Source organism: Apibacter sp. B3706 (genome assembly GCF_011082725.1).
Lineage (GTDB): Bacteria > Bacteroidota > Bacteroidia > Flavobacteriales > Weeksellaceae > Apibacter.
In genome coordinates, this window is record NZ_CP049715.1 from 749,728 (window position 1) to 807,398 (window position 57,671).

At 30.9% G+C, this 57,671-nt stretch carries 53 protein-coding genes (2 of these 53 only partly in view); 36 read left to right on the forward strand and 17 right to left on the reverse strand.

From position 1 onward, the window contains the following. The 3 genes from G8C41_RS03320 to G8C41_RS03330 form a co-directional block, all read left to right on the forward strand. Positions 1–2,598, forward strand: partial view of a valine--tRNA ligase gene (locus G8C41_RS03320; protein ID WP_166006103.1) — the 3' portion only. 21 nt of this gene lie to the left of the window's left edge; 2,598 of the gene's 2,619 nt are visible here — the last part of the coding sequence; its start codon lies off the left edge, out of view; the stop codon is at positions 2,596–2,598. A 123-nt stretch (positions 2,599–2,721) separates the two neighbouring features. Further along, positions 2,722–3,615, forward strand: a complete 894-nt coding sequence (locus G8C41_RS03325; RefSeq protein ID WP_166006104.1) for a hypothetical protein — start codon at positions 2,722–2,724, stop codon at positions 3,613–3,615. A gap of 340 nt (positions 3,616–3,955) precedes the next feature. Then, entirely contained in the window at positions 3,956–4,093 is a 138-nt protein-coding gene (locus G8C41_RS03330; RefSeq protein WP_105297751.1) for a multidrug transporter, read from the forward strand. 489 nt (positions 4,094–4,582) lie between these two features. On the opposite strand, the gene hemN is transcribed toward G8C41_RS03330, so the two are convergent. The 4 genes from hemN to G8C41_RS03350 all read right to left on the reverse strand — a co-directional run bounded on the left by hemN (position 4,583) and on the right by G8C41_RS03350 (position 9,296). Continuing rightward, positions 4,583–5,947: an oxygen-independent coproporphyrinogen III oxidase gene (hemN, locus tag G8C41_RS03335; RefSeq protein ID WP_166006105.1), complete on the reverse strand. Its 1,365-nt coding sequence runs from the start codon at positions 5,945–5,947 to the stop codon at positions 4,583–4,585. A gap of 237 nt (positions 5,948–6,184) precedes the next feature. Continuing rightward, positions 6,185–7,003, reverse strand: a complete 819-nt coding sequence (kdsA, locus tag G8C41_RS03340) for a 3-deoxy-8-phosphooctulonate synthase (RefSeq protein WP_166003874.1) — start codon at positions 7,001–7,003, stop codon at positions 6,185–6,187. 213 nt (positions 7,004–7,216) lie between these two features. Further along, positions 7,217–8,269 carry an RluA family pseudouridine synthase gene (locus tag G8C41_RS03345; RefSeq protein WP_166006106.1) on the reverse strand — a complete coding sequence of 351 codons (1,053 nt, stop codon included), beginning with the start codon at positions 8,267–8,269 and terminating at the stop codon, positions 7,217–7,219. A gap of 22 nt (positions 8,270–8,291) precedes the next feature. Then, positions 8,292–9,296, reverse strand: coding sequence for a PASTA domain-containing protein (locus tag G8C41_RS03350; protein WP_166006107.1), 1,005 nt, complete (start codon positions 9,294–9,296; stop codon positions 8,292–8,294). A gap of 137 nt (positions 9,297–9,433) precedes the next feature. Between G8C41_RS03350 and G8C41_RS03355 the strand changes: the two genes are divergently transcribed. From G8C41_RS03355 to G8C41_RS03395, 9 genes are all read left to right on the forward strand, one after another. Beyond that, positions 9,434–10,414, forward strand: coding sequence for a D-alanine--D-alanine ligase (locus tag G8C41_RS03355; protein WP_166007663.1), 981 nt, complete (start codon positions 9,434–9,436; stop codon positions 10,412–10,414). A 2-nt stretch (positions 10,415–10,416) separates the two neighbouring features. Next, positions 10,417–10,878 carry a pantetheine-phosphate adenylyltransferase gene (gene coaD, locus G8C41_RS03360; RefSeq protein WP_105297745.1) on the forward strand — a complete coding sequence of 154 codons (462 nt, stop codon included), beginning with the start codon at positions 10,417–10,419 and terminating at the stop codon, positions 10,876–10,878. A gap of 210 nt (positions 10,879–11,088) precedes the next feature. Further along, the gene (locus G8C41_RS03365) at positions 11,089–11,904 is read left to right on the forward strand and encodes a MotA/TolQ/ExbB proton channel family protein (RefSeq protein ID WP_160543221.1); all 816 of its coding nucleotides are present in this window, start codon (positions 11,089–11,091) and stop codon (positions 11,902–11,904) included. 81 nt (positions 11,905–11,985) lie between these two features. Further along, the gene (locus G8C41_RS03370) at positions 11,986–12,597 is read left to right on the forward strand and encodes an ExbD/TolR family protein (protein WP_105297743.1); all 612 of its coding nucleotides are present in this window, start codon (positions 11,986–11,988) and stop codon (positions 12,595–12,597) included. Positions 12,598–12,633: 36 nt separating this feature from the next. Continuing rightward, positions 12,634–13,170, forward strand: coding sequence for a biopolymer transporter ExbD (locus tag G8C41_RS03375; protein ID WP_105297742.1), 537 nt, complete (start codon positions 12,634–12,636; stop codon positions 13,168–13,170). A 15-nt stretch (positions 13,171–13,185) separates the two neighbouring features. Next, positions 13,186–14,028, forward strand: coding sequence for an energy transducer TonB (locus tag G8C41_RS03380; RefSeq protein WP_160543223.1), 843 nt, complete (start codon positions 13,186–13,188; stop codon positions 14,026–14,028). A 195-nt stretch (positions 14,029–14,223) separates the two neighbouring features. Further along, positions 14,224–14,910 carry a succinate dehydrogenase cytochrome b subunit gene (locus tag G8C41_RS03385; RefSeq protein WP_160543224.1) on the forward strand — a complete coding sequence of 229 codons (687 nt, stop codon included), beginning with the start codon at positions 14,224–14,226 and terminating at the stop codon, positions 14,908–14,910. A gap of 22 nt (positions 14,911–14,932) precedes the next feature. After that, a complete protein-coding gene (locus tag G8C41_RS03390; protein ID WP_160543225.1) occupies positions 14,933–16,948 on the forward strand; it encodes a fumarate reductase/succinate dehydrogenase flavoprotein subunit in 2,016 nt (671 codons plus the stop codon). Positions 16,949–16,969: 21 nt separating this feature from the next. Then, positions 16,970–17,746: a succinate dehydrogenase/fumarate reductase iron-sulfur subunit gene (locus G8C41_RS03395; RefSeq protein WP_105297739.1), complete on the forward strand. Its 777-nt coding sequence runs from the start codon at positions 16,970–16,972 to the stop codon at positions 17,744–17,746. Positions 17,747–17,983: 237 nt separating this feature from the next. On the opposite strand, the gene G8C41_RS03400 is transcribed toward G8C41_RS03395, so the two are convergent. Further along, positions 17,984–19,108, reverse strand: coding sequence for a GNAT family N-acetyltransferase (locus G8C41_RS03400; RefSeq protein WP_160566317.1), 1,125 nt, complete (start codon positions 19,106–19,108; stop codon positions 17,984–17,986). Between the two features lie 126 nt (positions 19,109–19,234). Between G8C41_RS03400 and G8C41_RS03405 the strand changes: the two genes are divergently transcribed. The 9 genes from G8C41_RS03405 to cysK all read left to right on the forward strand — a co-directional run bounded on the left by G8C41_RS03405 (position 19,235) and on the right by cysK (position 26,722). After that, on the forward strand, positions 19,235–19,939 hold the full coding sequence (locus G8C41_RS03405; protein WP_166006108.1) for a zinc metallopeptidase: 705 nt from the start codon (positions 19,235–19,237) through the stop codon (positions 19,937–19,939). A 24-nt stretch (positions 19,940–19,963) separates the two neighbouring features. Next, complete coding sequence (gene aroB / locus G8C41_RS03410) at positions 19,964–21,013, forward strand: 3-dehydroquinate synthase (RefSeq protein WP_166006109.1); 1,050 nt, start codon at positions 19,964–19,966, stop codon at positions 21,011–21,013. Positions 21,014–21,178: 165 nt separating this feature from the next. After that, a complete protein-coding gene (gene rpsF, locus G8C41_RS03415) occupies positions 21,179–21,520 on the forward strand; it encodes a 30S ribosomal protein S6 (protein WP_105297735.1) in 342 nt (113 codons plus the stop codon). 3 nt (positions 21,521–21,523) lie between these two features. Next, entirely contained in the window at positions 21,524–21,829 is a 306-nt protein-coding gene (rpsR, locus tag G8C41_RS03420; RefSeq protein ID WP_055425972.1) for a 30S ribosomal protein S18, read from the forward strand. A gap of 20 nt (positions 21,830–21,849) precedes the next feature. Next, entirely contained in the window at positions 21,850–22,314 is a 465-nt protein-coding gene (gene rplI / locus G8C41_RS03425) for a 50S ribosomal protein L9 (protein WP_105297734.1), read from the forward strand. A gap of 124 nt (positions 22,315–22,438) precedes the next feature. After that, positions 22,439–23,539, forward strand: a complete 1,101-nt coding sequence (locus G8C41_RS03430) for a Nif3-like dinuclear metal center hexameric protein (RefSeq protein ID WP_166006110.1) — start codon at positions 22,439–22,441, stop codon at positions 23,537–23,539. A 310-nt stretch (positions 23,540–23,849) separates the two neighbouring features. Then, positions 23,850–24,626, forward strand: a complete 777-nt coding sequence (locus G8C41_RS03435; protein ID WP_105298147.1) for a zinc ribbon domain-containing protein — start codon at positions 23,850–23,852, stop codon at positions 24,624–24,626. Between the two features lie 321 nt (positions 24,627–24,947). Beyond that, entirely contained in the window at positions 24,948–25,769 is an 822-nt protein-coding gene (gene epsC / locus G8C41_RS03440; RefSeq protein ID WP_160566308.1) for a serine O-acetyltransferase EpsC, read from the forward strand. A gap of 38 nt (positions 25,770–25,807) precedes the next feature. Then, a complete protein-coding gene (gene cysK / locus G8C41_RS03445) occupies positions 25,808–26,722 on the forward strand; it encodes a cysteine synthase A (protein WP_160565037.1) in 915 nt (304 codons plus the stop codon). A 72-nt stretch (positions 26,723–26,794) separates the two neighbouring features. Here cysK and G8C41_RS03450 read toward each other — a convergent pair whose 3' ends face one another. The 8 genes from G8C41_RS03450 to G8C41_RS03485 all read right to left on the reverse strand — a co-directional run bounded on the left by G8C41_RS03450 (position 26,795) and on the right by G8C41_RS03485 (position 37,279). After that, complete coding sequence (locus G8C41_RS03450; protein ID WP_166006111.1) at positions 26,795–28,501, reverse strand: phospho-sugar mutase; 1,707 nt, start codon at positions 28,499–28,501, stop codon at positions 26,795–26,797. A 24-nt stretch (positions 28,502–28,525) separates the two neighbouring features. After that, positions 28,526–29,236, reverse strand: coding sequence for a GIN domain-containing protein (locus G8C41_RS03455; RefSeq protein WP_166006112.1), 711 nt, complete (start codon positions 29,234–29,236; stop codon positions 28,526–28,528). 1 nt (position 29,237) lies between these two features. Further along, entirely contained in the window at positions 29,238–30,200 is a 963-nt protein-coding gene (locus G8C41_RS03460; RefSeq protein ID WP_166006113.1) for a glycosyltransferase family 2 protein, read from the reverse strand. Further along, positions 30,166–30,753, reverse strand: coding sequence for a DUF4199 family protein (locus G8C41_RS03465; protein WP_160566296.1), 588 nt, complete (start codon positions 30,751–30,753; stop codon positions 30,166–30,168). Before G8C41_RS03465 ends, G8C41_RS03460 begins: the two co-directional genes overlap by 35 nt. Positions 30,754–30,938: 185 nt before the next feature. Next, positions 30,939–32,117: a carcinine hydrolase/isopenicillin-N N-acyltransferase family protein gene (locus G8C41_RS03470; RefSeq protein WP_166006114.1), complete on the reverse strand. Its 1,179-nt coding sequence runs from the start codon at positions 32,115–32,117 to the stop codon at positions 30,939–30,941. Between the two features lie 10 nt (positions 32,118–32,127). After that, positions 32,128–32,820, reverse strand: coding sequence for a thioredoxin domain-containing protein (locus tag G8C41_RS03475; RefSeq protein ID WP_166006115.1), 693 nt, complete (start codon positions 32,818–32,820; stop codon positions 32,128–32,130). A 13-nt stretch (positions 32,821–32,833) separates the two neighbouring features. Beyond that, positions 32,834–35,602, reverse strand: a complete 2,769-nt coding sequence (locus G8C41_RS03480; protein WP_166006116.1) for a TonB-dependent receptor — start codon at positions 35,600–35,602, stop codon at positions 32,834–32,836. A gap of 669 nt (positions 35,603–36,271) precedes the next feature. Beyond that, positions 36,272–37,279 (reverse strand): peptidylprolyl isomerase, encoded by a 1,008-nt coding sequence (locus G8C41_RS03485; protein ID WP_255410611.1) that lies wholly within the window; start codon positions 37,277–37,279, stop codon positions 36,272–36,274. Between the two features lie 740 nt (positions 37,280–38,019). Between G8C41_RS03485 and pheS the strand changes: the two genes are divergently transcribed. The 6 genes from pheS (at position 38,020) to rplS (ending at position 44,865) form a co-directional block, all read left to right on the forward strand. Next, positions 38,020–39,036, forward strand: a complete 1,017-nt coding sequence (gene pheS, locus G8C41_RS03490; RefSeq protein WP_166006117.1) for a phenylalanine--tRNA ligase subunit alpha — start codon at positions 38,020–38,022, stop codon at positions 39,034–39,036. Positions 39,037–39,172: 136 nt separating this feature from the next. Next, complete coding sequence (locus G8C41_RS03495; protein ID WP_166006118.1) at positions 39,173–40,909, forward strand: thiamine pyrophosphate-dependent enzyme; 1,737 nt, start codon at positions 39,173–39,175, stop codon at positions 40,907–40,909. Positions 40,910–41,018: 109 nt separating this feature from the next. Further along, complete coding sequence (gene aroC / locus G8C41_RS03500) at positions 41,019–42,080, forward strand: chorismate synthase (RefSeq protein ID WP_166006119.1); 1,062 nt, start codon at positions 41,019–41,021, stop codon at positions 42,078–42,080. Between the two features lie 230 nt (positions 42,081–42,310). Further along, positions 42,311–42,913 (forward strand): thioredoxin family protein, encoded by a 603-nt coding sequence (locus G8C41_RS03505; protein WP_166006120.1) that lies wholly within the window; start codon positions 42,311–42,313, stop codon positions 42,911–42,913. Between the two features lie 234 nt (positions 42,914–43,147). Next, positions 43,148–44,239, forward strand: a complete 1,092-nt coding sequence (gene ychF, locus G8C41_RS03510; RefSeq protein WP_160543242.1) for a redox-regulated ATPase YchF — start codon at positions 43,148–43,150, stop codon at positions 44,237–44,239. Positions 44,240–44,511: 272 nt separating this feature from the next. Then, positions 44,512–44,865 (forward strand): 50S ribosomal protein L19, encoded by a 354-nt coding sequence (gene rplS, locus G8C41_RS03515; protein WP_105297718.1) that lies wholly within the window; start codon positions 44,512–44,514, stop codon positions 44,863–44,865. 84 nt (positions 44,866–44,949) lie between these two features. Here rplS and G8C41_RS03520 read toward each other — a convergent pair whose 3' ends face one another. Next, on the reverse strand, positions 44,950–45,459 hold the full coding sequence (locus G8C41_RS03520; protein ID WP_166006121.1) for a helix-turn-helix domain-containing protein: 510 nt from the start codon (positions 45,457–45,459) through the stop codon (positions 44,950–44,952). 311 nt (positions 45,460–45,770) lie between these two features. Between G8C41_RS03520 and G8C41_RS03525 the strand changes: the two genes are divergently transcribed. From G8C41_RS03525 to G8C41_RS03540, 4 genes are all read left to right on the forward strand, one after another. After that, complete coding sequence (locus G8C41_RS03525) at positions 45,771–46,952, forward strand: M14 family zinc carboxypeptidase (protein WP_166006122.1); 1,182 nt, start codon at positions 45,771–45,773, stop codon at positions 46,950–46,952. Between the two features lie 197 nt (positions 46,953–47,149). Further along, positions 47,150–48,106 (forward strand): thioredoxin-disulfide reductase, encoded by a 957-nt coding sequence (gene trxB / locus G8C41_RS03530; RefSeq protein ID WP_166006123.1) that lies wholly within the window; start codon positions 47,150–47,152, stop codon positions 48,104–48,106. Between the two features lie 24 nt (positions 48,107–48,130). Then, complete coding sequence (recR, locus tag G8C41_RS03535; protein ID WP_166006124.1) at positions 48,131–48,745, forward strand: recombination mediator RecR; 615 nt, start codon at positions 48,131–48,133, stop codon at positions 48,743–48,745. A 26-nt stretch (positions 48,746–48,771) separates the two neighbouring features. Continuing rightward, a complete protein-coding gene (locus tag G8C41_RS03540) occupies positions 48,772–49,635 on the forward strand; it encodes a glycosyltransferase family 2 protein (protein WP_166006125.1) in 864 nt (287 codons plus the stop codon). A 74-nt stretch (positions 49,636–49,709) separates the two neighbouring features. Here the strand turns inward: G8C41_RS03540 and G8C41_RS03545 are convergent, their stop codons facing one another. Then, complete coding sequence (locus tag G8C41_RS03545; RefSeq protein ID WP_166006126.1) at positions 49,710–50,897, reverse strand: MFS transporter; 1,188 nt, start codon at positions 50,895–50,897, stop codon at positions 49,710–49,712. A gap of 187 nt (positions 50,898–51,084) precedes the next feature. On the opposite strand from G8C41_RS03545, the gene G8C41_RS03550 reads away from it, so the two are divergent. After that, complete coding sequence (locus tag G8C41_RS03550; RefSeq protein ID WP_166006127.1) at positions 51,085–51,819, forward strand: carbonic anhydrase; 735 nt, start codon at positions 51,085–51,087, stop codon at positions 51,817–51,819. A 131-nt stretch (positions 51,820–51,950) separates the two neighbouring features. Then, entirely contained in the window at positions 51,951–53,285 is a 1,335-nt protein-coding gene (gene mtaB, locus G8C41_RS03555) for a tRNA (N(6)-L-threonylcarbamoyladenosine(37)-C(2))-methylthiotransferase MtaB (protein WP_166006128.1), read from the forward strand. 79 nt (positions 53,286–53,364) lie between these two features. Here mtaB and serB read toward each other — a convergent pair whose 3' ends face one another. Further along, positions 53,365–54,597 carry a phosphoserine phosphatase SerB gene (gene serB, locus G8C41_RS03560; protein WP_166006129.1) on the reverse strand — a complete coding sequence of 411 codons (1,233 nt, stop codon included), beginning with the start codon at positions 54,595–54,597 and terminating at the stop codon, positions 53,365–53,367. A 32-nt stretch (positions 54,598–54,629) separates the two neighbouring features. After that, complete coding sequence (gene folP, locus G8C41_RS03565) at positions 54,630–55,451, reverse strand: dihydropteroate synthase (RefSeq protein ID WP_166006130.1); 822 nt, start codon at positions 55,449–55,451, stop codon at positions 54,630–54,632. 473 nt (positions 55,452–55,924) lie between these two features. Here folP and G8C41_RS03570 point away from each other — a divergent pair, with 473 nt between their 5' ends. The 3 genes in view from G8C41_RS03570 to G8C41_RS03580 are tightly spaced (at most 25 nt apart) and all read left to right on the forward strand, a layout consistent with a single transcriptional unit that may run on beyond the window. Continuing rightward, entirely contained in the window at positions 55,925–56,962 is a 1,038-nt protein-coding gene (locus tag G8C41_RS03570; RefSeq protein ID WP_166006131.1) for an acyltransferase, read from the forward strand. Positions 56,963–56,987: 25 nt separating this feature from the next. Continuing rightward, positions 56,988–57,530 carry a DUF1599 domain-containing protein gene (locus G8C41_RS03575; protein WP_166006132.1) on the forward strand — a complete coding sequence of 181 codons (543 nt, stop codon included), beginning with the start codon at positions 56,988–56,990 and terminating at the stop codon, positions 57,528–57,530. Positions 57,531–57,540: 10 nt separating this feature from the next. Next, positions 57,541–57,671, forward strand: partial view of a BT_3928 family protein gene (locus G8C41_RS03580; protein WP_166006133.1) — the start only. 964 nt of this gene lie beyond the right edge of the window; the window shows 131 of its 1,095 coding nt (coding positions 1–131); it begins with the start codon at positions 57,541–57,543; its stop codon lies beyond the right edge, outside the window.

The window sequence follows — 57,671 nt, forward strand, 5'->3', positions numbered from 1 at the left end:
TATTCTCCTAAAAACGTTGAAGATAAATGGTATAAATTTTGGATGGATAACCACTTTTTTCATTCAGAACCGAATGAGAAAAAACCGTATACTATTGTAATTCCTCCCCCTAATGTAACCGGTGTATTACACATGGGTCATATGCTTAATAATACAATTCAGGATGTATTAATAAGACGTGCCCGAATGTTGGGATATAATGCTTGCTGGGTTCCCGGAACAGATCATGCTTCCATAGCCACTGAGGCCAAAGTAGTTAACAAGCTAAAAGAACAGGGAATTAGTAAATTTGACATAGGAAGAGAAAAGTTTTTAGAACATGCATGGGAATGGACTCACACACATGGTGGAATCATATTAGAACAATTAAAAAAATTAGGTTGTTCTTGTGATTGGGATCGTACAAAATTTACCCTTGACGGTGATCTATATAATTCAGTAATTAAATGTTTCGTGGATCTTTATAATAGAGGATATATTTATAAAGGGAACAAGATGATTAATTGGGATCCGGAAGCGAAAACCAATATATCCGATGAAGAAGTAATTTATAAAGAACATAACGGAAAACTATATTTTTTGAGATATAAAGTAGCTCATGAAGACCATTATGTAATCGTAGCTACTACAAGGCCGGAAACTATATTCGGTGACACCGCTCTTTGTATAAATCCTAGTGATGAGCGTTATCAATTTTTAAAAGGAAAGAAAGTTATAGTACCGATCTGTAACCGAGAAATACCGGTCATTGAGGATGAATATGTAGATATGGAGTTTGGAACGGGAGTTTTAAAAATAACGCCTGCTCATGATGTGAATGATTATAATTTGGGTAAGAAGCACCAATTAGCTACCATTGATATTTTTAATGATAATGCAACTCTAAATGATAATGGATTGCATTATAAAGGAAAAGACAGATTCATAGTTCGTAAGGAAATAACAAAAGAGCTTAAAGAAAAAAATCTTCTTGAAAAAGAAGAAAATTATGTAAATAAAGTGGGAACTTCTGAACGAACCGGAGCAGTTATTGAGCCTAAAATATCGGTACAGTGGTTTATGAAAATGAAGGATTTTGCTAAACCGGCTCTTGATGCAGTATTAAATGAAGAGCTTAAACTGTATCCGGATAAGTTCGTTACTACTTACAAAAATTGGTTGGAAGACATTCATGATTGGAATATCTCACGTCAGCTTTGGTGGGGACATAGAATACCTGCTTATTATTATGGAGAAGGCGAAAATGATTTTGTAATTGCAGAAACAAAAGAAGAGGCTCTAAAGTTAGCTCAAGAAAAAAACTCATCCATCACACCCGAAACCTTACGACAAGAAGAAGACGTATTAGATACCTGGTTTTCTTCCTGGTTATGGCCTATTTCAGTTTTCAACGGAATCAATGAACCGGACAATAAGGAAATTAATTATTATTATCCTACCCAAGATTTAGTTACCGGACCGGATATTATATTTTTCTGGGTAGCCAGAATGGTAATGGCAGGATATGCTTTCAGAAATGAAAAACCATTTTCTAACGTTTATTTCACCGGAATTGTACGAGATAAATTAAGAAGGAAAATGTCTAAGCAGCTCGGAAATTCTCCGGATCCTTTAAAATTGATTGAAGAATACGGAGCAGATGGTGTTCGAGTGGGGGTATTATTAAGTTCATCTGCCGGAAATGATCTTATGTTTGATGAAGATTTATGTTTACAAGGGAGAAACTTTTCAAATAAAATTTGGAATTCTTTCCGTTTAGTACAATCTTGGAATGTAGATTCATCAAAACCTCAAACCATTGAAAGTAAAGAAGCTATATCTTGGCTAAAAAATAAAATAGCTAAAACAGTTACTTTAATAAATGGAGATTTTGAAAAATATCGAATTTCCGATGCATTAATGAATATTTATAAACTCATTTGGGATGACTATTGCTCTTGGTATTTAGAAGCTGTTAAACCCCCATTTGGTGAAGATATTGATGAAAAAACTTATATAGAAACAATAGCGATTTTAGAAGACCTGTTAAAATTGCTTCATCCATTCATGCCATTTATCTCTGAAGAGATTTGGCAAACAATTAAAAAAAGAGAAATACAAGAAAGCCTTATTATAACTTCATCAGTCTCTGAAAACGCATATAATGAATCCATTATATCCGATTTTGAAGTAACCAAAGAAATTATTTCAAGTATTAGAAATTTCCGTTCTGAAAAAGGCCTTTCACCTAAAGAATCGTTAACGCTTATAGTTAAATCATCCGATAAATTGGAAAATATTGCTACCATAAAAAAATTAGCTAATATTTCACAAATAAAGGATCAACTGAATGAAAATGAGCCATCTTATACTTTTTTAGTTGGTAAATTGGAATTTGCCATACCTTTTACACAAACAATCGATACAGAAGCAGAAAAAGCAAAAATATTGGAAGATATAGCTTATTTAGAAGGATTTTTAAAAAGCGTAAATGCAAAACTGTCTAATGAAAAATTTGTGAATGGAGCTCCTCAAAAAGTAGTCGAAATGGAAAGAAAGAAGCAATCCGATACACTGGAAAAATTAACTATTTTAAAAGAGAGCTTAAAAAAGTTATAAGACTAGCTATTTTTATCAAATTTTAGTTTACAGAAAGAAATAAAACTATTGAAACATTTAAAAATGATTTATTTGAATTAATAAGTAAGTAGGAATAATCCTATCCATTAAATCTGAGAACGTATGATGAAACTACCTAGACTTATTTTTTGTTTTGTTTCAATAGTTTTATATAGTCAGGTAGAGAAAAATATATTAGACTTATCCGAATATCCCGAAAAATATATATTGTCGTCTCAAATCAATGAAACTTCTACACTTGATTTTTATAATGATTTCCTATATACCTGTAACGACAGCGGAGGAGAAGCCGAAATATATAAATTAAGCACTCAGGATGGAAAAATAGTAGAAACAATAAAAATCAAAGGAGTTAAAAATGTTGATTGGGAAGAATTGGCACGTAAAGGTGATACTCTTTTTATTGGTGATTTTGGAAATAATTTAGGCATTCGCAAAGATTTAACTGTATATCAAGTAGTTTTGCCTACCAATGCAACAAATTTAAAAGAAATAACTATAGTAGATCAGTTTCAATTTACGTTCGAAGATCAAATAGATTATGAAAACAAAGGAAATTTTAAGACAAACTTTGATTGCGAAGCATTTATCTATTATAAAAATAAGCTTCATTTATTTACTAAACGATGGGGTGATTTTCATACCGCACATTACGAATTAGATTTAACTTCTGTATCAAAATCTAAAATTGCAAAAAAGATAGAAACTTTTAATACGGAATGTTTAATAACCGGAGCAGACATACACCAAGATACATTATATTTGATAGGATATACCAAAGAAGCAGCCTATGTATGGAAATTTTATGATTTTGAAGATCATAATTTTTTTAAAGGTAAATCCAAACAAACCTTGATCGGTTTAACTGCTGCTATAGGTCAAACAGAAGTTATTGCCGTAACAGATTCCAAAATATATATAACCGCTGAAGAAATGAATTATTCGCTCTTTCATGTTAAACCCACGCTATATATTCTCAATAAAGATGAACTCTAGTTTAAATAATATTTTTTGATTTAAATTTATAACTGAAGATGGTTTTATTTAATATTATTTTATAATCCATAATTTTATATCGTTTAATTTAAATAGAAGGTTGCTAATGCTCAAATTAATAATCCTCAAAGTTATACCTTCATAAAAAAATAGATGTTTCTATCTGTATTTATCCTTGTAATCAGTTTTTTCATTTTATATTAAAAATAAAATCTAATACTATATTTAGTGAAAATAAATTTCTATATTTTCAAAGTAATAGAAGATAAAAAAATGAAAATATATGCTTTATTTTTAAAAATTATTTTATCTTTGCCTATAAATCACAAAAATTAATACTATGGCTAAAGAAAAAAAAATAGTAAGGTACAGAGATGCCGAAACTGGACACTACACCACTAAAAAATATGCTGAAGAAAATCCTAAGACTACAGTAAGGGAAACTGATCGGGTTAGACCCAGAACTAAGAAAAAATAATAGTTAATTTTGCCTTTATCTTTTTTGTCATCTTATTAATAAATTATGCAAATGTTGCATTTATTAAATGAAAGTTTATTCATTTTTCCTTAGTAACGTGGAAAAATCAAACCTTTATATATTGAAACTATCTGATTATTACAAAATTTCATTAATAGTTAGTTTGCATAAATAATAATGGCAAAAATAATAGATAAAATAATAATTAGTAGTATTCCGATACTATAATCTTATAATTTTCGAAACTAGTTATAGTACAGTTAATGCTCACATTAATTAATGTGAGCTATTTTTTTGCAAACTTTATTTACTAATTTATAGTATATAACAAATTATAATTCAATCAATTAATCTATACAGTATAATGTAGGACTTATATATGAGCCCTTTAAAAATAAATTTTACGTAATTTAACTATATATTGAATGCGATATATATTTACTTAAAATTCGTTGATAGTAAAATAAATCAAATCAAAAGATTTAAAGATTAAACCGTCATAGAAAATAATTTGGTTTGAGGTGCATTTTTCATCATTCTCAGATCAAAAGCCATACAAATATTACGAATAAACGAACGCCCATTTTCTTTTATAACTAAAGAATTTTCCGATAATTCAATAAGACCGTCTGCTTCAAACTCTCGTAATCTTTCGATGATTTCAGGATAATTTTTTTGAATAATTCCATCTTCCCAGCGGGTTTCCAACAAACACATTAAATTAAGTATGTGTCTTCTAATAAATAAATCTTCCTCACTTAAGATATGCCCTCTAAAAACAGGAAGTTCTTGATTATTAACTTTTTGGTAGTAATCTTCTATAGTTTTAACATTTTGAGCAAATGCATACCAATTATCTGAAATCGAAGAAACTCCTAATCCGATCATTACTTGAGTGGAAGAGGAGGTATATCCCATAAAATTTCTATGTATTTTTCTATTTAGCATGGATTGGTACAAAGAATCTGATTTTAAGGAAAAATGATCCATTCCGATTTCAAAATATCCCATATTTTCCAATAACTCTTTACCTTTTTCATACAATTCTCTTTTTTCCTCACCGCTTGGCAAATCTCCATCTTTGAAACCCCTTTGTCCTACACCTTTAATCCACGGAACATGAGCATATGAATAAAATGCAATTCTATCGGGTTGCATTACTTCGGTCATCTTTATGGTATGCTTCACTTTATTTAAATCTTGAAAAGGCAAACCAAAGACTAAATCATGACTTATACTTTCATATCCTATTTCACGAGCAATATCGGTTACTTTTTTAACGTTTTCAAGGGGTTGAATACGATGTATCGCTTGTTGTACTTTAGGATCGTAATCTTGAACTCCAAAACTTACTCTTCTAAATCCTAGATTGTATAAGGATTGAAGATGTTCACGAGTGGTATTATTAGGATGCCCTTCAAAACTAAATTCTTTTTCCGAATGAATTTCTGCTTTTGAGAAAATATTTTCTAATAAATACGTTAGATTTTTAGGAGAAAAAAACGAGGGAGTTCCACCTCCTAAATGTAATTCTTTTATAATGGGTTTTTCAGGCAGTAAAGCTAGATACAACTGCCATTCTTTTAAAAGAGTTTCTATATATACTAACTCAACATTATGCTGTTTAGTAATACGCTTATTGCAGGCACAAAAAGTACATAAACTTTCACAAAAAGGAAGGTGAATATACAAACTAATGCCTTCTCTTTTATTACTTTCTTTAAAAGATTTTTGTAACGTTTGAATCCATTTTTCAGAAGAAAAATTTTTTTCATCCCAATAAGGTACCGTAGGATAACTGGTATATCTGGGACCGGGTACATTATATTTTTGTATAAGAGTATTATTTTGCATATTTCGTTTCGTTACTGCAAATTTATTGATAACAAAATATATGGCTTACATAATTCAATTACTTTGAATTATGTATTTATAAATCAAACCAATAAAGTTATTTTAAATTTTATTAAGATGGTAAACCCAGGATAAAAAATTAATTAAAAAACAATGTCAAAATCAATAATAATCAATAAAAGATATGAAATGATTGATTTATATTGTATTAAATTAAAATCATTTTTTACCCAAATACTAACTGATAGCTTTTCTTATTTTTACCAATTTTTCCAACAAGTTTTCCAGTAAATCCAGTTTTAACATATTTGCACCATCGGAAAGGGCAATTTCAGGATTCGGATGGGTTTCAATGAAAATTCCATCAGCTCCAACGGCAATACCTGCTTTAGCAATAGTTTCAATCATATCGGGTCTACCTCCCGTTACACCGGTTGTTTGATTGGGTTGTTGTAATGAATGCGTAACATCTAATATTACAGGAGCGTAGTTCCTCATAGTTGGTATTCCTCTGTAATCTACAATTAAATCATGATATCCAAAAGAAGTTCCTCGATCAATAATTGCATAGTTGGAATTTCCTGAATCTTTTATTTTTTGAGCGGCAAATTGCATGGCTTCTGGAGACAAAAATTGACCTTTTTTTAAGGTAATATACTTTCCGGTTTTTGCAGCCGCAACTAACAAATCGGTTTGTCTAACCAAAAAAGCAGGAATTTGTAATACATCCACATATTTTGCAGCCCATTGAGCATGTTCGTTTTCATGAATATCGGTAGTGGTGGGTATTGAAAACGTATCACCAACTTTTTTTAATATTTCTAAAGATTTTTGCTCTCCAATTGTGGTGAAGCTGTCAACTCTTGATCGATTTGCCTTTTTGAAAGAACCTTTAAAGATATAAGGAATACCTAATTTATCAGTAATTTCAACAATTTTTCCGGCAATATCCATAGCCATTTGCTCACCTTCAATAATACAAGGTCCTGCAATTAAAGTGAAATTATTAGTAGTTGTATTTTTTATTTTAGGAATTGAATATAAGCTGTTTTTCATGAGGAATCTTTTTTACAAATTTAGTATATATTTATGATCCATAGAAATTACCGATAGATCACTTTTATAAAAGGTTGAAATGAAATTACTTTCCAATAAAAAATGGTTATTTATATAAAATATATACCAATTAAAAGACGTAAAATTGTATAAAACACTTATAATTTTTATGAAATTGATTTAAAAATACCAAATTAACAATTTACCTAAAATTTATTGCGGTGTATTGAAATGAATATAAGATCTCCATTTTTCTATCACCTGTTTCATATCTTCAGGTAATTCAGATTCAAAAAACATTTCTTTTTTTGTTCTTGGATGAACGAAACCTAAGGTACGAGCATGCAAAGCTTGTCGCGGAAGAACTTGAAAGCAATTTTCAACAAATTGTTTATATTTTGTGAAAGTAGTTCCTTTTAGAACAATGTTTCCTCCGTATCTTTCATCATTAAAAAGAATATGCCCTAAGTATTTCATATGGGCCCTAATTTGGTGAGTTCTTCCGGTCTCAAGTTGACATTCAACCAATGTAACATAACGGAATCTTTCTAAAACCTTGTAATGGGTTACCGCATGTTTACCATGAGAACCATCAGGGAAAACAGCCATTTGCATACGGTCTTTCAAATCGCGTCCTATATGACCGTTTATAGTTCCTTCATTTTCCTCAAAATTACCCCAAACTAATGCATTATACACCCTTTTAGTAGTCTTATTAAAAAATTGCTTAGCTAAATGATTCATCGCAAATTCATTTTTAGCAATTACCAATAATCCCGAAGTATCTTTATCAATCCTGTGAACTAGTCCGGGACGCTTGTCTAAGTCTGTTTGAAAATAGGGAAGAGTACTAAAATGGTAAGCCAAAGCATTAACTAGGGTGCCTTCAAAATTTCCAAATCCGGGATGTACCACCATTCCGGCTTTCTTATTAACCACCAACAAATCTTCATCTTCATAGATAATATCTATAGGAATATTTTGGGGAACAATACTCGTATCACGAGGAGGATGTGCTAAAACAATGGAAACGATATCATTAGGCTTAACCTTATAGTTAGATTTTACAGGTATATTATTAACTAAAACATTACCGGCAAGAGCAGCCTTTTGAATTTTATTTCTTGTAGAATTTTCTATTAAATTTACAAGATATTTATCAATACGTACGGAACCTTGTCCTTTGTCTACAGTGATTTTAAAATGTTCATATAATTCATCCGCATCATTATTCTGATCAGTATCTAATATATCTTGCTTTTCCATAATATTTATAAATCTATCCTAACTATTCCAATATTACTCTCTTAGGTTTTTTCGGAGCATCATCTTTTGGAAGATGAACAGGTTGAGCCGAATTTTCTTGAATGTTAGAACTATTATTAGTAGTGTTAGTAGTTTCGTTAGAAGAAGGAATATTTTGATGATGGTTAGAAGAATTATTAATATCATGAGAATAATTAACAGAGTTCAAAGAATCGGAATATTTATGAATGTTAAATGTTTGATCCAATTCTCTGATCTTTTCTCGTAAACTACTCAAAGGTTTATCACTAAGATATAAATCTATGGGTTGACCTTGATCATAAATAAATGAAGGAGCAGGCACTTGATAATAAACACGATTGTTTTCTGTTTTGGCAGGATCATCATAGGTTATATTACCAATTGAAAACAGGTTTTCTGTAATCAGTTTCTTGGCTGTTTCTTCATTTAAACCAATAAAATTAGGTACGGAAACATTTTTGGCAAGGCTTTTTGCCAATACAATAGTTAAAGGAGAAAAACGGGGTAACGTTAAACCCGGTTGTACTTCTTTACCTTTATATAATAATTTTAGAACCGTATTTGTTGCCAAACTTGGTTCATAAATCGTATCGGTAACTTTTAATCCGACTAAGTCTAATTGACTGAAAGCTAAATATTTATATTTTCCGATAACATTAGGTACCGTTACAGGTTTCCATGTTTTGGCATTGGCTCGGATAAATATTCTTCTGCCTTTTTTAACATGCGAACCTATTAGAGGATATATATCTAAAATTTGATATGATTTATATTTAGGATCATACTTAGAAGTATCAATCTCATATTCCAAGTCATTATCTTCAAGCTTAACTACTGCTTGATCCAGAGTTAAATTATTTAAATTAGGAACTTCCACTTGAACACCGTGATTTGTGTAAGCATTCAACCATAGAAAGGTTCCTTGTAAAAGTCCAAAAAATATTACTATAGCTAGAATAATGCTGACCCAAAATTGCCAAGATCCTAACAGTTTTAAGAATTTCATACTTACATTTTACAAAGCAAATATATAAATAATAAAAATATTATGGTTTATTAGTTAAAAATATGTTTAATTTTGTACGTTCTAACTCTAAATAACAATAAATAATTAATTACTATTATAATAATTGAAATTTTATGATGACAGTCGGAATTGTAATGGGAGGCTATTCTGAAGAAAGTAACGTTTCTTTAAAAAGCGGTGATTATTTTTATTCTCAAATAAATAAATCAAAATATACTGTCTTTAAAATAACCATTTTAAAGGACGGATGGAATGTCATTATAAATGATCAATCATATCCTATAAATAAAGGAGATTTTAGTTTTCAGTTAAATGAAAAAAAAATCCATTTTGATGTGTTGTTAAATACAATACATGGAAATCCGGGTGAAAACGGATTGATGCAAGCTTATTGGGAATTGCTGAATATTCCCTATTCAGGATGCTCTTTTTATAATTCTGCATTAACATTTAACAAAAGAGATACTTTATCCGTACTTAAAAAATTTAATGTTTCAGTAGCCAACTCAGTTTATTTAAATCAAGGAGATCATATAGATGTTGATTCTATTATTGAAGAAGTAGGTTTGCCTTGTTTTGTAAAACCCAATCAGTCGGGATCAAGTTTAGGAGTATCAAAAGTGAAAAAAAAGGAAGATTTTTTAACAGCCTTAGATTTTGCATTTAAAGAAGATAAAGCCGTATTGATAGAAAGTTATTTAGAAGGTAGAGAAGTTCAAGTAGGAGTATTTAAAAATCAAGGAGAAGTGGTTGTAGTAAACACAACCGAAATAATTTCCAAAAATGAATTTTTTGATTACGAAGCCAAATATTTGGGAGCATCAGAAGAAATAACTCCCGCTCCTATTTCAGAAGAAGAAGATAAACGAATAAGAGAGGCTGCGGCCCATATATACAGATCTTTAGATATGACCGGGTTTTCAAGATTAGATTTCATAATAGTTGATGGAACTCCCTATTTCTTAGAAATTAATACAACTCCCGGATGCTCACCGGCCAGTATATTTCCACAACAAGTTAAACAAGCAGGGTTGGATTTTTCGGAATTATTAGACAACGAAATTTCAATTGCATTACAAAGATTTGAAAATAAATAAACATGGAAAGAGTAGCAGTATTTCCTGGTTCTTTTGATCCAATTACCTTAGGACATTCAAATATAATTGAAAGAGCTGTCCCATTATTTGATAAAATTATTGTTGCCATAGGAAATAATTCCAATAAACAATATATGTTTCCCTTAGAAAAAAGAATGGAATGGATACGTGAGACAGTTAAAATATTTCCTAATGTAGAAGTTGACTCTTTTGATGGGCTTACGATTGATTATTGTGCAAAAAGAAAAGCTCCTTATATTATTAGAGGTCTTAGAAATCCAGCAGATTTTGAGTTTGAAAAAGCAATAGCACATACCAATCGCACATTGGCAAAAAAATCTGTAGAAACCGTATTCTTTTTAACATCATCCGGAAAATCTTTCATAAGTTCAAGCATTGTAAGAGAAATAATGAGATATAACGGAGATTATGAAATATTAGTGCCAAAAGCAGTTAGAATATAAATTTATTATTAAAATAATATATAACTAAGAACGGCTGCTAAGATTTTTTGTGAAATCAATATTCTTAAAATAAATATAGTTCGATTAATGAAGGAAGAATGTTAATAATATCTAGTAAAACTTAGATAAAAATTATTGCTTAGTTAATTTTTTTGTATTTATTTTACGTGATATTTTTACGAATAGTTAAAAAATTAATTTATATATCAGATGGAAAAACAACAATTAACCCAAACAAATTCAAAGACTAGAGTAGGAGGATTAAATCCTTTTATTACGATCATTATTTTAATAGCTATAGGAGAATGCATTTATCACTTTGTACTAGGTGCACCTTCAAACTTTAAAGGTGATACTACCGATAGCGACCCTAAAACGTTTATGGGTATTATCCATAAAGGGGGTGTGATTGTTCCTTTTTTGATTTCCTTTTTACTTATGGTTATCGTATTTTCAATTGAAAGATTTTTTATCATTGGAAAAGCGGAAGGAACAGACAGCTTAACAAAATTTGTAAATGATATCCGTGTATTATTAGATAAAAACGATATCAATAATGCCATTTCATTATGTGATAAACAAAAAGGTTCTATAGGAAATGTAGTAAAAGAAGGGTTAATTTCATATAGAGCATTAGCTAATGATACAACTTTAGATAAAGAACAAAAATTAGTTTCATTAAACAAAACATTAGAAGAAGCTACCTCATTGGAAATGCCAATGCTTGAGAAAAATATGACTATTTTAGCAACAATAGCATCAATCGGTACATTAGTTGCCTTAATGGGAACCGTAATCGGTATGATCAAAGCATTCTTTGCATTAGGTGAAGGAGGTGGGTCTCCGGATGCAGCTGCTTTATCAGTAGGTATATCTGAAGCCTTAGTAAATACTGCATTAGGTATTGGTACTTCAGCACTTGCTATAATTGCTTATAACTATTTTACATCAAGAATAGATACTTTAACTTTCAAAATTGATGAAATAGGTTTAAGTATTCAACAGTCTTTTTCTGCTCACCATTAATTAAGTTTCTAATTTTCTTTAAAGAGTAAAGAAAATTAAAAAGATAAGATTAAAAATTATTTTAAAAACTTAAAAAATAATATGGCAAGAGTTAAACCAAAAAGACACGGGATACACATAGATATGACGCCAATGAGTGATTTGGCGTGGTTGCTGTTAACGTTCTTTATCTTGACAACACAATTTAAGCCTAAAGAAACGGTAACCATTGATCCGCCTTCATCTATATCTCAAATTAAAGTCAGAGATCATGGAATGATGAAGATATCTATAACTTCAGATGGAAAATACTATTTCTCAATGGATGAGGAAAAATACAAAGTTCAATTGCTCGATGCAATGGGAAAGAAGTATGGCATCAATTTTACGGATAGAGAAAAAAGCGAATTTAAAAAATTAACGGATTTCGGGGTATCAATAACCGGTCTTAAGCAATATTTAAATATTCCGGAAGGACAAAGAGAATCTGTAAAAGTTCAGGGAATACCTGCAGACAGTGCAAAACCTGAAATTACCGATTGGGTTTTTGAAGCTAGAGAAATAGCTAAGAAAAATGGCGATTCATTAGACTTAGGGATCAAAGGTGATGTTAATACGCAATATCCTGTATTTAAAAATCTTTTATCTAGATTACAGGAGAAGAATATGAATAAATTTCAATTAATTACGTCAGCCGAAAGTAAACCGGAATAATGTAATTAAATTAACCCATTAACGAAAAAGAAAAATATGTCAGCAGGCGTAGATACAAGTAATAGTGGAAAAGGGGATGGAAAGGTAAGGGCTAAAAAAATGAACCTTAATGTGGATATGGCACCGATGTGTGATTTAGGTTTCCTTTTAATTACATTTTTCATGTTTACAACCACATTCAGTAAACCCAATATCATGCATTTAAACATGCCACCCAAGGTTGAAATCCCCCCTTCTAATATTCCTGAAATTAAAACAAAGAATTCGTTAACTATAATTTTAGGAAAAGACGATAAAATATATTGGCATCAACAGGAACAACAGGATTTAAATGCTTCCACTCTGATAGAATCCGACTATTCAAAAGAAGGAATACGTAAAGAAATATTACGAGCTCAGAAACAAGCAGATCAAAATAAATTCACTGTAATTATAAAACCTACCGATGATTCAAGTTATAAGAACTTGGTGGATATATTAGATGAAATGGAAATTACTAATTCTGATCGATACGGAATTAAAGAGCTTTCTTCAAAAGAAAAAGCAGTATATAAAGAAAAAGTTAATAACTAACGAAAAATTAAAAGAATGGCAGAAAATAATATGAAGTCCTTAGACGACATAGTTTTTGAACATAAAAATAAAGACTATGGAGCCTATTGGATAAGAAATACAGAAAGAAAATATCTGACAAGAGCATTTATTATAGGAACGGCTATCTTTATTGCATTCGTTTTGTTATTATATTTTTATAACAGATGGCAAGCTAACAGCGGAGAAGTACAAAAGGCGGTAAATATTGAATTAACGGATATACAAACTCCTGAAGAGGAAAAAGAAGAAATCTTTGAACCTAAAGATGAACCGCCACCGCCACCACCCGTGCAGCAAGATGAAGTAGCTCAAGTAAAAATGGTTATCCCTGAACCTAAAAAGGTTGTGGTTAAAGAAGAAACCGTTCCTAAAGTTCAAGATACCAAAGACAAGGCAATTGGATTAGAAGATAAAGAGGGAAAAAATACAACAGATGCAGCCATATCTCATGGACCTAAAAATGATGTACCACCGGCACCACCACCGCCAATCCCTCCAGCAGATCCTAACAAAGTATTTACTCAAGTAGATCAAGAAGCCGAATTTAAAGGAGGAGGATTGAAAGAAGTGAGTAAATTTATTGCCCGTTATATGGAATATACAGATCGAGCAATAGATAATGGAACTGAAGGGAAAATAACCGTACGTTTCGTGGTAGAAAAAGACGGTAGCGTAACCGATGTTCAGGTTGCCGGTAAAAAATTGGGTGACGGGTTAGATGAAGTAGCTATTGCAGCTATTAAGAAAACCAGTAAAATGTGGACTCCGGCCAAAGTAAATAATCAACCGGTAAGATCTTATTTTAGAGTACCCGTAGCATTCAGATTGCCACAATAATTTTATAATTATTTACAATAATAGTAAAACTATCTCTTTTAGAAAGAGATAGTTTTTTTGTTTTTATATACAATTATATTCGGATGAAATAAATTATTTAGATGCATTCTAAAAGAACGAAAGGTGATATAAGTCATAACACACAGGGTTAGACGTTTTTTAAATTTGTATTCCAAAATTAAACATTAAAGTATTATGACAAGATTTTACTCTTCCTCCATAGGAAGAAAGTTTATGATGGCTTTAACAGGCTTTTTTCTCATGATTTTTTTACTGGTGCATTTAGGAATAAATTTAACTCTATTTGCAGGTAATACAGATAATGAAGGAAAATTATTGCCTAAAGAAGAAGTGATTTTTAATCAGGCGTCACATTTTATGGCAACTAATCCCTTAATCCAGATCATGCAATATGTACTGGCTTTTGGCTTTATCTATCACATCTTCTTAGGTATTATATTAACCTCCAGAAATCAAAAAGCAAGAGGAAAAGAACGTTATGCCGTAAATCAGTTTTCAGCAAACACTCCTTTTAATTCAAGAACTATGATTTATACAGGGTTGTTAATTTTAATATTTTTATTATTACACCTTTATAATTATTTTGTTCCCATTAAATTCGGTACGGTAGGAGATGATTATTTATTAGTGACAGAATTATTTAAAAGTCCGGTATATACCTTAATATACGTCTTGGCTTTTATATTTTTAGGATTGCATTTAAGTCACGGATTTGCATCTTCTTTCCAGTCAGTAGGATTTAATCATAAAATTTATACTCCTGTTATTAAAATACTGGGAAAAGCATATTTTATATTTATCGCAGTTGGATTTGCCGCAATTGCAATTTATTTTTACTTCAAAGGCAATGGTTTAATTTAAATTATTTTAAGAAAATACTATTATGGGTATAAAATTAGAATCAAAAATACCGGAAGGAGATATCCATGAAAAATGGAAAAATCATAAAGATCATATGCGTTTGGTTGCGCCCAATAACCGAGGAAAAATAGATATAATTGTAATAGGTACAGGATTAGCGGGAGGTGCAGCAGCAGCATCGTTAGCAGAGATGGGGTATAATGTAAAAGCTTTCTGTTATCAAGATTCTCCACGACGTGCGCACTCCATTGCAGCTCAAGGAGGGATCAATGCAGCTAAAAATTATCAAAATGATGGCGACAGCGTTTACAGATTATTTTATGATACAATTAAAGGAGGAGATTACAGAGCGAGAGAAGCAAACGTATACAGACTAGCTGAAGTTTCCAATTCAATCATAGACCAATGTGTGGCACAAGGAGTACCTTTTGCAAGAGAATACGGAGGATTATTAGATAACCGATCATTCGGGGGTACACAGGTACAAAGAACCTTTTATGCAGCAGGACAAACCGGACAGCAACTATTATTAGGCGCTTATTCCGCAATGAACAGACAAATAGGTAAAGGGCGTTTACAAATGTTTAATAGACATGAAATGCTTGATCTAGTAGTGGTTGATGGAAAAGCTCGTGGAATAATAGCCAGAGATCTGGTTACCGGAGAAATACAAAGACACTCTGCTCACGCGGTTGTTATTGGATCGGGAGGATACGGAAATGTATTTTTCTTATCTACCAACGCCATGGGATCGAATGGAACAGCAGTTTGGAAAATACATAAAAAAGGAGCCGCCTTTGGTAATCCTTGTTTTACACAAATTCACCCAACTTGTATTCCGGTTCATGGTGATCAACAATCCAAATTAACCCTAATGTCAGAATCTTTAAGAAATGACGGGCGAATTTGGGTACCTAAAAAAATTGAAGATTCACAAGCTATACGTGCAGGAAAATTGAAACCTACTGAAATAGCTGAAGAAGACAGGGATTACTATTTGGAAAGAAGATATCCGGCTTTTGGAAATTTAGTTCCAAGAGATGTGGCTTCACGTGCAGCAAAAGAACGATGTGATGCAGGATACGGAATCGAAAATAATGCTACAGGAGAAGGAGTTTATTTGGATTTTTCTTCATCTTTTGTAAAATATGGTAAAGAAAAAGCAAATGAGCTGGATATTCACAATCCATCACAAGAAGAAATTATTAAATTAGGAAAAAAAGTAGTTGAAGAAAAATATGGAAACTTATTTACCATGTATGAAAAAATTACGGGTGATAATCCATACGAAACTCCAATGAAAATATATCCTGCAGTACACTATACAATGGGAGGAATTTGGGTTGATTATAACCTAATGAGTACCATTCCCGGTTGTTTTGTAACGGGTGAAGCTAATTTCTCTGATCATGGAGCTAACCGCTTAGGAGCGTCAGCCTTAATGCAAGGGTTAGCCGATGGGTATTTTGTTTTGCCGTATACTATTGCTGACTATTTAGCCGATGATATACGTACCGGACCGATATCAACAGACTTACCGGAATTCGTAGAAGCTGAAAAACAAGTCAAAGATAGAATTCAACATTTTCTAACCAATAAAGGAACTAAAACCGTTGATTATTTCCATAAAAAATTAGGTCGTGTCATGTGGAACAAAGTAGGTATGGCTCGGGATGAAAAAGGATTAAAAGAAGCAATCTCTGAAATAGAAGAAATCAGAAAAGAATTTTGGAGAGATGTTAAAGTACCGGGTTCCGATAATACGATTAATATGGAACTTGAAAAAGCGGGTAGAGTGGCAGATTTCCTTGAATTAGGTCAATTGATGGCCATGGATGCATTAAATAGAAATGAATCATGCGGAGGACATTTCCGAATTGAATACCAAACAGAAGACGGTGAAACGCTGCGTAATGATGAAGAATATTCTTATGTAGCCGTTTGGGAGTATAATGGTGAAGATTTAAATAAAGAAATTCTGCATAAGGAAGATCTAAATTACAAATACATTAAAATAGCAGCAAGAAATTATAAATAACCTGTAAATAAAAATAAAAAAATGGCAGGAAAATTATTAAACCTAACACTAAAAGTTTGGAAACAAGCAGGTAGGGGACAAAAAGGAAAATTTGAAGAATATAAATTAGAAGGAGTATCTACTGAAAGTTCATTTTTAGAAATGTTAGATATGCTAAATGAGCAATTAGTAGAACAAGATAAAGAACCCGTTGCATTCGATCATGATTGTCGTGAAGGAATATGCGGAATGTGTTCACTATATATAAATGGAAGGGCTCATGGTCCGGATCGAGGAATAACCACTTGTCAATTACACATGAGAATGTTTAATGATGGTGACACTATTGTTATTGAACCTTGGAGATCAGCAGCTTTTCCTGTAATTAAAGATTTAATTGTTGATAGAACTGCATTTGACAGAATTCAACATGCCGGAGGATTTGTTTCTGTGAATACTTCAGGAAATACAATTGATGCCAATGCGATACCAATTGAAAAAGAAAAAGCAGATAAAGCATTTGCTGCAGCCGCTTGCATTGGTTGTGGAGCTTGTGTGGCTACTTGTAAAAATGGATCAGCCATGTTGTTTGTTTCTGCTAAAGTTTCTCAATATGCATTATTACCTCAAGGTAAAATAGAAGCTACCCGCAGGGTATTAAATATGGTTAGAAAAATGGATGAAGAAGGATTTGGTAACTGCACCAATACAGGAGCTTGTGAGGTTGAATGTCCTAAAGGAATTTCTCTTGAAAATATAGCCAGAATGAACAGAGAATTTCTACATGCCAGTATTGTAAATGATATTAAGGCAGAATAATTGTCAAATATTTTTAAGTATAATTTACAGTTCGAAGCGTACGTTTCGAACTGTTTTTTATTTTATAATTTAATCTACTATACTAATATTGTATATCAATACTAACCCGAAAACTATTTATCCCAAAAAATTTTAAAGGTATATTACAAGCTTAATTGATCCGTAAACGTTAATAATTTTTCATAATTATTATAATTCAGAATTACCTTTGGTAAAATTTCAAATAAATTGAAAATATTATATTTCCTTATAATATGTTTTCCTCCTTTTATGATTAATAGGATTATAATCCTTCCATAATAATTGAATACTTTTATTATCTGCTAATTCAGGATTAGTTTCCAAATATTTAACTCCTTTATTGTTAAATAAATCAAAGAATTCTTTCAAAACAATGGCAGTAATTCCTTTCTTTTGATAATCGGGATGGATTCCTATCAAATAAAAATTAGCCCATTCATTATTTTTGGAAGCTCTAAGTAAATGATACCATCCGAAAGGAAATAATTTCCCTTTCGCTTTTTGTAAGGCTACTGAATAGGAAGGCATGGTTATGGCAAAACCCACTAAATTATTACTTTCATCTGCAATACAGATTACATAATCCTTATTTATAAATGGAATGTATTTTTCCTTATAATATTGTATTTGCTTATCTGAAAAGGGAACATAAGTAGGTAAAACCTTGTAAGTATCTTCTAACAATTTAAAAATTTCGTCCGCTCGCTCAATTAATTCATCTTTCGTTTTAAACTGTAGAGATTTTAGTTTATATTTTTGCTTTAATAAGTCGGAGAACCGAATGACTTTATCCGGTAATTCTTTAACTACTTCAATGTAAAATTCAACCCATTCATTAGCTTCAGTAAAACCTAATTTTTTAAAATGATCATGATAATAAGGAAAATTATAAATACCAATCATAGTTGCTAATTTATCATATCCTTTACTTAAAAATCCCGCCTTATCAAGGTTAGTAAAACCAACAGGTCCTTCAACTCGTTGAATACCCTTTTCCTCAGCCATTTCATAAGCTTTATCTAAAAGTCTTTTGGTAACTTCAAGATCATCTATAACATCAAACCAACCAAATCGTAGTTTCTTTATACCGGAAAATTTTTCCTCATTTTTATTGATAATCAAAGCAATTCTTCCAACGATTTCATTATCCCTGTAGGCAAGAAATTTTTTACATGTTGAAAATTCAAAAACAGGATTTTTAGTTTCGTCGAAAATTGCCATTTCTTCAGAAATTAGCGCCGGTACATAATAAGGATTATTCTTATAGAGTTTAGTTGGAAATGTTACAAAATTTTTTAAATCTGATTTCGTGACAACCTCGTTAATACTAATTTTGTTCATGTACTGTTAGATTTACAAGTCTTTTTGGTTTTACAACTAAAAAGTTATAATTTTAGCAAATATACTTAGTATAAATTAATTTTAAAATTTACAAGAATAATAAGTCTATAAAGAATTTAAACAATTATGGTAAACGATCCCATTTATTTATTAATAACAGCAATTATTTTCATAGTAAGTACGATTGTTCAAGGACAATTAAAATCAAAATTTGAAAAATATTCCAAAACAAGGTTATCCAATGGTTTGAGCGGAAAAGAAATTGCAGAAAAGATGTTACGAGATAATGGAATAACCGATGTTAAAGTTACATCAACTCCCGGAATGTTAACAGATCATTACAATCCGGTAAATAAAACCGTCAATTTATCTGAAGGTGTTTATAACCAGCGGTCTACAGCCGCAGCAGCGGTTGCTGCTCATGAATGCGGACATGCCGTACAACATGCCGTTGGATATTCCATGTTACAATTACGTTCCCAACTAGTTCCCATAGTTAGTATTAGTTCTAAATTTCTACAATGGGTATTATTAGCAGGGTTAGCTATTATGGTGTTTTCAGGAAATACGATTGTATTAGGAGTTGGAATAGGTTTATTTGCCATAACTACCCTTTTTGCATTTATCACCTTACCGGTAGAATATGATGCCAGTAACAGAGCATTAAAGTGGTTAGAAAATAATCATGTCGTTCAACCCGGTGAATATGATGAATGTAATGATGCTTTGAAATGGGCAGCAAGAACTTATTTAGTATCAGCTGCCGGGTCTTTAGCTCAATTAATTTATTTTGTCATGATATTTTTAGGAAATAATCGAAGAAATGACTAACTAATAAGCCAATCATAACGAGTTATGAATTTTATAAATCCTATATATTACGGAGTTGAAGGAATCAAAGAAATCAATAAGTATATTCAAAGCTATCAACCTTCCAAAATAGTTTTTTTGGTGGATGAAAATACGCATGAGGTATGCTACCCGAAAATTATTACTGAAATTGAAAGTTCTGCTGAAATTGAAATTTTGGAAATTGATTCAGGAGAACATAATAAAAATTTATATATATGTATAAATTTATGGGAGGCTTTAACAGAACTCAAAATAGATAGAAAAGCCTTGCTGATAAATGTTGGAGGGGGAGTACTTACGGATATGGGAGGATTTGTAGCAAACTGTTACAAGAGAGGAATTCCTTTCATAAATATTCCAACCACACTTTTAGCAATGGTGGATGCCTCCATTGGAGGAAAAACGGGCGTTGATTTAGGCAGTCATAAAAATCAAATAGGTAACTTTGTTTTACCTCAATTAGTCCACGTAGATGTTGGTTTCCTTACTACGCTTCCTACCGAGCAAATTTTAAGCGGTTTTGCAGAAATTATTAAGCACGGACTAATTGCAGATAAAAAATACTGGGAAGAAATAATTCGCTTAGATGATCGTAATCCGGATTATTTAGAACCATTGATAAAAACTAATATTGAAATAAAAAAGAAAGTAGTTTCAAATGATTTTACCGAATCAGGATTAAGGAAAATATTAAATTTTGGTCATACCGTAGGTCATGCAGTAGAAAGTTTCTTTTTAGAAAATAACACCCCTATTTTGCATGGAGAAGGGGTAGCCATGGGAATGATTGTAGAAAGTTATATTTCCATGAAAAAAGGCTTTCTTTCTTATCCCGAATATGAAGAGATTAAGCTATATATTTCCTCCTTGTATCCTAAATTAAATCTCAAGAAAGACTATTTTGATGATATTTTTTCATTCATGCAAAACGATAAAAAAAATGTGAATCGGGAAATTAAATTTGTTTTGTTGGAAAAAATAGGACAAGCAGTTTATGATATTTCTGTGGAAAAAGAACTTATTAAAGAGGCAATTTATTTATATATAGAGTAAGAAGGTTGAATATGGTTTAATTAACCAATTGAGAAAATATAATGAAATTAGCTAACTCTAATAGGTATCACTTTTTTCGATCCATATATGTAGATTTCATTTTGCAAAACCAATAAAAATCTATATATTTGCACTTCGAAAAAAATAATTAAAAAATTTTGATCTATGAATCATTACGAAACTGTTTTCATTTTAACTCCCGTTCTGTCTGATTCTCAGGTAGAGGAAGCAGTTAAATCATTTGAGGCTTTACTCAAAGAAAACAATGCAACTATTGTAAACCAGGAAAACTGGGGATTAAAAAAATTAGCATATCCAATTCAACTTAAAAGAAATGGATTTTACAATCTGATTGAGTTTCAAGCTCCCGGAGAAATTGTTAATACATTAGAATTAGCATTCAAGAGAGATGAAAGAGTATTAAGATTCTTAACTGTGAAATTAGACAAGCACGGGGTAGAATGGGCTAGAAAAAGAGAAGAAAAAGTTAAATCATTAAAAAAATAAGACATGGCAATTGATGAATTAGCAAAACAGGCAGCAGGAGGAAATGTCAGTGAAGTAAAATTCTTAAGTCAATTAGATATTGAGACTAAGACAGAAAAAAAATATTGCCGTTTTAAAAAATACGGTATAAAATACGTTGATTATAAAGATCCTGATTTCTTATTGAAATTTGTAAATGAGCAAGGTAAAATCCTTCCAAGAAGACTTACCGGAACATCTTTAAAATTTCAAAGAAAAGTATCTCAAGCAATTAAAAGAGCAAGACATTTAGCATTATTGCCATATGTTGGAGATCAATTAAAACCTTAATTTAAAGAAAAAAAGAGATCATGGAAGTAATTCTTAAACAAGACGTTGAAAATTTAGGACTAGAGTTTGACGTGGTTAGCGTAAAACCGGGTTATGCTCGTAACTTTTTAATACCAAAAGGATTTGCTTTATTAGCAACTCCTAAAAATAAAGCAGCATTAGAAGCTACTTTAAAAGAAAGAGAAGCAGAAGAAGCAGCTCAAGTTAAAGCAGCTAACGATATCGTTGCAAAATTAAAAGAAGTAGTAGTTTCTATTCCTGCAAAAGTAGGTGCCGGAGATAAATTGTTCGGTTCTATTAACAATTCAGACTTAGCAGAAGCATTAGCAAAAGCCGGAGTTAATGTAGATAAGAAATACATCAAAATTCCTGGAAATACTATTAAAAGATTAGGAAAATATACTGCAAAAATTCGTTTACACAGAACCGTTGAGTATGACTATTCCTTTGATGTAGTTTCCGATGGAGTTGCTGCAGAAGAATAATATACTTGTAGAAAGTAAATACAATAAAAAAAACTGTCAGTTTAACTGACAGTTTTTTTTATTGCTTAAATTCTTGGCTTATTTTATTTCTTATCTTATCTTTGATAAGAAAAATTATTTAAATATGAAAGTAGCAGATGTTGCAGAACTTTTAAAACAACTGGCGCCTGAGTCCAATGCAGAAAACTTTGATAATGTTGGTTTATTAGTTGGAGACCTTCAAGCTGAAATATCAAGCATTTTAATAACCCTGGATTGTTTAGATGAAGTAGTAGACGAAGCAATTCAAAAAAATTGCAATATGATTGTTACCTTTCATCCCATAATTTTTTCGGGTATGAAATCAATTACCGGTAAAAATTACGTTGAAAAAGCAGTTATTAAAGCCATCAAAAATGATATAGCAATCTATGCCATTCATACGAATTTAGATATAGCTAAAGAAGGTGTTAATTATGAAATATGTAAGCGTTTACATATTAAAAACAGTAAACCGTTAATTCCTAAAATTAGAAGCATTAAAAAGCTGCAAACATTTGTTCCTTTGACACATTTTACCCAAGTGCAACAAGCATTATTTAAATCCGGGGCAGGAGAAGTAGGGAATTATAAAAATTGCAGTTTTAGAGTTGAAGGAACCGGCACATTTTTACCAACAGAAAATTCTAATCCTTTTATTGGCAAAAAAAATGTAATTGAAGAAGTACAAGAGGTATTGATTAGTGTAATATTTGAGGATTTTAAACAAGCAACCGTTTTGGAAGCATTACGAAGATCTCATCCTTACGAAGAAATTGCTTATGAAATTTTCACTTTAGATAATGTAAATCAAGAATTAGGAATGGGTAGAATAGGAGAATTGGAAACCTCATTATCTCAAGAACAATTCTTATCATATCTTAAAGAAAATTTGCCTACCTCATGTATTCGCCATTCCAATTTAAAAAATAAACAAGTCAAAAAGGTAGCAGTTCTAGGGGGAGCAGGTAGCTTTGCAATAAAAAACGCGTTAAATGCCGGAGCAGATGTTTTTGTGACGGCAGATATAAAATATCATGAATTTTTCCAAGCAGAAGGAAAAATTCTTCTGGCAGATATCGGACATTATGAAAGCGAGCAGTTCACTAAAAATTTATTGCATAATTATTTACGTGAAAAATTAAATAATATCGATATTTTACTCTCTGAAATAAATACAAATCCGATAAACTATTACTTTAAATAATAGTTGAGTTTTAAAACTCCTTTTTATAAAATTGTGACAATTAATTTAGATCTATCATAAAATATGATATTACAAGATTAATCAACTATATTGTAAATAATAGATGCTAAAAGACTAATTTTTTTCCTTAAGCATATTTTTAATATAAAGAAACTATATTAAATAATAAATTAATAATTTAACTAACCAATGAATGTTCGTTAAGCAAATACCTCATGCTATTGAAACATATTATAAAATTTAGTAACTTTGTAAACTTTAATAAGATATAAAAACATAAATTCCAAAAATAATTATAATCAACCCTATGATAAAGAAAAAAGCAGATAATACTACTGTTGAAGAAAAGTTGAGAGCATTATATGATTTACAAATCATAGATTCCCGCCTGGATGAATTGAGAAACTTAAGAGGAGAATTACCTATTGAAGTGGAAGATTTAGAAAACGATATAGCCGGATTGGAGAAACGAATAGGGAAAATGGAAGATGAAGTAGTTCATCTGAATAATGAGATTAAAGTAAAAAATGAATTAAACAAAAATTCAGAAGCTCAAATAAAAAAATATAAAGTACAGCAAGATAATGTACGTAACAATCGTGAATTTGAAGCATTAACAAAAGAAATAGAGTATCAAGAATTAGAAATTCAATTACAAAATAAAAAAATAAAAGAAATTAATGCTAAAATTGAGTTTAAAAAAACTCAGATAGAAGAACAACGTACCAAATTATCTAATTTCCAAGAACATCTTAAATTTAAAAATTCCGAATTGTCCAATTTGATAAAAGAAACTGAAAAAGAAGAAAATTTCTTATTGGAAAAATCGGAAGAATTTGCTTCTAAAATTGACGAAAGATTATTAAATAGCTATCGTCGTATTAGAAAAAGTTCTAAAAATGGTTTAGCTATAACCAGCATTGATCGTGGTGCTGTAGTAGGATCATTCTTTACCGTTCCTCCTCAAAAACAAGTTGAAATTGCTTCCAGAAAAAAAATTATTCTGGACGAACATAGCGGAAAGATTCTTGTAGATGAATATTTAGCAGGAGAAGAACAACAAAAAATGAAAGACTTATTAAAATAAGATAACAATATCTTTTAAATAAAAAGGCCTATTTCATGTGAAATAGGCCTTTTTTTATTTTAGATAAAATTTTAATTGAAAGAGTTTAAAATGTAAAGAAAATAATTTTTTAAACGTAAAATAGTGGATATTTACACATTAAATCTTATTTTATATTTTATTTATAAAATATATTGGTCTATTATTTGACAATAATTAAATATTATAAAAAAATAAAATAGGTTTTAAAATATTTTTATAGATTTGTTTATCGCAATAATAGGATAGCAAAGATTTATTTAAGGTTCTCTTTCATAAATCAACTATAATCCAAAAATAGTCATGAAAAAGAAAATAAATGAACTTATTGATCGATTAGAACTTCATCCAATCTGTTTACCTATAAATAAAAAAGAATTAGAGCAGGTAGTAAAAATACTATTTTCCAAAATGTTTCCGGTCTGTGAGAGAAAAAATCGACGTAAAATAGAGCAAGAACTTACAACCGTTTATAATATCTTATTGGAAAATATTTCCAAAATTATTAATACTAAGGCTGCAGAATCAATAGTAAATACTTTTTTTGATAAAATACCTTCGATTCAGGAAGCATTATATAAGGATGCAAATGCCTTTTATAAGAATGATCCGGCAGCAGACTCATTGGAAGAAGTCGTATTGGCATATCCCGGTTTTTTTGCGTTGGCAGCTTATCGTATTGCCCATGAATTTCACAGGTTGGAGGTTCCTATAATTCCTCGTATTTTTTCTGAATATGCACATGCTAAAGTAGGTATAGATATACATCCCGGAGCACAAATAGGAGAGAGTTTTTTTTTAGATCACGGTACGGGAACAGTCATTGGAGAAACAACCATTATCGGAAACAATGTTAAAATATATCAGGGAGTAACTTTAGGAGCTTTGTATGTAACCAAGAATCTGTCTAAAGTTAAAAGACATCCTACCGTTGAAGATAATGTGGTGATTTATGCAGGAGCTACCATTTTAGGAGGAGATACAGTTATAGGCCATGATTCGATTATCGGAGGTAATGTATGGATAACAAAATCCATACTTCCTTACACATTGGTGTATTATTCTTCGGAAATGAAAATTAAAACCGTGAAGGATTTTAAAGAACCTATTAATTACGTAATTTAAAACATATAATAACCATAAAATTTCAAAAGCATATTGTCATGAAAATAAATAGCATTTTAGAAGCCATAGGAAATACTCCTCATGTGAGATTACCCAAAATATTTCCTGATCATGAAGTATATATTAAATTAGAAAAACAAAACCCCGGAGGAAGTATCAAGGACAGAATTGCTTTGGCAATGATAGAAGATGCTGAAAAAAGAGGAATTCTTAAACCCGGTGGAACCATTATAGAACCGACTTCGGGAAATACAGGAGTGGGATTAGCATGGGTTGGAACGGTTAAAGGGTATAAGGTTATATTAGTTATGCCGGAATCCATGTCAATTGAACGCAGAAGACTTGCAGCCGCTTATGGTGCTGAATTGGTATTGACTCCCAGAGAAAAAGGAATGAAAGGAGCTATTGAAAAAGCGGAAGAGTTACAAAAAAATACACCAAATTCATTTGTTCCTCAGCAATTTAAAAATCAAGCCAATCCTAAAATACATGCACAAACAACCGCTAAAGAAATTGTTCAGGATTTTCCGGATGGAATAGATGTTCTAATTACCGGAGTGGGAACAGGAGGACATATAACCGGAGTAGGCGAAGTATTAAAACAAAAATTTCCTTCTGTAAAAATCTTTGCAGTAGAACCTACTGAATCTCCTGTTATTGCAGGAGGAAATCCGGGGCCTCATGCAATTCAAGGAATTGGTGCAGGATTTATACCGGAAACTTTAGATACAAAAATTCTTGACGGTTCCATACAAATTACAAAAGATGAAGCATTTAATTATGCAAAGCTTTTAGCTAAAAAAGAAGGAATTTTAGGAGGTATATCCACCGGAGCTTCTTTGGCTGCTGTTGCTAAAAAAATACAAGAATTGAATCTTCCTTCAAATGCTAAAATTTTAACATTCAATTACGATACCGGAGAAAGATATTTTTCCGTAGAAGGTTTATTTTAAAGCGTTTTTATCAAAAAAATAAATGCAAAAAAAATTCCGATAAATACTTATCGGAATTTTTATTTAAATTTTTTATTTTTCTAAAAACTCTTTGATCTTTTGAATTTTATTTTGAGCATGGCTCAATTTGCTTTCAAATTCATCTTTAGAAGATAACGTATCTTGCACGGAGAAATAGAATTTTATTTTCGGTTCAGTTCCTGAAGGTCTACAAGCTAATTTAGTTCCTTTATCTGTGTAGAATATTAATACATTTGATTTGGGAATATCGATTGGTGTTTTTTCACCCGTAATCAAATTTAAAGAAGTGGAAGATTGGTAATCATCTAGTTTAACAATTTTCTCACCTACTAATTCTTTAGGAGGATTACTTCTAAATTCTTCCATCATTTTCGCGATTTGTTCTGCTCCATCTTTACCTTTTTTAACGATTGAAACCAATTCTTCATAATAGTATCCTACTTTGGTGTATATTTCAATCAATTTATCAAATAAAGTTTTACCTTCATTTTTAGCTTCCTGAGCTGCTTCACAAGCAACTAAAATTGATGAAATGGAATCTTTATCACGAACATAATCACTTGGCATAAAACCAAAACTTTCCTCACCGCCGCAAATAAATTTTTCTTTACCTTCAGCTTTTCTAATCAAATCGGCAATCCATTTAAAACCGGTTAAACCTACTTTACATTCTACACCATAATATTTAGCTAAAGGAAAAAAAATGTCAGAAGTAACAATAGTTGAACCGATAAATTGTTTACCGTCTATTTTACCGTTTTCTTTCCATTTTCCTAAAATATAGTCAGTAATAACCGTGTTAGTTTGATTCCCGTTTAAAAGTACTAATTTACCGTCTAAACCGCGTACGGCCACTCCTAAACGGTCTGCATCGGGGTCGGTACCGAATACGATATCAGCATTTTGTTCTTCGGCATATTTTAAAGCTAACGATAAAGCTTCCGGTTCTTCCGGATTTGGGGATTTTACAGTAGGAAAATCTCCATCGGGATTTTTTTGTTCCGGTACAATAAATACATTTTCAAAACCTGCTTCGGCCAAAGCATCAGGCAATATTTTTATGGAAGTTCCGTGTAAGGAAGTATAAACAATTTTTAAGTCTTTTTTACCTTTTAAATAGGAAGTATTTTCAACTGCGGCATGGATAAATTTTTTATCTTCTTCTTCCCCTAAATAGGTAATTTTGGAATCATCACCGTCAAATTTAATATCGGCAAAATCAACCGAACGAACTTCTTTTATAATAGCAGAATCATGAGGAGGAACAATTTGAGCTCCATCATTCCAATATACTTTATAACCGTTATATTCCGGTGGATTATGAGAAGCTGTCAATACAATCCCTGCATCGCATTTTAAATTACGCACGGTGAAGGACAGTTCCGGTGTGGGACGAAATTCTTTATATAAATAAACATATATACCATTGGCAGTAAGAACATCAGCTACCAATTTAGCAAACGTGTCGCTGTTATGTCTCACGTCAAAAGCTATGGCTACTGTAATTTTTTTATCAGGAAATTGCTGATGCAGGTAGTTAGCCAAACCTTGGGTTGCTTGACCATAGGTATATTTATTCAACCGATTTGTACCTATACCCATAATTCCACGCATTCCTCCCGTTCCAAATTCGAGGTTTTTATAAAAAGCATCATCCAATTCTTTTGGATTAGAATTAATTAAGTTTTGTACAGCCTTTTGAGTTTCTTCATCAAAAGGAGGTTGTAACCATGTTTTTGCAATTTCTAATGAATTCATATAATAATAATGTTAATTTTATAATTATTTAAAATTGATAACCGCGAGATCTTTTTGTTGAATGTTCTTAGCGGGATTACCTATTACTGTTATTTTCGTATTGTCGGATATTCTTCCAACCAATTTGCTTTTTACATTTATTTCTGCAGTGGCAACATCGGAAAGCTCAACATTTGCTTCAGATACTTCTAAAAACGGCGCAGTAAAGTCACTTGTATCACTGGCAGTTAAATGTAATGTATTACTAGTCCCTTTTAAATTTATCTTGGAAACATCGCTCACATTTACATTTAATTCATAGGTAATCACTGTGTTGGCTATAAGTTTAGAAACATCATTTAAATTAATGGATAATTTTGAAACTCGTAATTGAGAGTTTATGTCAACATTAACAAGATCATGAATGTCAAATTTTTCGATCTGAGGATTGTAAACATAGACATTATAGAGATCAGGATCTTTAACGTTATCAATTTCAGAGATAGTTAATTTTCCGTTGGAATCATCAATTTTTAAGTTATCGATCAAGTTCTTATAAGATTCTATTACAATTCTCGGATTATTGCTGTCATATAAATAAATCAATCTATAGGAGCCATTGGCTAAAATTTCTTTTACAGGTCTAATTTTAAGTTCCTTGGTGGTTACTTCTCCTTCTCCTTTAATTGAACGAGAACAAGAAAGTAAAACGATAGATAGTAAACATAAAATGCTATAATGTACTAATTTTTTCATGTTAATTAATATTTAGATATTGTGAAACCGTATAATCATCTTTTTTTCCTCGCTTTAATTGTACGATTAATTCTCCTAAAAATCCGGCAATAAATAACAAAGTACCTAAAATCATCATAGTTAAAGCTATGTAAAACAAAGGATCATTAGTAACCAGTTGAGCAGGAATTTTTTTCCATACTTTTATTAATTTATTGATGCCTATCCAAGCGGAGGATATAAAACCGATAATAAACATTAAAGTACCAATAAAACCAAAAAAATGCATAGGTCTTGTTCCAAAGGTGGACATAAACCAAACGGTAATTAAATCTAAAAATCCGCGTACGAATCGATTGGCACCAAATTTTGATTTTCCATATAGTCGCGCTTGATGAGGTACTTCCTTTTCAGTTATTTTAGTAAATCCCTCATTTTTCGCCAATACAGGTATGTAACGATGCATATCGCCGTGTACGTCGATGGCTTTAGCTACTTCATTTCTATAAGCTTTTAACCCATTATTAAAATCATGCAATTTGACCCCTGAAGTTATTTGAGCGGCTTTATTAAATAATTTAGAAGGAAGGTTTTTTGTTAGAACATTGTCGTATCTTTTCTTCTTCCAACCGGAAACAAGGTCAAATCCATCTTCAACAATCATTTTCCTAAGTGCAGGAATTTCTTCGGGAAAATCTTGTAAATCGGCATCCATAGTAATGATTACTTCTCCTTTCACTACTTTAAAAGCAGCATTTAAAGCTTGAGATTTTCCGTAATTTTTAGCAAATTTAATACCTTTTACTTCCGCATATTGTTGGCTGAATTCTGAAATGATTTTCCAGGATAAGTCGGTGCTTCCATCATCTACGAAAATGATTTCATAAGTATAGTTTTCTTTTTCACATACGGTTTGTATGCGATTCAATAATTCTTGCAATGATTCTGCTTCATTGAGCAGGGGAATGACTATAGATAGTTGCATTAGGTTTTCTGGTTCTAAAAAATATTGACAAAAGTACGGATATTATAAAGTAAAAAAAGTATAGCACACTTAAAATTATGCAGGAATTTTTAAACGTGAAAAAAGATTCCTTTTCAGTTATTCTTGTTTGAATATTGTTTACGTATTCCTTATATTTTAAGGTAATTTCTTCAGTTGGGTGTTCAATGGATGCATATTCGGAAGTAAGATTTTCCAACATTTTATTTAATCCTTGATTTTGCAGAAGTTGTTGTGCATCTTGATCTATATAATTGAAAAATAAAGCTATAAAAAGGAAGGAAAGAGTACCTCCTATAAACATCGTCGTAAATGAATATTGTAAACACGTTAGAAAAGAAAGTTTTTCATAATTAGTCAGTTTATATAGCAAAAGTATCGATGCCAACGTATAAAGAGCAGGAAGAACAAAAAAATTTACCTGAATACTAATTATATAATAATTAAATCCTATAAAGTAAAAATATACAGCAAAAAATAAAATAAGAGTAATTGCTGCCAATAATAATCCGTAATGCGTAGGTTTATTTTTCATATCGATATGAAAGCAAATTTAACGTTTTTTGCCATAATCGAAAAAATATCCTTTATTTATGCTTATAAATCGATTAGATTCCTAAGGATAAAAAATATACACCTGTAGAAATTTTCAATGAAATTTTTTAAAAATTAAAACAGGTGTAATAAAAAATAATTAGCCGGATTGAAAAAAAGAGGTTTTTATCGTGTTAACGGATAATATTTATCATGGATGTATTTATCAATCCAAGAGTAAAAATTAATTAATTCTTTAGTATTAATTTTACCCTCATTTCTCCATTCATTAAGAAGTATGCCCGATTGTTCCAATATTTCATTTTCAATCGATATGAGTTTAGGATAAACCGATACTAAAGTAGGAACATGAATATAATCTGATCCTTCTCCTTTTTGTATGGGAAATAATTTCTTTTTTATTGTAGTGGCCCATTCATCCATTGGTGTCGAATTATTTGAATCAGCGGTTAAAACTTTGGGAAATATTTGATTGGAATTTAACCATAAAGGAATACATACAGAGCCCAACGAAGAACCTAAAATAGTCCAGGCAGTAGTTAGCAAAGGCGTTTCATTAGGTTTAACTCCCTGAATAACTACCACGGATGCTGTATAATAACGAGGTATAAAATCTCTGAAAGCTGAAAATTGTTCAGGATATTTAGTCAAGTCAACTTTGGTCAAACCATGAACTAAAGATCTGGAAACATTTTGTAAAAAGTATTTCGGAGTAAGAGAGTTAGTAAGAGAGGCAGAATATAACAATTCCTGTGCGTGAAGGAATCTACTATATCCTTTACCATCTTCAGGTTTGCCTGAAAAAGAATAATTCGTACGTATCAGATATCCAAACGGTGCTACATCAGGATTATTAGCATCGTATTTAACAAATCCCTGATTTCCTGTTTCATAATAAGCAGCACCACCGTGTGCGTCAATAACTCCGAAATTGGAACTTAAGCGCAAGGGCTTAGGAAGATGAGAAAGTAAGTTTTCAAAATCTTCAAGAGTGGAACAAGTTTCCAGTGCAAGTCTCATTATTTCTCCATCTTGTCTTTGATCCTCTTTCAATTCAGGATAATTGAGGTTATAGCTGTCAGAATTCATGATGGCAAATCCCGCACTATTATGTCCGTTCAGTATATTTTTATTTTCTTTATCCTCGGGGTTAGTCATTCCTATAAAAGAATATTTTCCACGATTGGAATAAACCATTCGACTATGTAGGGTGGTCGTGTCCCTGTTTTTATATAATAAAGGTCTTCCGTCAGGAGTGGCTTTACCGGATATCACGGCAGTTGTACAGCCGGATCCTATTGCCATTGAAAAAATTAAAATAGTTATAAGAAAATATTCTTTCATAGGTAAGATTTTAATTTATTAATTTTTCAATACTTTGTATAAGATCTTCTTCATCGATCAATCCTACTTTTTCCCATTGCGTTTTTTGGTTTTTATAAGCTATTAATTTTGGAAAACCATCTTTAATATAGGGTTTAGCTAAATTTTTATTTTCATCGCTGTTTATTTTAATAATCTTTACTTTGTTTCTATATTTTTCGGCTAAATTTTTAAACATAGGTTCCATTTTCAAACAAGGTCCGCACCACGGAGCATAAAAATCAATTAAAACTATGCGATCAGAAGAAATCATTTTTTTAAATTCTTCTTTAGTTATTTTGTCTTCGGCTTCACCCACCACCGGTAGATTTTCAGTTTTCCAAGCATTGATTCCCCCTTTAAGGTCGTATAGATGAGTAAACCCTAAGTTTTTTAGAGAGTCAACCGTTGAAGCGGAACGTTTTCCTGATCTACAATAGATCATGTATGTTTTAGAAGGATCCAGCTTACGAATTTTATCACTAAAAGAAGCATTTCTGTAATCTAAGTCGATAGCATTTTTGATATGTCCGGTTTCGAATTCTTCAGGTGTGCGAACATCAATCAATATACTATTTGAATTTTTTAATTTTTGTAAAAAATCTTTGGGCTCTAAAACCGAATTCACTTGTGCGGATATATACCATCCAAAAAGTAAGTTAATGGTTAAAATAATTTTTTTCATGGTTTTATTATAATTATAGATTAAAATTTAATCGAGTAAAAATATAACGACCATTAAAACCAAATTGACTGACATATCGAGAATAAACGAATTGTCCTTGGTTACTGTTGGCTTTTTTGGCTACTTTTTCGGGGTAGCAATTAAACAAATTATTTGCTCCTACGGTAAGTTTTAAAAAATCAGTTAATTTATAGGCTATAGAAGCATCCGTAATCCATCTTGGATTATAGTATTGTTGATTTGAAAGTATATTAGAAGGTTCCGTTACGCCTCCAAAATAATTATTTCGTAAAAATAAGTTCCATTTTTGGATAGCATAAGTAAGTGAAATATTAAATTTCTGATTAGGAATTACATTTTCTAAATACACTTTACTGGAGTTGCTGAAATATATATCTTTTTTATCTTTTAATAAACGGGAAGTATGAATCGAACCCACTTGTTGAGTATAGGAGATCGTTCCGGCTAAATCTATAAACAGTTTTCCATTTCCTAAAAGAGTATTATAGGAAAGGACAGCATCTATACCTTTAGTTTCCGTGTCAACAGCATTGGCAAAAAATCTAGCTTTTTGAGCTCCTGCTTGTTGCAATATTTGATAGATTTCTTTTTCTGAAGAGGAACCGTTGGGATCTCCGCTAAACAAATCAGTATATACAATTTTATCATTAATTCGAGTAAAATATCCGTCAAGGCTGAAATGGAATCTTCCAACCTTAGCCGAAAGTCCTGCACTCAAACTCCTGGATTTTTCCGGTTTGAGTTTGGGTATACCCAGAAGTTGAGCTACTTTACTGTCATTCGTAAAAGTTCCAACCTCATACATATTTCCGTTTACATATGAAGTCCCCGTACTGGAATAGTAACGTTGTTGTAAGGACGGAGCACGAAATCCGGTACTTCCCGAACCTCTGAAATTAAAAGAATTGGAAATTTTGTAACGAAGAGCTATTTTACCGTTAACGGTCGATCCGAAATCATTGTAATATTCATATCTTCCGGCCAAGTCCACCAGGAATGATTGGTTAAAATTGATTTCAACATCTGTATAAGCGGCCAGAGAGTTTCTTTGAGAGTCCGTTGCATTTTGCGGAGAAAATCCTGCATTTCCTTGTGCTCCGCCCGGTATCGGTGTTTTACCGTCCGGTCCAAACTTCATAGGTATAGTGCCATTAATATCGGGTACGAGGGAAATACTGCCATCGGGATTGACTATTTCTCTGCCCATAGCATAATTGGCATAAGAAGCTTCTTCGCCGGCAATAATTTGGTATCTTTCATATCTGTATTCACCTCCCCATGCTATTCCTACTTCGGAAAGCCAATTAAATTTTTTAGACATATCTACATTGACCACGTTTTGTGTAAATTGTAATTTTCCCCCTCGGAAGGAGGTTGGAGACAGTTCGCCTAAAGAAGCATTTAACGTGTTTTTCGCTTTATTAGTAAATGTATTTTGCCCGAAAGTATTGCTGACTTCCATTTTCCAACCTATGAACATTCCTTTTACCCCGAGAGTGGCAGATTTGTCATAAATGCTTACTTCGGCTTGCGGTCTAAAACCTAAGGGATATATGGATGGTACATTATTTTCAGAATTTGGATATCTGTAAAATTGAGAAGCAGTGCTGTTTCTATATCCGAAAATTCCAAATGAATATACTTCCGTTTGAGTATTTAAGGGTAAAGAAGCATTATAAGCAATTTGCCCGTTTAATGCCTTAGATTGGCCGATAATTAAACTATAATCGCGACGATTGGTATACGTAGTTTCTAAAAATTCATCGGTTTTATCTACAGGTGCACCCGATGTATACTCTTTATAAATACTACCTTGATACATTCCGCCTCTGTTTGTCGGGTTTCTTCGGTCGAAAGTTGCCGAAAAGTTGATATATCCTCCTTTTTCACTCAATGGAATACCATAATTTAAACCCACCTGTACAGCTTCTCCATCTTTGGAAGTTTTACCTTGAGCGCTATTTTTACTTATATATTCTCCACCTGTAATTGTTGCACTAAATCTATTAATAGAAGTTTTTAGGATAATGTTAATCACTCCCGCTACGGCATCACTCCCGTATTGAGCAGCAGCTGCGTCTCTCAATATTTCGATTCGATCAATTGATGAAACGGGAATTGAATTTAAGTCAGTACCTACAGTACCCTTACCAAAAGTTCCGTTGACATTCAATAAAGCAGAATTATATCTACGTTTGCCGTTTACTAAAACTAATACCTGATCAGGAGTTAAACCTCGTAAGGATATGGGATCAGTCATATCCGTTCCGCCTCCTAACGATTGAGTGGTAGAGGTAAATGAAGGTGCTACATAATTTAATATTTGATTGACACTAACTTGTGCTCCGGTTTCTGCTATTTTTTTAACATCAATAATGTCCACAGGAGTAGGGGATTCCAATAATGTTCTAGGTTTAGAGCGTGTACCCGTTACCACAACATTCTCAATCGTAAATGTTTTTATGGTAAAATCTACAATTTTTTGTTTTTCATTATTGATAGGTATTATTTCCGAAATTTCATCGTGATCGGGCGTGGTAATAATAAATTTATATTTACCATTCGGTAGGGTGATTTCATACCTTCCATGATCATCAGTTGATGTTTCCATACCTATTTCTTCCACATTAATTTGTGCTCCTTTTATTTTTTCTTTTTTATCATTTTGTACCGTTCCTTTAACAAGGGTTTGAGCAGATAGAAACGAATAAAAGATGCTAATAACCGCTACCAAAGTCTTACTGGTTAATTTTTTTTTCATGAAAAATTAAAATAATTACTACACTAAAAATATTTCCTACTTAACAGGTAGGAATAATGTCAAATGTAAAAAATTTATTTTATATTATTATACCTTTATAATTAAAATTTTATATTATTTTATTATTATTAACATATATAACTGATAATCAGTATTATATATCTATTTAAAATTACTATTATTTATTTAAATAATTTAATTTTAAATATTTGTAAAAAATATAATTATAGTATGTATTTATGGTAATATTAAATATTTAAATAATTTTATTCTTTTATTTAAACATGATATCCTTCCTGAAAAAAATGAGTATAATAAATGAGTTGAAAATTTTATATTCTTTTTTTATATCTGATGATACGAAATTTTTAAAGTAAACGAATGTTTATGGTTTCGCATTATTAATAATTTGAGAGAGTAATAATAGTATCTGATTTATGAAATCTGTGGTAACGATTTTTTATATACTATTTTTTTAATTACTTAAAGGTAATGGTTGTGATACTTAGGAAGAAATATTTAATCCTTACCAGGTTTCAATAACTAAAGGAAGAACTTTATGGAATCAAGTTTGGTGTATATATAAAAAATTCAGAAAAAAAGAATACTCAATTTAAATAAAAAATCCGGTTACGATCTAACCGGATTGATTTATAAAAAAAGATTTTTTTATTTAGCTTTCACAAGTTCAACTTTGAAAATAAGCCAAGCATTCGGAGGAATAACTCCACCTCCGGCACCTTGAGCACCATAACCTAAAGAAGGTGGAATTAAAAAGGTAGCTTTATCGCCTTCATTTAATAATGAAATACCTTCTTCCCAACCTTTAATTACCATTCCTTTGCCCAAAGGAAATTCAATAGGTTCATTTCTTGCAAAGGAAGAATCAAATACACTTCCATTAGCTAAAGATCCTTCATAATGAACGGAAACAGTATCACCCGATTTTGCTTTTGCTCCTGAGCCTTTTTCATTAATTTTATAAAATAATCCACTAGGCGTTTCAGTCATATCGGCTTTTAATTCATCCAACTTGGCTGCAATTTGCTTTTGTTTTTCCTCAAGATATTTTTTATTTCTTTCGGAAATCAAATCTTTATTGTCTTTAAAAAATTGTGCAGCATCATAATTTTTATATTCATCACCTTTGGTAATTATAGAAACTTTTTCCATAATTACAGGATCAATCGGTTTATCTTGAGCTCCGGTTTTAACACTAGCAATAACGTTAACGGTTTCTAAACCTTTAATAACTTCTCCAAAAATAGTATGTCGTCCATCCAGCCACGGGGTAGGTACTTCTGTTATAAAAAACTGGCTTCCGTTGGTATTAGGACCGGAATTAGCCATTGATAAAATTCCTGTTCCGGTATGCTTTAAATCATTTTTCTCGTCTTCAAATCTGTATCCCGGGCCTCCCATTCCTGTTCCCTGAGGATCTCCGGTTTGAATCATAAAATCTTTAATGACTCTGTGAAATATAATTCCGTCATAGAAGGGTTCTCCCGGTTTTTTGGCATCATTAGGAATTTTACCTTCTGCCAATCCTATAAAGTTTGCGACAGTAACCGGAGATTCATGATCAAAAAATTTAACCAACATATCTCCTTTATTGGTTTTAATATTTGCATATAAACCGCTTTGCAGCCCGTCATACGTTTGTTTGTCTATTTCCAATGTTTTACAATTTATAAAGGTTAGTATTAATAAACAATATATTACGATTTTATGTATCTTACGTATACTGTCATTTAGAAAATTCAAATTTACTAAATTAATTAGTATCTTATATTTTAAAGTTGATAAGAACGGAAATTCTTCAGCCATATGCATGAATTCAATATATTATTTATTTATATAAACAGCTATATTAACAAATTTTATTTTATACGATATTTTTTTTCGATCAATTAAACATATAAAGTTATTGATAAACAATATAGATAAGCTAAATTTTCATACAATCATTAACTATAAAAAAACAAATTGTATAGAAAAATAAACATTTTACTATACGAAAGCAGAAATGTAATAATATAAAATTATTTTATTGTTATAAATTTATAATAATATTGATATAATTGATATTTTAATTGAATAATTTTTAAAAATTAAAAATAATAAAATAAAATAAAACTAGATAAATGGTATGGTGTTTGTTTATTAAATTAATGATTACAAACACACTAAAATAGTTTATATTAAAAAAGGCATTATTTTAATGTTTATTTAGTTTTTATTTCTTTAAAAACCTTGGCCTCTGTAAAAGGAGGCTTTTTTATTGAATCTACTTTCTGTTTAATTGATCTAAAATTATTTATGATATCTTTTATTTAAATTAATAATAGTATTTTTGTTTTATTATTTTTGCAAGAAGATAAAAATCTTTATAAAATAGAAAATATTAAAGATAACTAATGATTAATACTATCAAAAAATATTTAGAAGAAGTAGAATCTTTTACTTCTCAAAAAACTGAGGATGTTGAACAGTTTAGAATCAAGTATTTAGGTAAAAAAGGAATTTTGAACGATCTGTTTCAAAAATTTAAAGAAGTACCTAATGAAAATAAAAAAGAATTTGGACAATTGATCAATAATTTAAAACAATCGGTTGCTCAAAAAATAAATACGTTAAAAGAGAATGTCGGCGAGTCTGCAAATGTCGGTTTGCAAGAAGATTTAACCCGTCCGGGACTAGCCTTGAATTTAGGCAGCAGACATCCCATTAACATTGTTAAGCATAAAATCATAAACATATTTAAAAAAATAGGTTTTTCAGTAGCTGATGGTCCTGAAATTGAAGATGATTGGCATAATTTCACCGCCTTAAATATGTCTGAGTATCACCCTGCAAGAGATATGCAAGATACTTTTTTCATAGAGAAAAATCCGGATAGAGTATTGAGAACTCACACTTCTTCTGTACAAATACGGTATATGGAGCAAAATGAGCCTCCCATTCGTATATTATCTCCTGGACGAGTTTACAGGAATGAAGATATATCGTCTCGATCTCATTGTATGTTCCACCAAATAGAGGGGTTATATATTGATACGGACGTATCCTTTGCAGATTTAAAACAAACCTTACAATATTTTACTTCAGAATTATTCGGTAAATCCGAAATTCGAATGAGACCTTCATATTTTCCCTTTACAGAGCCCAGTGCAGAAGTAGATGTATATTGGGGATTGGAGACAGAAACCGATTATCGCATCACTAAAGGAACGGGTTGGTTGGAAATTCTAGGATGCGGAATGGTTGATCCTAATGTTCTAAAAAATGTTAATATAAATCCTGAAAAATACAGCGGTTTTGCATTTGGTATGGGTATTGAAAGAATTGTCATGCTGATGTATCAAATTGGCGACATTCGAATTTTTACTGAAAATGATATACGAATGCTACAGCAATTTAAATATGAATTTTAAATTAAGCTAAATTTATAACTATTTGTAGATGTATCATATAAATAATAATTTTTAAATTTATTAATAAAGTATATTTACCTGGAACAAATTTTGAGCATTCTGTATCTAAATATACTTTATAAATTTAAAAATTATTATGGAAAAAAAAGTAGCAGATCAATTAGTTGAAATACTAGTTGATGCCGGTATAAAAAGGATTTATGCTGTAACAGGCGATAGTTTAAATGAGCTTAACAGGGCCATTAAAAAAAACGGAAAAATACAATGGATCCATGTTAGGAATGAAGAAGCCGGAGCCTTTGCTGCCGCAGCCGAAGCTGAATTGGAAGGCATTGCTTGTTGTGCCGGTAGTTCCGGACCCGGGCATGTACATTTAATTAATGGATTGTATGAAGCAAACAGGGCAAATGTACCTGTTATCGCTATTGCATCCACTTGTGGAACAAGAGAATTTGGTACAGATTATTTTCAAGAAACTAATATAACCAAACTATTTGATGATTGCAGTGTATACAACCAAATTGCAACATTACCGGAACAAGCCCCTAGAATGTTACAAAGAGCAATTCAAAATGCTATATCTAAAAAAGGCGTAGCCGTTTTCGGGTTACCCGGTGATTTAGAATCAAAACCGGCGGAAGATATTTTAAGTTCTTTAAAAGTTTATCAAAACGAACCTATTTTAAGACCATCCGATAAAGAACTACAAGAGTTGGCAGATGTTCTTAATGAACATGATAAAGTTACCATTTATTGCGGTATTGGTGCTTCTAAAGCTCACAAAGACTTGGTAAAACTTGCAGGTAAATTGAAAGCTCCTGTAGGATATTCTTTTAGAGGTAAAATGGGCATACAATATGATAATCCTTATGAAGTGGGCATGACCGGATTGTTAGGGTTACCTTCTGCTTTTCAAAGTATGCACGAAGCAGATGTAGTACTACTTTTGGGTACAGATTTTCCGTATGCGAATTTTATGCCTTCCAATAAAAAAATAATTCAGATTGATGAAAGGGCAGACCGTTTAGGCAGAAGAGCTAAAGTAGATATGGGATTCTGCGGTAAAATTGAAGATACTTTATCTGTATTATTGCCTTTGATTGAAGAAAAACAAGATGATTCTTTTCTTAAAAAACAGCTGAAAAAATACGATAAAGTTAAAGAAGATTTAGATGTATATGTTAAAGATCCGGGAAAAGAAAATTTAATTCATCCCGAATATGTAGCCTCAGTTATTAATAATCTAACAGCTAAAGATGCCATATTTACCGTAGATACCGGTATGTGCTGTGTATGGGGAGCGCGATATATTCATGCCACAGGAGAAAGAAAAATGTTAGGTTCTTTCAGTCACGGTACGATGGCCAATGCCATGCCGATGTCCATAGGAGCATCCTTATCTCATCCTGACAGACAAATTATAGCTTTTTGCGGAGATGGTGGTATTTCAATGCTTTTAGGGGATTTAGCCACTATATATCAATATAAATTGCCTGTCAAATTATTTGTGTTTAATAATCGATCATTAGGAATGGTAAAACTTGAAATGGAAGTGGATGGTATCCCTGACAATGAAACCGATATGGTAAATCCTGATTTTGCCATGATAGCAATGGCTATGGGCTTTAAAGGAATAAATGTCAATAAGCCTGAAGAGGTTGAAGGAGCTGTAAAAGAAGCATTTTCAACGGAAGGACCGGTTTTAGTTAATGTAATGACCGATCCAAATTCACTTGCTTTACCGCCTAAAATTGAATGGAGCCAAATTAAAGGTATGACAACTTCCATGACTAAAATGATGCTTGGAGGAAATATTAAAGAAGTGGTTGACACAATTCAAAGCAATATTAAACATATAAAATCCTTAATTTAAAGGATAAGCAACCGAATATCTTAATGAAACAGAAAATCTAATTTAGATTTTCTGTTTTTATAATTAACGCTAGGTATACATTTACTTTATTTCTTACATTTGTAAGCATATGTTCAACGAATTCGGTAAATTTATTAAGCTTACTACCTTTGGTGAAAGTCATGGACCGGCACTGGGAGGCGTAATTGATGGTTTTCCAGCAGGATTATCCGTTAATTTTGATGAAATACAAAAAGAATTGGATCGCAGAAAACCCGGACAATCGAAAATTGTAACTCAACGAAAAGAAGACGATAAGGTAGAGTTTCTTTCCGGCATTTTTGAAGGAAAAACAACAGGACAAGCGATTGGATTTGTTATTAAAAATACCAATCAAAAATCCAATGATTACGATCATAATACCGGTATTTTCAGACCTTCACATGCAGACTTCACTTATTTTCAAAAATATGGAATCAGAGACCATCGAGGCGGGGGGAGAACCTCAGCAAGGGAAACAGCTAACTGGGTTGTTGCCGGAGCTTTAGCTAAACAATTACTATCCTCAATATCTATCCATGCATTTGTTTCTTCAGTAGGGGAAATTACTTTGAAAAAGAATATCCATGAACTGGATTTAAGCCAAACGGAATCTAATATAGTCCGATGTCCTGATTGGGAAACTGCTGAACAAATGATTCAGAAAATAGCTGAAATTAAAAAGGATGGTGATACTATTGGCGGAGTCATAACCTGTATGATTAAAAATGTTCCAACGGGTTTAGGCGAACCGATTTTTGATAAATTATCTGCCAGATTGGCTCAAGGAATGATGAGTATAAATGCAGCTAAAGGTTTTGAAATTGGCAGCGGCTTTGCAGGTACTCGATTAAAAGGTTCTGAACATAATGATATTTTTACTCAAGGAGGAAAAACACTGACGAATAATTCGGGAGGTATACAAGGGGGAATATCCAACGGTATGGATATTGTTTTTAAAGTTGCCTTTAAGCCGGTTGCTACCATTATGAAAGAGCAACAAACGATAGATGAAAACGGAAATGTATGTTCAATTAAAGGGAAGGGAAGACATGATCCTTGTGTGGTTCCCAGGGCGGTTCCTATTGTAGAAGCTATTGCAGCTTTTATTTTGGCTGACTTTTGGTTAATGAATAAAGTTAGAAAAATGTAATTTTTAATTTTAAAATAAACCTTTACATACAATTGGCAATAACTATCCTTTACCGGTCAAAAATACTATTTGAAGATATCTTTCGTTTAACTAACCAAGAATATACATAACTATATTTTCAATTTATCGGTTAAATAAAGAATATATAAAATTATGTATTTGAAAACATGTAATTTTATAATTAATAAAGATTACCAAACTATATAATGGTAACAGCTAATAAATATACGATGGATTCAATAAAATTAGAAAACTATTGGGACAAAGGGGTGTCTTACAATGAATATAAAGATATTATAGAGATTCAAGCAAAAGAAGGTTTACTTTCTAAAAATGAAGATATTAAAAAACTTGCTGAATACACACGTTTAAATTTGAGCCGAATACATAGGAATGATAAAACGCTCGTATTGGATGAATCAGTGAGTTCGGGCTTGAAGAAAATTAGTCGTAAAATTCATATATTAGTCATATCCGAAGGATGGTGTGGAGATGCAGCGCAAATAGTGCCGGTAGTCAATAAAATTTGCGAATCATCCAAGAGGCTGGACATGAGAATTTTTTTTAGAGATCAAGATGAATTATTGATTAATCAATATCTTACTAATGGAGGAAAGGCAATTCCCATTGTAATTTTTATTGATGCGGAAACTTCCGAAGAAATTGCTCATTGGGGGCCTAGACCTAAACCTTGTGCACCTTTCCTAAAAAAATATAAAACAGATCCTGAAAACTATACCCATGATGATTTTGCAAAAGATATTCAAGGATTCTATAATAAGGATAAAGGCCGAACCATTTCAGAAGAATTGTTAGAAAAGATTTTACAGTAAAAATGTTTAATTTTTTCGAAAATCTATAGTATTCTTTTTACATAAGTTATTATTAATCTTTATTTTTTTAATTGGGCAAAAGTTCTTGTCTAATGCTATCCTTTCTGTGTATAATATTTATTTCAGCAATGTTTTAGTAGGATATTAGTTTTTTCGTATACACAAATTTTGATTTAAATAGCCTGTTCTTAGGCTAAATTATAATTTTATATATTTGTCACAAATTTTTCGAGTATGAAATGTGGAATTGTTGGTCTACCCAATGTAGGGAAATCTACTTTATTTAATTGTTTATCTAATGCAAAAGCACAATCGGCTAATTATCCGTTCTGTACCATCGAACCGAATGTAGGTACAGTTTCTGTGCCTGATTTAAGGTTAAATAAACTTGAAGAATTAGTAGTGCCGGAAAGGGTAGTGCCTGCCGTAGTGGAAATAGTAGATATTGCCGGTTTAGTTAAAGGTGCCAGTAAAGGAGAAGGTTTGGGAAATCAATTTTTAGCTAATATCAGAGAAACCCATGCAATAATCCATGTGTTGCGTTGTTTTCAAAATGATAATATTACCCATGTTGAAGGAACTATAGATCCGGTTAGAGATAAAGAAATTATTGATATTGAGCTGCAACTTAAAGATTTGGAAACCATTGAAAAAAAATTGGATAAATCTAAAAGAGCAGCTAAAGCAGGAAATAAAGAAGAGCAGCAAATTGTGTCTGTGTTGGAAAAGTTGAGAGCTTTTATTGAAGAAGGTAAAAATGCACGAGAATTCGAAACAGATTCTATTTCAGAGCCGATTATTGCAGAATTACAACTCTTGACCTTTAAACCTATCATGTATGTGTGTAATGTAGATGAAAAATCAGCAAAAGAGGGCAATGAATTTGTTGAAAAGGTAAAAGAAAAGGTAAAAAACGAAAAGGCGGAAGTGATCGTATTAGCGGCTCAAATTGAGGCAGACATTTCTGAATTGGAAACCTATGAAGAGCGTAAAATATTTTTAGAAGAATTAAATTTAGAAGAACCGGGAGTAAATCGCTTGATTCGCCAAGCATACAAACTCTTAAATTTACAAACTTATTTTACTGCCGGAGTTAAAGAAGTTAGAGCTTGGACAATTGAAAAAGGATGGACAGCTCCTCAAGCTGCCGGAGTAATACATTCTGATTTCGAAAAAGGATTTATTAGAGCTGAGGTTATTTCCTATCAAGATTTTGTAACTTACGGATCGGAAGCTAAGGTTAAAGAAGCCGGAAAATTATCAGTTGAAGGTAAAGAATATATCGTTAACGATGGGGATATTATTCATTTCCGATTTAATGTTTAAGCTATATTAATGTCAATTGTTTAGTTTTAAACTATATTTTTAAAACACGTCTCCTTTATTTAGCATAGATTATAAATAAAGAAACACATATTTGAATACATTATAAAATTATTCAGCTATTTGTTATAAAACTTTTTAGTATTTAAAAGAATTTTAAATTTACGTATAGTATTTGTACAATTAAATAAGAATTATTAATTTTGCACCCAATTGATTAACCTCTGACGAAAGACGTGAATGTTATTCAATTTTATAACTGTTATATTTTTTAAATGGAACCATTAATTAAGTACGTACAGGATAAGTACATCGCAAAAAAAGAATTTCCAAAATTTGGAGCCGGGGATACCCTAACTGTTTATTACGAAATTAAAGAAGGTAATAAAACTAGAACCCAGTATTTTAAAGGGGTAGTTATTCAGGTTAAAGGAACCGGAGCAACCAAAACATTCACTATCAGAAAAATGAGCGGTGATGTAGGGGTTGAAAGAGTTTTTCCTATTAATATGCCTGCGCTTCAAAATATTGAAGTTAACAGAAGAGGAAAAGTACGTAGAGCAAGAATTTACTATTTTAGAGATCTACGCGGTAAAAAAGCAAGAATTAAAGATGCTAGAGTTAAATAATATTACATTTAGCATTTATTTTAAAATAAAAGAGGAAAATTTAAATTTTCCTCTTTTTTTTGGTTTTTACTTTCCTTTTAAAAATTAATTTTCGAATACTTCAAACGTATGATCTTCGTATATAATTAAGATTTTTTCTATTTTTTTCTTGTTATTTTTCGTTTTCTGCAGGATTGAATTTTTAATTATTTGATCTTCTGTCTGAGAATTTTCTTTTACGCGATTCTCAGGCGCTTGAATAGTATTAACACTATTAGAGTATGAAGAATCTTTTTGTTTTTGATCTATTTCATCTAAAGAAAAGAGTGTAGGGGATGGTTGTTCCTGAACCGTTTTATTTTCTAAATCTAAACTTTCCTTTTTATTATTTTCCAATTGAGATTTCAAAGGTTTTCCTTTTCCTAAAATGAGCCATTCAGAATTTATTTCAGGAAAAACTGATAGAGTTCTTTCTAAAAAATCTAATGAAGGTTTATTTCGAGCAGAAGTGATATGCGAAATACTCGATCGTTGGACATTTATCTTATCTGCAAATTCTCCTGATGTTAAACCTAATATTTCTATGAGTGTAGCTATTCTTTTATCAATTTCCATGATTTACAAATGTTAACTATTTACATATGTGAAATAGAGTAATAAATACAAAGTTACTAAAAATACCATAGATTCTGTCAAAAAATAACTTAAAGTTAACTTCAATAAAAACATTAAATAAATATATATAAAATACTGGTAAATAAATAATTAAATATTTTTTAATAAGAAAATTAAATAAATTACTTATAATTATATGACACAATATCAGGACTAATAAATTATAAGAAAAGATTGTTTTACAAATGTAAATTACAAATGTAAATCAAGAAAACTGTGTATAATTGAATATCTTTGTAAAAAATATAATTATGTCTGCAGAGTTTAAAATCTTTGATTTAAATGAAAATTTAAGTATCGAAGAAAATTTTAAAAATAGATATGTAAACCCTTCGGAGCTTTCCGATTTTTTAATGAAAAATTATAAAAGTTTACTTACAGAAATTGGAAGATCGGAACTTAATAAACCTATATATAAATTGACTTTAGGAAAAGGACCTAAAAATATATTACTATGGACCCAAATGCACGGGAACGAAACAACGGGTACCTTAAGTTGTCTAGATTTGCTTAAATTTTTTGAAAGTGAAAATAATTGCTCTCATGAAATTCTCAGCAAGTTTACCCTCGATATTATTTTCATGTTAAATCCGGATGGAGCTGAAATTTGGACACGAAGAAATCGTTTAGGAATTGATATTAATCGGGATTTTTTAGCCGTTTCATCAATAGAAATGCAAATATTAAAAAAAACTGCAAGTGAAAAAAAATATGATTTAGCGTTTAATCTACACGATCAAAGAACTATATTCGGAGTAGAAGGAAAAAAAGAACCGGCTACACTGGCTTTTTTATCGCCATCGGAATCGGTTGACAGAAAAGTGACTGAAACCCGAAAAAAATCGATGGGATTAATAGCTGATATTTATCAAGAAATTTCAAAACTTCTACCTAATAAGATATCAAGGTTTACCGATGAATTTTATCCAAGATCAGTCGGTGATAATTTTCAAAAATTAGGAATTCCTACTATATTGTTTGAAGGAGGGCATTTTCCCAAAGATTATTATCGTCAAATAACCAGACGATATTTTACATTATCGTTGATTACTGCTCTATATTATGCCTCTGTTAAGGATGAATGGCAAAAGGGGTATGAATTATATAATGAAATACCTAATAATTCTTTATCATTTTTTGATATTATATATAGAAATGTACGCATACGTGAAGATAAAAAAGAAACAGTTGATATTGGTATACAATATGTAGAAAAGATTACTAAGGGAGAAAATGAACTTTCATTTATTGCCAAAATAGAAGACATTGGAGACCTTACATTCATGTATGGACATGAAGAAATTGATGCAGATGGAAGATGTATCGTTTTCGCGGACTCTGCCATACAGTTTCCTAAAATAGGCATCTTGGCTGATTTTAAATTAGATGAGTGGATTATTGTAAATGGAAAAAAATTGGATTCATTTGCTTAGCAGTTACTTAACAATACATTAAAACATTACAATTTATTTTTAATATTAGCGGAAAAAAATGCTTAATACTTGAAATAATTCATTTACGGCCTTTTAGATAGTAAATCATAATAGTATTATATAGAGTTTACATAGGCTTACACACAGTCTCAAAGATAAATTTAGTAACTTTGCCCGGTTAATTATATATTATAAAGATGACAGAAAACACAGATATATTAGAAACTATTATTATAGGTTCCGGTCCTGCAGGATTTACGGCTGCAATTTATGCTGCCAGAGCCGAAATGAATCCTCTTATGATCACCGGTTTAGAATTAGGAGGACAGCTAACGACTACCACCGAAGTTGAAAATTTTCCCGGATATCCCGACGGGATTACCGGTCCTGAAATGATGATTCAGTTACAAAAACAAGCCGAAAAATTCGGTACACAAGTTATCATCGATACCGTATCAGAGGTTGAATTAGGAAAAAATGTAGGAGACATACATATTGTAAAAACTATATCGGGAAAAGAATTTAAAACTAAAACTATTATCATTTCAACGGGTGCAAGTGCAAAATATTTAGGTAAAGATTTTGAAAAAACCTATAGAGGAGGCGGAGTTTCTGCTTGTGCCACTTGTGACGGATTTTTTTACAGAGGTAAAAATGTGGTAGTTGTAGGAGGCGGAGATACGGCAGCTGAAGAAGCAACGTACTTAGCAAAAATATGTAAGACTGTTTATATGCTTGTACGTAAAGATTATTTAAAAGCTTCTAAAATTATGCAAGATCGAGTAGACCTCACCTCTAATATTGTACTTATGTATAATACCGAATTGCAAGATTTAAAAGGCGATAATAACTTGGTTTCTCAAGCCGTGGTTATTGATAATTTAAACAACGAAGAAAAAGTATTGGATGTAGACGGAATATTTATTGCTATCGGACACAAACCCAATACCGAGATATTTAAAGGTAAATTGGAAATGGACGAAACCGGATATTTACATGTTAAGCCATTTAGTACAGAAACAAATATTCCGGGAGTTTTTGCGGCGGGTGATGTTGCCGATAAAAAATACAGACAAGCAATTACTGCCGCAGGAGCAGGTTGTATGGCTGCTTTGGATGCAGAAAAATATGTATCGTCCCTAGATCATCATTAAATTTAAGCAGGTCTTGATGATTGTATGAATTATCCCAGCAAAATATTAGAAAAAGCAGTTGAAGAAATTTCACAACTTCCGGGTATTGGTAGGAGGACGGCCCTACGTTTAGCCTTGCATTTATTGGATATACCTGAAATTCAGGCAGATAATTTATCAAAATCAATTAGTCAGTTAGTACATGAAATAAAACACTGTAAACTGTGCAACAATCTATCGGATACTGAGATCTGTACCATCTGTGCAAATCCGTATAGAAATGAAAAAATTATCTGTGTGGTTGAAGATGTAAGAGATGTAATGGCTATAGAAAGTACCCAACAGTTCAATGGAAAGTATCATGTATTGGGGGGAAGAATTTCTCCTATGGAAGGAGTCAGCGCAACCGATTTGTGTATCAATCCGCTAATTGAAAGAGTTAAAGAACAGGGAACAGAGGAAATTATATTTGCATTAAGTGCTACTATAGAAGGAGACACAACCATGTTTTATTTATATAAAATATTGAATGATCCTCATATAAAATTCACGGCAATAGCAAGGGGAATAGGAGTAGGTGATGAACTTGAATATACAGATGAGTTAACTTTAATACGTTCCATACAAAACAGAGTACCTTATAAACAAGGGATTAAATAGTTCTTATAGTAATTAAAAAATAATTAATGAATTTGAAACAACTTTCAATTATTATTGTTAATTATAATGTAAAAGATCTTTTAAAAAATTGCATTCAAAGTTGTTTACATGCAATAAAAACAATTGATGCAGAAATTATTATTGTAGACAATAATTCCAATGACGGAAGCAAAGAATTTATAACGCGACTATTTCCTCAAGTTAAATGGATACAAAACTCGGCAAATTTAGGTTTCTCTAAAGCAAATAATATAGGTGTTACGTATTCAAAGGGAAACTATTTACTAATTCTCAATCCCGATACTATTGTTAAGCCGGATGTTTTTGAAAAAATTATACCTTTTGCCGAACATGCAAAAAAATTTGGAGCCTTAGGGGTTCGAATTACCGATGAACACAACCAATATCGACCGGAATCAAAAAGAAATTATCCGAATCCTAAAAATACATTTGATAAGTTATTCAGCCAATTATTTTTTAGTAAATCAAAAAAATCTAAAGGATATTATAATACGGAATTGGGTGAATATGATATTGGAAAAGTGGAAATTTTAACAGGATGCTTTTTCTTTACTACCAAAAAAATATATACTGAAGTTGGAGGTTTCGATGAATCTTATTTTATGTATGGTGAAGATATCGATCTAAGTTATACTATTTTAAAAGCCGGTTATCAAAATTATTATTACGGGAAAACTTCCATAATACATTATAAAGGAGCAGCAACTAAAATAGATAAATTGTATTACAAAAATTTCTATAATGCTATGGAAATTTTTGTAAGAAAATATTTTAAAAAGCCTTTTGTAATGTATATTTTCTTATTGTTCGGATTAAAAATAAGATATTATTTAGCTTTATTAATATTTAGCATGCAAAGAAAAAAATAACACAATATTTATAAAACAATGCTCATAAATTTATTCAAATTTATGAGCATTATTTTTTTGGAAAACTACTTATTTTAATCTTTAAAAACTTTTAAATTAGAAGATAGTATAAAAATACAAATTCCAAAAATACCTATTAAAGCAAAGGAAAATCTAAGATTAAGAGCTTCGGATATGTAACCTATAACCGGAGGACCTAATAAAAAACCTATAAATCCTATGCTGGAAACTATAGTCAATGCCATGCCGGTTGGAATTTTAGTTTTCTGTCCTGATAAGCTATAAATAGTGGGTATTATGCTGGATACTCCTAAACCGATAATCATAAAAGACAAGGTGGTGATAATCAAATTAGGAAAGGCAACAGAAATAAATAAGCCCAATGATATCAGTATTCCACTTAGTTGAACTACAAGTTTTCTTCCCCATTTTTGTATGGCATGATCAGCAATAAAACGACCGCTTGCCATCATAATCATAAACGAGGTAAAACCTAAAGGAGCCCAATTTTTGGAAGCTTTAACGATTTCTTCAAAATATATTCCACTCCAATCAAACATGGCACCTTCGGAAGCCATACCACAAAAAGCAGTAATTCCCAAGAGAAATAAAAATTTTTCAGGTTTTTGCTTCTCTTTTGTACTTTTTGTTTCTGAATTTTTATCAGAAATATTTTTTGCGTCTATTTGTAGATATTTGAAATTAAACAAAATAAGTACTCCTACTGTAAAAAGAATAAACAAATAATGTTGAAAAGGCGATAACCCTAAGTTTACCATTACTAAACCTATTAAAGAACCGGTAAATCCGGCTATACTCCATCCTCCATGAAAAGAAGACATGATGGATTTTTTGTATAGATTTTCAACAAGTATTCCTTGAGTATTAACGGAAATATTGCAAAAATTACCAAAAAAGCCAAACAAAATTAAAGTAAGAATTAACATTAATTCGGTTTGTGAACATCCTATTAATAATAAACTTAAGGCATAGCAAGGCAGAGAAGCTATCAATATTTTTTTACTTCCCATTTTAGATATTAAAAATCCCGATAGGGTCATCCCTAAAATTTGACCAACCGGCAGCATTAGTAAAATAGTTCCCCAGGAAGCATCCCCTAATTTCAAAAAGTTTTTAATGTCAGGAATTCTGCTGGCCCAGCTGGAAAAACAGATTCCTTGTGAAAAGTAAAAAGCAAATACCCCCAAACGGATTCTTTTGGGCGATAGATTGTTAGGCTTCGAATCAATAGCGTTAGTCATGAATGAAATTTTGTTTTTTTTGAAAATTAGCTGCAAATTTAATTCGCAAGTTTGTAAAATCATAAAATATTATGTAAAGCTCTTAAATGAGGACATTTTGTTTTAAATTAAACTAATTAACAAAAATTTAACATTTATATTGTTTCATGGTTCTATAATTTTGTGCTAAATTATAATAGATAAAACAATGAAAAAAGTATTTTTATTTTTAAGTATACTTGCTGCAAGTATGAGCTATTCTCAAAATCATCATTGGGGATATGAAGGAGAATCTTCTCCGGAACATTGGGGAGAATTGGAAGAAGGAAAACAATGCGGTATAGGTAAATTTCAATCACCAATTAACATTTCAAAATCTAACTATAAAAAAGATTTATCGCCTATACAATTTAATTACGGATCCGGAGAAATCGAGGATATCGAAGACAATGGGCATTCTCTTCAATTTGATTTTAAATCAGGAAGCACCATTACGTACAACAAAAAAGTTTATACCTTAGTTCAATTCCATGCTCATGAAGAATCTGAACATACCATTGATAGAGTGAGATACCCTTTGGAATTACATTTTGTTCATAAAGCAGAAGATGGTTCAGTATTGGTAATTGGTGTTATGGTAAAAGAGGGAAATTTAAATTCTTATTTTGAAAAACTCGAAATTTTTAAAACATTAAAAGGGTTAGGAAAAATTAATACAGTTATAAAATTTAACCCTGAAAATTTATATCCAAAAGATAAATCCTATTACACATATTTAGGATCTTTGACTACCCCTCCTTGTGCAGAAAATGTAACTTGGATCGTATTTAAAAATCCAATAACTATGAGCGAAGAAGAAATTGATGAAATAAAATATCATTTACCAAAATCAAATAACAGACCTCTTCAACCTTTAAACGGTAGAAAAATATTTAATAATTAAAAAAATATAGTCATATCTTAAATTCCCTGATTATACTTTTAATAATCAGGGAATTTTAATAAAATCATAAAAATTATTTAATACTAATTATATTAATTTCAGTAAATAAATTAAATACGTAATTTTGCACTATGCTAAACGAAATCAGGAAATCCGTAGCTTTTCATACCATAGGATGTAAATTAAATTTTGCTGAAACTTCTACAATTGCTCGACAATTAATAGAGGAAGGATTTGTAAAGGTATCTTTTGAAGAAACAGCAGATGTTTATATTATTAACACATGTTCGGTAACCGATAATGCCGATAAAGAGTGTAAAACTATCGTTAAAAGAGCGTTACATTTAAATCCTGATGCTCTGATTTGTATTATTGGATGTTATGCTCAATTAAAACCGCATGAAATCAGTAAGATTGACGGGGTAGATTTAGTTTTGGGTGCAAAAGAAAAGTTTAATATCCACAAGTATATTATGGATCTTAAAAAAGATTCTGAAGTAAAAGTTCATTCTTGTGAGGTTGATCAAGCTGATTTTTTTGTAGGTTCCTATTCAATTGGAGACAGAACACGTGCTTTTTTAAAAGTACAGGATGGTTGTGATTATAAATGTACGTATTGTACTATTCCTTTAGCAAGAGGAATTTCACGTTCTGCAGAGCTTGAAACCATTATTAAACAAGCCGAAGAAATTTCTGAAAAAGGAATTAAAGAAGTTGTACTTACAGGCGTGAATATTGGCGATTATGGAAAAGGAGAGTTTGGAAATAAAAAACATCAACATACTTTTTTAGAATTAATACAGAATTTAGATAGGGTAGAAGCCATAGAACGCATACGAATATCTTCAATTGAACCAAATTTGCTTAAGGATGAGATTATTGATTATGTTGCTGATTCGAAAATTTTCGTTCCTCATTTCCATATTCCTTTACAATCCGGCTGCGATGATTTATTGAAGAAAATGAAGAGAAGATATCTGACTCATTTATACGACGAGAGAATCCATAAGATACATTCTGTAATCAAAGATGCTTGCATAGGAGTTGATGTAATTGTAGGTTTTCCAGGAGAAACAGAAGAAAAATTCTTAGAAACGTATAATTTTTTACAAAATCTGCCGATTAGTTATTTACATGTTTTCACTTATTCGGAGAGGGATAATACAGAAGCTGTTCATATGGAAGACAGGGTACCTTATTCTGAGCGCAAAAAAAGGAATAAAATGTTAAAAATCCTGTCTGAAAAAAAACGCCATGCATTTTATGAATCTCAATTAGGCAAAGTTAAAACGGTCCTTTGGGAGCATGAGAACAAAAATGGGATGATGTTCGGATATACTGAAAATTACGTACGCGTTAGCCAGCCTTATAATCCTAAACTTATTAACCAATTAGAAGAAGTTTACCTGGAAAAGCTTGATTCTTTTGGAAATGTGCTGGTAAGATCTACCATTGCAGCTTACTAAGCTAAGAAATTTAATCTAAGTATTAAAATTGTACACATAAACCGTTGGTTTACGTTTAATTTAACTTTACAATCAAATGTTAAGAAATAGAAGTCATTTCTATATCTTCGGAAGAATCTTTATATCCTAAGAAATATAAAATTCCATCTAATCCAATGGTAGATAACGAATGATTCGCATTTTGTTTGACCGTTGGCTTCGCATGAAATGCAATTCCGAGTCCGGCTATGGATAACATAGGTAAATCATTTGCTCCATCTCCAACCGCAACAGTTTGTTGTATATCTATATTTTCAAAAGTTGAAATTAATTTTAAATATTCGGCTTTCTTTTTGCCATCCACAATATCTCCAATGTAATTACCTGTTAACTTTCCATCAATAATTTCCAATTTATTGGCAAATACATAATCAAATCCGAATTTTTCTTTGAGATAGTCTCCGAAATAGGTAAATCCTCCGGATATAATTGCTGTTTTAAATCCACTTTTCTTAAGAACTCCCATTAATCGTTCAAGCCCTTCAGTAATAGGTAAATTTTCTGCTATCTCTCTTAAAACATTTTCATTCAAGCCTTTTAATAACTTTATTCTTCTTTTAAAACTTTCGGAAAAATCTATTTCTCCGTTCATGGCAGACTCAGTGATGGCTCTAACTTCATTTCCAACTCCGGCTTTTTCTGCAAGTTCATCGATAACTTCAGTTTGAATTAAGGTTGAATCCATATCAAAGCAGATCAAGCGTCTCATTCTTCGGTACCTGTTTTCTTCCTGTAAGGCAATATCAATATTTAAATCAGATGATAAGGATAAGAATTTATTTTGTATTTCTTTTAGGTTAGATAGATTACCTCTTACAGCAAATTCAAAGCAAGTTCGATCAATATTTCGATCTAAAGGTATGCGTTGAGTTAAACGTATAATCCGTTCGATATTAAGTTTAAAATCCAATAAAACTTTAGAAACTTCAGAAATTTGGTTAGCACTGATTTCTTTACCTAAAATATTTATTATATATCTGTTTTTACCCTGAACTTTAACCCAATTGCTGTATTCTTCTTTGGTTAAGGCTGAAAATCTAACATTAATTTCTAATGAATTGGCTTTAAATAAAATTTCTTTTAAAATGTTTCCGGAACTTCCGTTTTCAGACATGAAAATAATAGCTAAGGATAAAGAATGATGTATATTGGCTTGTCCAATGTCAAGTATTTTAGCATTATATTTTCCTAAGATATGAGTGATTGCTGTTGTTATCCCCGGTTTATCAACTCCTGATATGCTGACTAAAATTATTTCTGATGAATTTTTCATGTGAAAATTAATTTTTTTAAATCATTTAATTATTAATTTAACATTTTCCACAGTTTAATCATTTGTTTTGCTTCTTTCACATCATGAACACGTAAAATATGAGCACCTTTTTGTAAGGCGTACAAATTTAATGCGGAAGTACCTATCAATGCATCTTCAGCAGAAGTTTCTAAACATTTATAAATCATACTCTTTCTGGAAATTCCTATATATAAGGGAAGATTAAATATTTTGAATTTATCCATATTTTTCAGCAAATCGTAATTTTGTTGTAAAGTCTTACTGAATCCAAATCCCGGATCTAATAAAATATCATTGACACCAAATTCTCGTAATTCACTAATTTTTTTAGAAAAGTAATAATTAATATCGGTGATTAGATTTTCATAATTTGTATAATTTCCCATAGTTTGTGGAGTTCCTCTCATATGCATTAAAACATAAGGAACGTTGAGTTTTCCCATAGTTTCAAACATTTTATTATCTAAAGTGCCTCCCGAAATATCATTAATCATTCCCACACCTTCATTGACACTTTCAATGGCAACTTTAGACCAAAAGGTATCGATCGATAATTTTACCCGAGGAAATTCTTTTTTAATAGCTTTAATTACAGGAATTACTATGCTTAGTTCTGTTTCATCAGATAAAAATTCGGAATCCGGACGAGTGGATTGTCCGCCAATATCAATGAAATCAGCGCCTTCATCTATTAATTTTTCTGTTTGTTTTAAAGCTTTATCAATAGTGGAATACCTACCACCATCAAAGAAAGAATCCGGAGTAACATTTAGTATTCCAGCTACTTTAGGCTCATTACAATCGACCAAATCACCATTAATATTAATTATCATATATCTTATTTGAATCTGTAAATTTAAAAAAATAAATAAAGTTTAAAGTAAATATAGTTACACAGTTTAATAGCTTTCGTTTTTTATATTAATGAAGTTTAGTTGAAAATTATATTTTCACAAATGTTTCAAAATTGTTTAAAATATAAATGCTACTGAATAAACTTTCTACAATTTTTATAGTATTATATCTCTAAATTTACATAATAGCATATTTTTTACTAAATAATAAATTTTATTGATGTAAAATAATTTTTAAATTTATTAAATTAGTATAACAAATTATATTGTAACAATTTTTTGAAATGATAGACAAATAGGTTTTTATATTTAATCTTAAAATAAAGAGATAAAATGAATAAATTTTTTATCTGTTATGTAACTAATATTATAGTCAACTAGTAAACAAGTATTAATATAAAGATATAGTAATTAAAATTAATTTATTTTTGCGCTCTTAAAATTAGGATTAAATGAAAGAATCTGTGAATACAAATAAAATCATATGGATTGATAATCTTAGGGCTGTTTCAGCTATAGGAATTATTTTAATACATGTGTCCGCCATAATGAGTCATCATTATGGAAGTATTCCAAATAAAAGTTGGTGGATATCAAACTTTTATATTAATATAGCTCGGTTTGGTGTACCGGTTTTTGTTATGATGACCGGTATGTTATCTTTAGGAAAACAATACACTTTTAAACATTTTACCAAAAAATTATGGAGAATATTAATACCTTTTGTGTTTTGGAGCTTAATATATATTTTCTTTAAAATACTAGATATTCATTATAAAGATCATGTAGATCTGGGATATAGATTTGTTATAGACTATACGTATCTAGAATTGGTTTCGGGAGCGAGCTACCATATGTGGTATATTTACATGATTATAAGAATTTATCTATTATATCCCATAATTAATCAATGGATTTTAGATAGTAATCCAAGACAACAATTATATTTTATAGTCGTTTGTTTTATAATATTTTTAATTTTCTACACTTTTTTTAGTACGGTTTATTTAGTAAACTATATAAAACTATATTCTGAATTTCTGGGATATTTAGTATTGGGATATTATTTAGTAAGAAGAAAATATGAATATAGTGTTAAATATTACGTATATGTATGTTTTATTATTTATTTATTATCCCTTTTTGGAATTTGCTTTGATACTTATATCACATCTAAAATGAACAATTTTTATATAGAGCAATATAAGCCCTGGGATTTATTTCAAGCTCTTTCCGTTTTTTTACTTTTCTTTTTAGTTCCGGTATTCAATAAAAAAAGTAAAATATTATCTTTTATAAGTGAATACAGTTACGGAATATATTTAATACATGTATTAGTCATGAGATTAATTGAACATTTTGGTTTAAACGCATATTCTTTTAATCCTTTATTTTCTATTCCAATTACTACTTTTTGTACTTTACTTATATCAATTATCATATTATATACTTTAGATAAGATACCTTTAGGAAAATATATAGTTAAATAGTACATTTGTAGGTATTAATGGAATAATGGAAAAAACATCAGAACAATTTGATTCAGTAATTTCAGTTTGTAAGGAATTATTTATAAAAAAAATGATTGATTATGGATCGGCTTGGAGAATATTACGATTGCCTTCCTTAACAGATCAGATATATATCAAAGCCAATCGAATTAGAACTATTCAGGAAAAAGGAAATCAAAAAATTTCAGAAGGAATCGACGAAGAATTTTTAGCGATAGTTAATTATTCTATTATGGCATTGATTCAATTGGAAAAAGGAATTGCAGAAAATCCTGATTTAAATTTAGAAGAGGCTGTACAGCTTTACGATGAAAAGGTTAGCCGGGCTAAAAACTTAATGATGCGTAAGAACCATGACTATGGAGAAGCTTGGAGGGATCTGAGAATAAGTTCTATTACAGATTTAATTTTGCAAAAATTATTGCGTATAAAACAAATTGAAAACAATGAAGGCAAAACATTAGTTTCCGAAGGTTTAGACGCCAATTATTTTGATATTCTAAATTATTCTGTATTTGCTTTAATTCTTCATCAGGAAATTAATTAATTGTTGTTACATGAAATTTTTAACTCAATTTTTTAGAATACTTGTTGGAGTAGTTTTCATAATTTCCGGTTATGTTAAAACTATTGATCCCATTGGATTTTCATATAAATTGGAAGAATATTTTGGAGAAAGTGTGTTTAA

Excerpts from the sequence above, each read along its gene's own strand:
- G8C41_RS03325 (WP_166006104.1), top strand. The coding sequence starts at position 2,722 with ATGATGAAACTACCTAGACTTATTTTTTGTTTTGTTTCAATAGTTTTA.
- G8C41_RS03330 (WP_105297751.1), top strand. The coding sequence starts at position 3,956 with ATGGCTAAAGAAAAAAAAATAGTAAGGTACAGAGATGCCGAAACTGGA.
- hemN (WP_166006105.1), bottom strand. The coding sequence starts at position 5,947 with ATGCAAAATAATACTCTTATACAAAAATATAATGTACCCGGTCCCAGA.
- kdsA (WP_166003874.1), bottom strand. The coding sequence starts at position 7,003 with ATGAAAAACAGCTTATATTCAATTCCTAAAATAAAAAATACAACTACT.
- G8C41_RS03345 (WP_166006106.1), bottom strand. The coding sequence starts at position 8,269 with ATGGAAAAGCAAGATATATTAGATACTGATCAGAATAATGATGCGGAT.
- G8C41_RS03350 (WP_166006107.1), bottom strand. The coding sequence starts at position 9,296 with ATGAAATTCTTAAAACTGTTAGGATCTTGGCAATTTTGGGTCAGCATT.
- G8C41_RS03355 (WP_166007663.1), top strand. The coding sequence starts at position 9,434 with ATGACAGTCGGAATTGTAATGGGAGGCTATTCTGAAGAAAGTAACGTT.
- coaD (WP_105297745.1), top strand. The coding sequence starts at position 10,417 with ATGGAAAGAGTAGCAGTATTTCCTGGTTCTTTTGATCCAATTACCTTA.
- G8C41_RS03365 (WP_160543221.1), top strand. The coding sequence starts at position 11,089 with ATGGAAAAACAACAATTAACCCAAACAAATTCAAAGACTAGAGTAGGA.
- G8C41_RS03370 (WP_105297743.1), top strand. The coding sequence starts at position 11,986 with ATGGCAAGAGTTAAACCAAAAAGACACGGGATACACATAGATATGACG.
- G8C41_RS03375 (WP_105297742.1), top strand. The coding sequence starts at position 12,634 with ATGTCAGCAGGCGTAGATACAAGTAATAGTGGAAAAGGGGATGGAAAG.
- G8C41_RS03380 (WP_160543223.1), top strand. The coding sequence starts at position 13,186 with ATGGCAGAAAATAATATGAAGTCCTTAGACGACATAGTTTTTGAACAT.
- G8C41_RS03385 (WP_160543224.1), top strand. The coding sequence starts at position 14,224 with ATGACAAGATTTTACTCTTCCTCCATAGGAAGAAAGTTTATGATGGCT.
- G8C41_RS03390 (WP_160543225.1), top strand. The coding sequence starts at position 14,933 with ATGGGTATAAAATTAGAATCAAAAATACCGGAAGGAGATATCCATGAA.
- G8C41_RS03395 (WP_105297739.1), top strand. The coding sequence starts at position 16,970 with ATGGCAGGAAAATTATTAAACCTAACACTAAAAGTTTGGAAACAAGCA.
- G8C41_RS03400 (WP_160566317.1), bottom strand. The coding sequence starts at position 19,108 with ATGAACAAAATTAGTATTAACGAGGTTGTCACGAAATCAGATTTAAAA.
- G8C41_RS03405 (WP_166006108.1), top strand. The coding sequence starts at position 19,235 with ATGGTAAACGATCCCATTTATTTATTAATAACAGCAATTATTTTCATA.
- aroB (WP_166006109.1), top strand. The coding sequence starts at position 19,964 with ATGAATTTTATAAATCCTATATATTACGGAGTTGAAGGAATCAAAGAA.
- rpsF (WP_105297735.1), top strand. The coding sequence starts at position 21,179 with ATGAATCATTACGAAACTGTTTTCATTTTAACTCCCGTTCTGTCTGAT.
- rpsR (WP_055425972.1), top strand. The coding sequence starts at position 21,524 with ATGGCAATTGATGAATTAGCAAAACAGGCAGCAGGAGGAAATGTCAGT.
- rplI (WP_105297734.1), top strand. The coding sequence starts at position 21,850 with ATGGAAGTAATTCTTAAACAAGACGTTGAAAATTTAGGACTAGAGTTT.
- G8C41_RS03430 (WP_166006110.1), top strand. The coding sequence starts at position 22,439 with ATGAAAGTAGCAGATGTTGCAGAACTTTTAAAACAACTGGCGCCTGAG.
- epsC (WP_160566308.1), top strand. The coding sequence starts at position 24,948 with ATGAAAAAGAAAATAAATGAACTTATTGATCGATTAGAACTTCATCCA.
- cysK (WP_160565037.1), top strand. The coding sequence starts at position 25,808 with ATGAAAATAAATAGCATTTTAGAAGCCATAGGAAATACTCCTCATGTG.
- G8C41_RS03450 (WP_166006111.1), bottom strand. The coding sequence starts at position 28,501 with ATGAATTCATTAGAAATTGCAAAAACATGGTTACAACCTCCTTTTGAT.
- G8C41_RS03455 (WP_166006112.1), bottom strand. The coding sequence starts at position 29,236 with ATGAAAAAATTAGTACATTATAGCATTTTATGTTTACTATCTATCGTT.
- G8C41_RS03460 (WP_166006113.1), bottom strand. The coding sequence starts at position 30,200 with ATGCAACTATCTATAGTCATTCCCCTGCTCAATGAAGCAGAATCATTG.
- G8C41_RS03465 (WP_160566296.1), bottom strand. The coding sequence starts at position 30,753 with ATGAAAAATAAACCTACGCATTACGGATTATTATTGGCAGCAATTACT.
- G8C41_RS03470 (WP_166006114.1), bottom strand. The coding sequence starts at position 32,117 with ATGAAAGAATATTTTCTTATAACTATTTTAATTTTTTCAATGGCAATA.
- G8C41_RS03475 (WP_166006115.1), bottom strand. The coding sequence starts at position 32,820 with ATGAAAAAAATTATTTTAACCATTAACTTACTTTTTGGATGGTATATA.
- G8C41_RS03480 (WP_166006116.1), bottom strand. The coding sequence starts at position 35,602 with ATGAAAAAAAAATTAACCAGTAAGACTTTGGTAGCGGTTATTAGCATC.
- pheS (WP_166006117.1), top strand. The coding sequence starts at position 38,020 with ATGATTAATACTATCAAAAAATATTTAGAAGAAGTAGAATCTTTTACT.
- G8C41_RS03495 (WP_166006118.1), top strand. The coding sequence starts at position 39,173 with ATGGAAAAAAAAGTAGCAGATCAATTAGTTGAAATACTAGTTGATGCC.
- aroC (WP_166006119.1), top strand. The coding sequence starts at position 41,019 with ATGTTCAACGAATTCGGTAAATTTATTAAGCTTACTACCTTTGGTGAA.
- G8C41_RS03505 (WP_166006120.1), top strand. The coding sequence starts at position 42,311 with ATGGATTCAATAAAATTAGAAAACTATTGGGACAAAGGGGTGTCTTAC.
- ychF (WP_160543242.1), top strand. The coding sequence starts at position 43,148 with ATGAAATGTGGAATTGTTGGTCTACCCAATGTAGGGAAATCTACTTTA.
- rplS (WP_105297718.1), top strand. The coding sequence starts at position 44,512 with ATGGAACCATTAATTAAGTACGTACAGGATAAGTACATCGCAAAAAAA.
- G8C41_RS03520 (WP_166006121.1), bottom strand. The coding sequence starts at position 45,459 with ATGGAAATTGATAAAAGAATAGCTACACTCATAGAAATATTAGGTTTA.
- G8C41_RS03525 (WP_166006122.1), top strand. The coding sequence starts at position 45,771 with ATGTCTGCAGAGTTTAAAATCTTTGATTTAAATGAAAATTTAAGTATC.
- trxB (WP_166006123.1), top strand. The coding sequence starts at position 47,150 with ATGACAGAAAACACAGATATATTAGAAACTATTATTATAGGTTCCGGT.
- recR (WP_166006124.1), top strand. The coding sequence starts at position 48,131 with ATGAATTATCCCAGCAAAATATTAGAAAAAGCAGTTGAAGAAATTTCA.
- G8C41_RS03540 (WP_166006125.1), top strand. The coding sequence starts at position 48,772 with ATGAATTTGAAACAACTTTCAATTATTATTGTTAATTATAATGTAAAA.
- G8C41_RS03545 (WP_166006126.1), bottom strand. The coding sequence starts at position 50,897 with ATGACTAACGCTATTGATTCGAAGCCTAACAATCTATCGCCCAAAAGA.
- G8C41_RS03550 (WP_166006127.1), top strand. The coding sequence starts at position 51,085 with ATGAAAAAAGTATTTTTATTTTTAAGTATACTTGCTGCAAGTATGAGC.
- mtaB (WP_166006128.1), top strand. The coding sequence starts at position 51,951 with ATGCTAAACGAAATCAGGAAATCCGTAGCTTTTCATACCATAGGATGT.
- serB (WP_166006129.1), bottom strand. The coding sequence starts at position 54,597 with ATGAAAAATTCATCAGAAATAATTTTAGTCAGCATATCAGGAGTTGAT.
- folP (WP_166006130.1), bottom strand. The coding sequence starts at position 55,451 with ATGATAATTAATATTAATGGTGATTTGGTCGATTGTAATGAGCCTAAA.
- G8C41_RS03570 (WP_166006131.1), top strand. The coding sequence starts at position 55,925 with ATGAAAGAATCTGTGAATACAAATAAAATCATATGGATTGATAATCTT.
- G8C41_RS03575 (WP_166006132.1), top strand. The coding sequence starts at position 56,988 with ATGGAAAAAACATCAGAACAATTTGATTCAGTAATTTCAGTTTGTAAG.